The following is a 56,501-nucleotide window of genomic DNA, read 5'->3' as shown; positions in this document are numbered from 1 at the left end:
TGCTGCAGTGCCAGCTGCGCTTCCGTCATCGCGATGGCAAATGGCGGCGTTTCGATATTCGCGAACAGGCCCTGGCGCGGGACAAGCACGATCAGGTCACGCGCATCATCGGCGTGGCCAAGGACATCACTGAGCAGATCGAAGCCAGTGAATCCCTGCGCGACAGCGAGCAGCGCTACCGGATGCTCGCTGAAAGTATCAGCGACGTGATTTTCTCCACTGACAGCAAGATGGCGCTCAATTACGTCAGCCCTTCGGTACAAGCGGTGCTGGGCTTCGACGCCGACTGGATATTCCAGAACGGCTGGCAATCGACCATCGCCAACCCGCAACAACTGAGCGGCATCTACAGCCTGATGGACCGGGTCAGCAAAGCGCTGGATAAACCCGATCAACTGACACTGCTGCGCAGTCAGGTGCAGACCCAACTGTTTTTGTTCGACTGCCTGCGGGCCGATGGACGCAAGATCCCTATCGAGTTGCGTCTGGTGCTGGTCTGGGACGAACACGGCGCCTTCGAAGGTGTGCTCGGGGTCGGTCGCGACATCAGCCAGCAACGCCGGGCCGAGAAGGACCTGCGCATGGCGGCCACGGTATTCGAGCACTCGACCTCGGCGATTCTGATCACTGACCCGGCCGGCTACATCGTCCAGGCCAACGAGGCCTTCAGTCGCGTCAGCGGCTATGCGGTGTCCCAGGTGCTCGATCAGTTGCCGAACATGCTCACCGTCGACGAGCAGCAGGAAACTCATCTGCGCTACGTGCTCAAGCAATTGCATCAGCACAGCACCTGGGAAGGCGAAGTCTGGCTCAAGCGTCGCAACGGCGAGCACTATCCGGCCTGGGTCGGGATTACGGCGGTGCTCGACGACGAAGGCGATCTGGCCAGTTATGTGTGTTTCTTCAGCGACATCAGCGAACGCAAGGCCAGTGAGCAACGGATTCACCGCCTCGCCTATTACGACGCCCTGACCCACCTGCCCAACCGCACGCTGTTCCAGGATCGCCTGCACACCGCGCTGCAATCGGCCGAACGGCAGAAGTCCTGGGTGGTGCTGATGTTCCTCGACCTGGACCGCTTCAAGCCGATCAACGACTCCCTGGGCCATGCCGCCGGCGACCGCATGCTCAAGGAAATGGCCACGCGCCTGCTCGGCTGCGTCGACGATGACGACACCGTGGCGCGCATGGGCGGTGATGAGTTCACATTGCTGCTGCAACCCCGGGTCAACCGCGAGATCGCGCTGAACCGAGCCATTCACGTGGCCGAACAGATCCTCGCCAGCCTGGTGAAGCCGTTCGTGCTCGAAGGTCGCGAGTTCTTCGTCACCGCCAGTATCGGCATCGCCCTGAGTCCTCAGGACGGTAGCGAACTCAGTCAGCTGATGAAGAACGCCGACACCGCGATGTACCACGCCAAGGAGCGCGGCAAGAACAACTTCCAGTTCTACCAGGCCGACATGAACGCCAGCGCCCTGGAGCGTCTGGAGCTGGAAAGCGACTTGCGCCACGCCCTGGAACAAAACGAATTCGTGCTGTACTACCAGCCGCAATTCAGCGGCGACGGCAAACGCCTGACCGGCGCCGAAGCCCTGCTGCGCTGGCGCCATCCGCGCCGCGGTCTGGTGCCGCCGGGAGATTTCATTCCGGTGCTCGAAGAGCTCGGGCTGGTGGTGGATGTCGGCGACTGGGTGATCGGTGAGGCTTGCCGTCAGCTCAAGACCTGGCACCAGGCCAAGGTGCGGGTGCCGAAGGTCTCGGTGAATATTTCGGCCCGGCAGTTCTCCGACGGGCAGCTCGGCACGCGGATCGCCACCATCCTCAGGGAAACCGGCCTGCCGCCGGCGTGCCTGGAGCTGGAGCTGACCGAAAGTATCCTGATGCGCGAAGTCAGCGAGGCGATGCAGATCCTCGCCGGACTGAAAAACCTCGGCCTGAGCATTGCGGTCGACGACTTCGGCACCGGTTATTCATCGCTCAACTACCTCAAGCAATTCCCGATCGATGTGCTGAAAATCGACCGCACCTTCGTTGATGGCCTGCCGTCGGGCGAGCAGGATGCGCAGATTGCCCGGGCGATCATCGCCATGGCCCACAGCCTCAATCTGGCGGTAATCGCCGAGGGCGTAGAAACCCACGAACAGCTCGACTTCCTGCGCGAGCATGGTTGCGATGAGGTTCAGGGCTACCTGTTCGGCCGCCCGATGCCGGCCGGCCGGTTCGAAGCGCAGTTCAGCAATGATGCGTTGTTCATGTTCGACTGAGTTTCAGAGTGCTGCGGACGGCCCCATCGCGGGCAAGCCCCCTCCCACAGTTTTTTGGGTGAACCCAAGATTTTTGACCACTGAAGATCCCTGTGGGAGCGGGTTTGCCCGCGATGAGGCCCGCACGATCACCGCTGATCCCGCCATGAAGCCCACTTGTCTGCGACATGATGTCCTTTCATATGCCATCTAAAAGCGGTTGGGTTAGAATGCCTCCCTTTTCTGCCCCCGATCCTTGAGGACCGCCATGTTCAGCCGTGATTTGACTATTGCCAAGTACGACGCCGATCTCTTTGCCGCCATGGAGCAAGAAGCTCAGCGCCAGGAAGAGCACATTGAGCTGATCGCTTCGGAAAACTACACCAGCCCTGCGGTGATGGAAGCTCAAGGCTCGGTACTGACCAACAAGTACGCCGAAGGTTACCCAGGCAAGCGCTACTACGGTGGTTGCGAGTTCGTCGACATCGTCGAGCAGCTTGCAATTGATCGAGCCAAGGAACTGTTCGGCGCCGATTACGCCAACGTTCAGCCGCACGCCGGTTCGCAAGCCAACAGCGCCGTTTACCTGGCCCTGCTGCAAGCGGGCGACACCATTCTGGGCATGAGCCTGGCTCACGGCGGTCACCTGACCCACGGTGCCAGCGTTTCGTCCTCCGGCAAGCTGTACAACGCCGTGCAGTACGGCATCGACAGCAACGGCCTGATCGACTACGACGAAGTCGAGCGTCTGGCGGTCGAGCACAAGCCGAAAATGATCGTGGCCGGTTTCTCGGCTTACTCGCAGATCCTGGACTTCCCACGCTTCCGCGCTATCGCTGACAAGGTTGGTGCTTACCTGTTCGTCGACATGGCCCACGTGGCCGGTCTGGTCGCCGCTGGCGTCTACCCGAACCCGGTGCCTTTCGCTGACGTGGTGACCACCACCACCCACAAGACCCTGCGCGGTCCACGTGGCGGCCTGATCCTGGCTCGCGCTAACGCCGACATCGAGAAGAAGCTGAACTCCGCAGTATTCCCGGGTGCCCAGGGCGGCCCGCTGGAGCACGTGATCGCTGCCAAGGCGATCTGCTTCAAGGAAGCGCTGCAGCCTGAGTTCAAGGCCTACCAGCAACAAGTGGTGAAAAACGCCCAGGCCATGGCCGGCGTGTTCATCGAGCGCGGTTTCGACGTGGTGTCGGGCGGTACTCAGAACCACCTGTTCCTGCTGTCGCTGATCAAGCAGGAAATCTCCGGTAAAGACGCCGACGCTGCACTGGGCAAAGCGTTCATCACCGTGAACAAGAACTCGGTACCGAACGATCCACGCTCCCCGTTCGTCACCTCCGGCCTGCGTTTCGGTACCCCGGCTGTGACCACTCGCGGCTTCAAGGAAGCAGAGTGCAAAGAGCTGGCCGGCTGGATCTGCGACATCCTGGCTGACCTGAACAACGAAGCGGTGATCGACGCCGTTCGTGAGAAGGTCAAGGCCATCTGCAAGAAACTGCCGGTGTACGGCGCTTAATTGCACCGCTAAACCGCAGCAATGAAAAAACCGGCCAGTGATGGCCGGTTTTTTTTCGTCCGCCATAAAGATCAATGGGGGTTGGCACCACTGGTCAGACCGGTCATGCCAATTTTGCTGCGTCCCCTTGTAATCCTGAAAAAATCCAGCGTAGACTGCGCCTGCACTGGACATACCGGTAAGACCACAATAATTAAGTCCTGAATCTGATGCGCTTGGCGCACGGCAGCCAGGACACCGACCAGGATTCCTCCCATGCTCAGATGGTGCTCGCGTTCAATCTTCCTTCAAGTGGTTCTCGGACTGGTGCTCGGCATCGTCTGCGGGCTGACCCTTCCCGAATACTCCGCCCAACTCAAACCCCTCGGCGACGGCTTCATCAAACTGATCAAGATGCTCATTGGCCTGATCGTGTTTTGCGTGGTGGTCAGCGGCATCAGCGGTGCCGGTGACCTGAAGAAGGTCGGACGCATCGGCCTCAAATCGGTCATCTACTTCGAAATACTGACCACCATCGCCCTGGTGATCGGCCTGGTGTTCGCCTTCACCACCGGTATAGGCAGCGGCGCGAACATTCATCTGGAGCAACTCTCCGCCGCCGACATGGGCGACATCGCCCAGCGCGGTCAGCACATGCACACCACCACGCAGTTCTTGATGGACCTGATTCCGACGTCGGTGATCGGTGCCTTCGCCGACAACAACATCCTGCAAGTCCTGCTGTTTTCGGTGCTGTTCGGCAGCGCGTTGAATCTGGTGGGTGAAGCGGCGTCGGGTATTTCCCGGCTGATCAACGAGCTGAGCCATGTGATCTTCCGCATCATGGGCATGATCGTGCGCCTGGCACCGATTGGCGTCTTCGGCGCCATCGCCTTCACCACCAGCAAATATGGCCTGGACTCGCTGCAACACCTGGGTAGCCTGGTGGGCCTGTTTTACCTGACCTGCGCAGCATTCGTGGCGCTGATTCTCGGCCTGGTGATGCGCCTCTCGGGTCTGCGGATGTGGCCACTGCTCAAGTACCTGCGTGAAGAACTGCTGATCGTCATGGGCACCGCTTCTTCCGACGCCGTGCTGCCACAAATCATGCGCAAGCTTGAGCATCTGGGCATCGGCAGCTCTACGGTCGGACTGGTGATTCCGACCGGGTATTCGTTCAACCTTGATGGTTTTTCGATCTACCTGACCCTGGCCATTGTGTTCATCGCCAATGCCACCGGCACGCCGCTGGCCATGACTGACCTGCTGACGATTCTGCTGGTGTCACTGATCACCTCCAAAGGTGCCCACGGGATTCCCGGCTCGGCGCTGGTGATTCTCGCCGCCACCCTGACGGCGATCCCGGCAATTCCGGTGGTGGGCCTGGTGCTGGTGCTGGCGGTGGACTGGTTCATGGGCATCGGCCGGGCACTGACCAATCTGATTGGTAACTGCGTCGCCACGGTGGCCATTGCCCGCTGGGAAAAGGACATCGATATCCAACGGGCAAACAAAGTGCTGTCCGGCCAGGTGGGTTATACCTTCCAGCCGAGAAAACCGGTTGTCCCGGCACATCAGCAGGAATTTTAAACAACGTGTGCCTGCCCACGGGCAGGCACATTTATCGCGATCTGGAGCGAACAGTGATTACCTCGTCAACCGTCGTAAATTCAGTGGTAGAAAAACTACGGGCCGCGCTGGCCCGCGGTCAGTGGCGTTCCGGCGACATGCTGCCAGGCCAGCGTGAACTGGCCGAACAACTGGGCATCAGCCGCCCAAGCCTGCGCGAAGCGGTGATCGTGCTGGAAACCCTCGGGCTGGTACGCTCGATGCCGGGCAAAGGCGTGGTGGTGCTGGAGGCCAATCTCAGCGACAGCCAAAGCCACGACAGCGCGGTCGCCGGGGCCAGCCTGGAAGACGTGCTGCAACTGCGCTACACCCTCGAACCGTTCATCGTCGGCCTGGTGGCACAGTCCATCAGTAGCAAGGAAGTCGGGCAACTGCGCCTGACCCTGATGGACATGCGCGAAGCCCTGGAAGCCAATGACAGCGAAGCCGGTGTGAACGCCTACATCGCGTTCCACGAAGAGTTGTTCACCCTGACCTCGAACCCGATTTTCCAGAGCGTGGTGCAGCAGACCAGCAATGCCCTCAAGCAAAGCGCCGACGTGCTGCGCAATTCTCCGGAGCACTTGGCTGAGCGCCTTGAAGAAAGCGAAGCCATGGTACGAGCGATCCGCAGCAAAAACAGCGCCCAGGCCAGCGCCGAAATGCGTCGGCACATCCTTCGGGAAAGCCAACGGATGGGCATCGAATTGAACATCCCGGACGACCATATGCACAACTGAACCTCTTTCACTTTCATTTCGGCAACCGGACTGGAGACAGGCCATGGCCAGCTGCGCCTTGAATTCACAGCACCTCACTTTCCCCGTGACCCTACGCCGTCGCCGAGCAGAGGAGAAAACCCATCTGGTGGACAACATCTACCCGCGGGTTTTCGACGCGATTCTTGAACGGCGTATCGACACTGACAGTCGTTTTACCGAAGCGAGCCTGGGCCAGATGTTCGGCGTGAATCGCAACATCATTCGCCAGGTACTTGCGAGATTGTCTCAGCAGCAGGTGATCTTGCTGCTGCCCAATCATCGACCTCAAGTGGCGGCGCCAGATGCTGAGCGGACCCGCCAGACGCTCCATGCTCGACGCCTGACCGAATCCACCTTGATCCGGCTGGCTTGCCAACAACCACAATCAACGCAGTTGCGACATTTACGTGACCTGGTTGCCAGAGAGCGCGAATCCGCCGAGCGTGGGTTGCGTGGACCGACGCTTCGCCTGTCCGGTGAATTTCACCTGCTATTGGCTGAATTCGTCGGCAACGTTCCACTGGCCTGGTTTCTCGGAAGCCTGGTACCACCGATTTCCCTGGCAATCGCGCAGTGTGAAGTTCCGTGGAATGATCACGATGCATGGCAATCACACGGGGCGATAGTCGATGCGGTTGAGCGCCGCGATGTGTCGGCTGCGGTCAGGCTGATGAACACGCACCTCGATAAATTGGAGAAACAACTATTCCAGACATGATAAAGATCGGGGCTGACACGTAGTTATTAATGTTTCGCCCCAGTCATGACGCGAAACAATCATACTATTTGTTGCGAATTCGATATAAACAAACTCATATTTTCTTCAGCCAGTTATTCAGACCACTTGAATATCACCCTGAAATCATTACAGCACGACACCCAACACGCCCTGAAAATTACAACCTGACAACCAACAACTGAAATATGAGGTTATAAGCTACGTATTGGTGTCCCGCCCGGAGCATGTTAACTTTTTTCGCACACCATACCGGTGGTTAATAAAAAGAGGAACATGATGAGCGAGATACTTATGGCCATGTCCGGCGACTTCGATAGCGAGTTCGAAGCCTATCAACAAGTCAGCCGAAACGGCATTGAATCGGCAGCACTGACAATCGTCGAGTGTGGCACCGAAAACTGCACCGCCATTCTGTGCTAAAACTGTGGCAGAGCCTGTCTAAAGCCAGAAATACGCCTCTGCGTAAATCTTCTTTTAGATAAAAGCAGCTCAGCCCTATAAAAACTCTGAATACAATGTAGCCAAAGGCAATTACCGGTATCCGGCTGACCGTTGCTCACTGCATTTAGTACCTGACCAACAATGAGAATAACACTATGAACGAGCAGATTCTAAATATGTCCGGCGATTTTGATCGCGACTTTGAAGCGTACCAGTCTTGCGACAAAGACAACATTGAAGCAATGGGCACCACCATTCTTGACTGTGGCACCTTGCAATGCACAGGCCTGGGTTGTTCGATTCCTTGATCATTGGCCGTTATACCGACGACCGACCTGGATAAATTACCAGCCAGTCAGTCTGTCAAGTGATCAACAATAAAAAGATCGAGCAGGCAACGCCTGCTCGATCCATACAGGGAGTTTCGGCATGTTGGCTAATTTCTTGACGTTGCGTCAGCGAGGTAAACGCAGATTTTCTTCTGAAAATGAACTTATCAACTTCAGAAATAACATGATCCGCCTGCATGAAATTGACGACCAGGCCGTCCTGCATTATTTTGGAATGGACCGGAAGGAATTGGCTTCGCTTGTGGAAGAACCCACCAATACGCACCTGCTGCCCAGCAGCAGTGAAGCATCACTAAATTCTTTGCGAAAAAAAGTAACTGCACTAGACGCCATAAATACCGACGAGAAGCCAGCCCCGAAAAACAGTGAAAATTTCTATTGGTTCGCCTACCGCTTTTACCTTTATTTTATCGATGCTTTCAAAACAGACGAACGCTACTTGAGTGCGTCGACACACATCTGTGAGCAAACGTTACTTTCAAGTATTGAAAATTTTATATTAGACAGAATCAGCCGCACCTCCGAACAGAGCCTTGTTCACTATTTGAACACTCAGATTGCCCAAGGCAACAACGTTGAATTGCCTGAACTCAGCCAGCAACTGAGAACTCTTTCACTCAGCACATTTTTTGAAGCCTACCCGGTGTTGGCGAGCTTATTGTTTGGGCTGCTGGAGGATGCAATTGACTATTTGTATACCGTCATTCTCGACTTCGCTGCCGACGTTGAATCTCTGCGAAACGAGTTTTCAATCCCCTGCGATAAAATAAGCGCTATCGAATTTGGTCTGGGAGACCCGCATGGCCGCGGTGAAACGGTTTGTCGGGTTGAGGTCGGTGCAATGCCCCTGGTATACAAACCAAGGGCGAGCCAGGAGGCACTGTTTTTCAATCGTCTCCTTGGTGAACTGCACGAGCAGACAGGCGCTGAGTGTTTTTCTATCTATTCGCCCAGAATTGTCAGTCGTGGAAAACATAGCTGGATAGAGGTAATCGAGAACCTACCCTGTGCAAACCTGGCGGAGGTTGAACTGTTCTACCGAAAAATGGGAGCACAAATCGCCGTTATCCATGCTTTGAACGGTATCGACTTTCATCACGAAAACATTATTGCGCATGGAAGCAACCCGGTCATGATTGACCTGGAATGTTTGTTTACGGCTTCTATCAGCGACCTGCTTTATGACTTGCCGGCTGACTCTGCTCTGTTCAAGGCATTTACGTCGACTCGGCATTCAGTTTTTTCCAGCGGCTTTGTACCTTTCGCGCAAGGTTCAGGTAACGACTTGAGCGGGTTGACACGACAAGAGCGATTCCTCTCCACTGGCAAATCGCTCGTTCATGAAAACGGCTTTTACCATTTGCGCAAAATCAATACAGAACATTGCCTTCAGCAAAAACACCTGCCTCTGTTGGCCGATGAACGAAAAGGGCTGGAGCATTATAAAGAAGCGTTCTTTAAGGGCTTTGAATTTGCCTACGATGCGTTGATGACCCACCGACAAACCATTGCTCGAATGCTTGAACAATCTGCAGAGCAGCTCGCGACCCGTGTACTGGTGAAAAACACTCAACGTTATGCAGACTTTATCGGACTGAGCCGTCATCCACGCTTTATGCAAAACATGCTCGATAGAGAGCTCTTACTCGCCACCCTGTGGAAAGATTTGAAAGATGCCTACATTACAATAGGCATTCCCCGGCACGAAATAATGGACCTGCAAAGGTTAAGCATTCCGTGTTTTACCATGCCCCTCACCTCCCGTTATCTAGTGAGTGCACACGGTGAAAAAATCGAAACACCTCAAGTAAGACCGCCGTACGAAAGCTGCTTGAAAAAAATGGACAGCTTGTCTCTAGCGGATAAAGCCTTGCAACGCACTATTCTCGAAACATGTCTGTTTCCAAAGCCAAATGACCTTCAGCCTCTTAATCTCACGCATACTCATACGAAAACTGAACGTTCGGCACCGACTGATCGTCTTGAAAACATCATCAAAATCGCTTCCCGCGTCGAGGAGCTCGCGGTGACGAAAGCGGGCGCGGACATTAGATGGCTATCCTTCCATACACACCCCACGACACATAAAAAATATCTTTCCCCAATGGGTAATGGCCTGTATTCCGGGATCGCCGGGGTTGGACTGTTTTATCTGAGTCTATTCAAAGTAAGCCGGACACCTCATTATTTGACCTGCGCTGATCGAGTGCTGCACTCACTGGCCGAATCATTCGGTTATTTCAAGAGCGACTCGAGTGTCAGTGCATTTCATGGGTTGGGCTCTTATATCTACCTCCTCTTGAGCCGCCAGCAGATCACCGGCGATCAAAAATATAACGATACACTGGAAGACTTACTGACCAGAATAATAGAAGTCCCCCCCAAGGATTATGACTTTGATTTTCTGTCGGGCTGCTGTGGCGCGGTGACGCTAATGGCAAATGTCTATGTATTGAATCCGCGAGAAGATCTGCTATCAGCCATCAGGCGTATGGTCGATTACATAAAAAGTGAGCTCATCATTGAAGAGGGCCGTTTTTTCCGACGCAACGATCAGTCTGTCATTTTGACAGGCCTGTCCCACGGGCTCTCGGGAGTGCTCCATGCCTTGTGCAAAGCCTATGACGTGACTTACGACAGGTCTCTGGTGCCCTTGGCCATTGAGGTGTTCGAGAGCGAAAACCGCTTGACTCGCGACGGGTTCTGGCTGGACTTGAGAGACAAGGAGAATCCTGGGCATTTGACCAAGTGGTGCCACGGAGATGGTGGAATTCTGATTGCCAGGCGACAGCTCTTGAAGTCGATGGGAGATGTCCTGGAGACATCAACCAGACAGAAAGTGGATGAGGATATTTCCAGGTGCGAGAGCAATCTCTGGCGTCATGGCCTTGGGAGCGGTTATAGCTTGTGTCATGGTGACTTTGGCAATCTGATCTGCTTGTACGATTGGTACCGGGATTCAGGCAATCACGAGGGCGTCACCAGAGTTGAAAAAGCATTTGAACAAGTCGCCCATAACTTTTTCGAGGGCAATTTTCTCAGCAGCGATCAGGTTCCCGACATCAGTCTACTGACGGGGATATCAGGTGTCGGGTATGCCTTGCTATATTCCGTTGACCCGACGATTCCCAACATACTGTCGCTCGACTTCAGCGTGCCGGCATAGGCACACCTGACAACGGCAGCTCAAAAAACCGGCGATCACTCAGGCCGGTTTTTTGTGCGAAAACCTGGCGGATCAAAGCATGGAAAACCCTGCCCGAATCTTCTCTTCCGGCAAGTCATCGGCAATAAACACCATCACACTATCGCGCCTCTCCCCCTCGGCCCATTCGGTGTCCCAATCAAAACCATAGAGTTTCAAAACTCCCTGAAACACCAGACGCCGGTCCTCGCCGGCAATGTTCAGCACGCCCTTGTAACGCAGCAGTTGCTTGCCATGCTCTTCGAGCAGTTCGTTCATGAACTCGCTGAGCTTGTCGATATCCAGCGGCTTGTCGGTACGCAGCACCAGGCTGGAAATACGGTCGATGGAGGGCGCCTTGCTCACCGGGCGTAAACTCACACCACCACCGAGGTCGGCATTGAGGTTGAAGCCACGCACATCGAGCAGCTCGGCCAGATCAATCTTGCCGTGGTCAACCACACGAATCGGTGCACGACGGTTGATGCGGGTCAGGCGTTCGCTGAGGGCAGTGAAGGTCGGCTCATCCACCAGGTCGCGCTTGCTCACCAGCAAGCGGTCGGCAAAACCGATCTGCGCCTGGGCAATGGTCTGGGTCAGGTGCAGTTCGGCATGAGCCGCGTCCACCAGGGTGATGATGCCGTCGAGGATGTAGCGCTCGCGCAGCTCTTCATCGATAAAAAAGGTTTGTGCCACCGGGGCCGGGTCGGCCAGACCGGTGCATTCGATCACCAGGCGGTCAAAGGCGATTTCGCCACTGTCCAGGCGCTCCAGTAGCAGGTACAGCGCTTTGGTCAAATCGGTGTGGATGGTGCAGCAGACGCAGCCGTTGGACAGCGTCATCACTTGCACGGGCTCGTCGCCCAACAGCTGGGTGTCGATGCCGGCGTCACTGAACTCGTTTTCGATCACGGCGATTTTCAGGCCGTGCTCGGCTTTGAGCAGGTGGCGCAACAAGGTGGTTTTACCAGCGCCGAGAAAGCCGCTGAGGATCGTGACAGGGATTGGCGCTAACAAAATAAGATCTCCCGGACGCAAAAAAACTGTAGGAGCCAGGTTTGCCGGCGAAAGCATCTTGAAGATCGCCTTCGCCGACAAGCCGTGCTCCTACAGTGGTGTGTTACCTAAACCGCATACATCAACAGCACTTCGGTCCACCCTTGCCGCCGTAACGAGCCTCCTGGCGCTCCCGAAAGAACGCCTCGTAACTCATCACCGGTTTGTCCGGGTGTTTGGTTTGCATATGCTCGACGTAGTTGTCGTAGTCGGGCATGCCGACCATCAGGCGTGCGGCCTGACCGAGGTATTTACCGAGGCGACTCAGGTCATTGAACATGGTGCAATCCTCAGGTTACGCATCCGGCTGAGCCTGGAATGGCGACTCTTTATCCGTGCGTTCTTTGGTGCCCCAGGCGGCAATGCCGACCTTGAGCGCATAGAACAGGATGCTGAACACCACGAACAGGAACAGTGCGGTCAGCGTTGCGTTGGTATAAGCGTTGTAGATCACGTGCTGCATCTGCTCGATGCTCTTGGCCGGAGCGAGGATCTGACCGTTGGCCAGGGCATCACTGTACTTCTTGGCCAGCGACAGGAAGCCGATCGCCGGGTTGGCGTCGAACAGCTTGATGAAGCCTGCAGTGGTGGTGCAGATCAGCAACCAAACGGCGGGCAGCATGGTGACCCAGATGTAGCGTTGGCGTTTCATCTTGATCAGCACGACAGTTGCCAGCATCAACGCGATACCAGCCAGCATCTGGTTGGAGATACCGAACAGCGGCCACAAGGTGTTGATGCCACCCAACGGGTCGATCACGCCTTGGTACAGCAGGTAGCCCCACATCGCCACACAACCGGCGGTGGCGATCAGGTTGGCGGTCCAGGATTCGGTGCGTCTCAGCGCCGGTACGAAGGAGCCGAGTAAGTCCTGCAGCATGAAACGTCCGGCACGGGTACCGGCGTCGACGGCAGTCAGGATGAACAATGCTTCGAACAGGATCGCAAAGTGGTACCAGAACGCCATGGTGTTTTCACCCGGCAGCACGCTGTGCAGAATCTGTGCGATACCGACCGCCAGGGTCGGCGCACCGCCGGCACGGGCCAGGACGGTGGTTTCACCGATGTCCTTGGCTACCGCTTGCAACGCTTCCGGCGTGATGGCAAAGCCCCAGTTGCTGACCGCTGTCGCTACCGCCACCACATCACCGCCGACGACCGCGGCCGGGCTGTTCATGGCGAAGTACACGCCCGGTTCGATCACCGAAGCGGCAACCATCGCCATGATCGCCACGAAGGATTCCATCAGCATGCCGCCGTAACCGATGTAGCGAGCGTTGACTTCGTTATCCAGCAGCTTCGGCGTGGTGCCGGAGGAGATCAGCGCATGGAAACCCGACACTGCGCCACAGGCGATGGTGATGAACAGGAACGGGAACAGCCCACCCTTCCACACCGGCCCGGTGCCGTCGATGAACTGGGTCAATGCCGGCATTTTCAGCTCGGGCATGGTGATCAGAATGCCGATCGCCAGTGCGACGATGGTGCCGATTTTGAGGAAAGTCGACAGGTAGTCACGTGGCGCCAGAATCAGCCACACCGGCAACACGGCTGCCACGAAACCGTAGCCGATCAGCATCCAGGTGATCTGGACCCCGGTAAAGCTGAACGCCTTGGCCCAGACCGGGTCAGCGGCGATCTGCCCGCCGAGCCAGATCGAACCCAGCAGCAACGCCACGCCGATCACCGAGATTTCACCGATGCGGCCCGGGCGGATGTAGCGCATGTAGATGCCCATGAACATCGCGATCGGAATGGTCGCCATCACCGTGAAGATGCCCCACGGGCTTTCGGCCAGGGCCTTGACCACGATCAGCGCCAGCACCGCGAGGATGATGATCATGATCAGGAAGCAGCCGAACAGCGCGATGGTCCCGGGGATGCGGCCCATTTCTTCACGGACCATGTCGCCCAGGGAACGGCCGTTGCGGCGGGTGGACATGAACAGGACCATGAAGTCCTGAACCGCACCGGCCAGCACCACACCGGCAATCAGCCACAGCGTACCGGGCAGGTAGCCCATCTGCGCCGCCAACACCGGACCGACCAGCGGCCCCGCGCCGGCGATGGCCGCGAAGTGGTGGCCGAAAAGAATGTGTTTGTTGGTCGGCACGTAGTCCAGACCGTCATTGTTGATCACGGCAGGTGTAGCCCGACGCGAATCGAGTTGCATCACATTGTTAGCGATGAACAAGCTGTAGTAGCGATATGCAACAAGATAGATAGCGACGGCTGCGACAACGATCCACAAGGCGTTGATCGCCTCGCCTCGGCGCAATGCCACTACGCCCAGGGCGCACGCTCCTACGACTGCCAGCAGCAGCCAGGGTAAGTGGCGTAGCGGGCTATTATTATTTTTCATTTTATGATTCCAGCCAGAGTGGACAAGAAAGACAGCCATCTCGAGTTTAGCGCTACTGGCGGCAAAGACCATAGTTCGACATCAGTCTAGAGCCATCACTGTGCTGGCAGCCTTCGGCAATGCAGGTCTATAGTCAGCGAACCTTTACGAGGATTGCGCCATGAGCGAACAACCTGCCGATCGCCGCCGCTTCAGACGTATTGCGTTCGATGCCCGAACCGAACTGAGCCAAGGGGAATTCACCTGGCCGGTGCGGCTGATTGACCTGTCGCTCAAGGGACTGCTGGTCGAGAAGCCCGAGCCATGGCTGGGTAATCGGGAATGGCATTTCCTGGTCGACATTCATCTCAACGATGACGTCGCCATCAAGATGGATGTGCAACTGACCCACGATGACCATGGCCAGCTCGGGTTCGTCTGCAAACACATCAGCCTGGAATCCATCGAGCGCCTGCGGCGGTTGATTGAGTTCAACCTGGGCGATCCCCGGGAACTAGAGCGCGAATTGGCTGCCCTGATCGAAGACTGAAGGCCTCCCGCCTTCCATTGTGGGAGCCTGCTCGCTCCCACAGGGTTTGGGTCCCATTTACGGTTTATTCGAACAGTGCGTCGAGGGCCTGTTCCAGGCGCGTCACGGCGATAATCTGCAACCCCGGTGGCGGCTCTTTCGGCGCGTTGCCCTTGGGTACGATGGCGCGTTTGAAGCCGTGCTTGGCCGCCTCTTTCAAACGCTCCTGGCCACTCGGCACCGGGCGCACTTCACCCGACAACCCGACTTCGCCAAACACCAGCAAATCATGGGGCAGCGGCCGGTTGCGCAAACTGGACATGACTGCCGCCATCAAGGCCAGGTCGGAAGCGGTTTCCAGGACCTTCACACCGCCGACCACGTTGAGGAACACGTCCTGATCGTGAGTCGGGATGCCGCCGTGGCGGTGCAAAACCGCCAACAACATGGCCAGGCGATTCTGATCCAGACCGAGCGTCACCCGGCGCGGGTTGGCCAGGTGGCTGTCGTCCACCAGCGCCTGAACTTCCACCAGCATCGGCCGGGTGCCTTCCCACGTGGCCATGACCACACTGCCCGGGACTTCCTCCTGAGCGCGTGTCAGGAAAATCGCCGAAGGGTTGGAGACTTCTTTCAGGCCTTTGTCGGTCATGCCGAACACGCCCAGCTCATTCACCGCGCCGAACCGGTTTTTCACCGCCCGCAGCAAACGCAGGCGCCCATCGGATTCGCCTTCGAAATACAGAACGGTGTCGACCATGTGCTCCAGCACTCGGGGGCCGGCCAGCGCACCTTCTTTAGTGACATGGCCCACGAGGAAAATCGCCGTGCCGCTTTGCTTGGCGTAACGCACCAGCAATGCCGCACTTTCGCGCACCTGGGAGACACCGCCCGGTGCCGACTGCAGTTGCTCGGTGAAGATCGTCTGAATCGAGTCGATCACCATCACCTTGGGCTTTTCCTGCCGGGCGGTGGCAATGATGGTTTCAATGCAGGTTTCAGTCATCACCCGCAGTTGATCCTGAGGCAAGCCCAGCCGTCGGGCACGCATGGCCACTTGTTGCTGGGACTCTTCGCCGGTGACATACAGCGCCGGCATGCTCTTGGCGAGGTTGCACAAGGTTTGCAACAGAATGGTCGACTTGCCGATACCGGGGTCACCACCGATCAACACCACCGAGCCATCCACCAGACCACCGCCCAAAACACGATCGAGCTCACTGGACGCCGTGGAGAACCGCGGAATTTCTTCGACGCTGACTTCGGCCAGGGTCTTGATCTGAGCCTGCTGGCCGGTCCAACCGGTGCGACCGCTGGGGGCTGCGGCGCCGCCACTCTCCACCATGGTTTCGGTCAGCGTGTTCCAGGCCCCGCATTCGCCGCACTGGCCGGCCCACTTGGGGAAGGTTGAGCCACACTCGGTGCAGCCGTACATGCGCTTGGCCTTGGCCATCTGAACTCCCGGCAAAAACCGCGATGATAGCTCAGCTGACGCGGATCAGCGCGGCGCCGCCGTGCGGATTTCACCGCTGGCCAGACGCGCGGCACTGTTGCCCAACGGATCCTCGGCGTTCAGGTCCGCCCCTTTGGCCTTGAGTGCGTCGAGCAACTCGACGCGCTTGAACAATCCGGCATACATCGCGGCAGTCTGCCCGGCGCCGTTGCGTTGGTCGGGGCTGCAATTGGCGGCCAGCAGGGTTCGAGCGATCTGCACTTCGCCTTTGAAAATCGCGCCCATCAGCGCGGTATTGCCGCGTTGATCCTGAGCGCAGGCGTCCGCCCCGGCCGCCAACAAACGCTCCACGGCGGCACCCTGACCGTGATAGGCGGCCAGGATCAACGCGGTGTAACCCTTGCTGTCGCGGGTGTCGAGGGAATAGCCGGCCTCGATGAAGGTCTCGAGCATCGGCACATCCCCCCTTCGGGCGGCATCGAAATAGTAATCCTGTAATTGCGCTTTCAGCGCCTCGGGGTCCTTCGAGACTTGCGCGTCAGGCCCGGCGAATACACCGAACGACACACACGCCAGAAACACAGACAGATAAACACGCATGGCGGGACTCCTTGGTCAGACGGGACCTCGTACGAGGCCCCGCTTCAGGCAGATAGATCAGTCGACCAGTTTGGCCGCCAACGCCTTGACCCGGGCCAGATCACCCTTGGCCACTTTGGTTACGCCTGTCCCGTATTCCGGGTCGGCCTTGTACAGGAAGGACAGGATGATGTGCTTGCTCTCGTCATCGGTGGTGGCCAGGGAGCCGCCGAAGCTGTCGATCAGGTCCTGACGTTCCTTCTGGTTGAACGAGCGATACAGATCGCCGGCCTGCTTGAAGTTCTGCTCACGTTGAATCTTCGCCTGCTGCGTGCTGCCCGACAGGGTCGACTGGCTGTAACGCGCGGTTTGCGGCTCCTCACGGGACAGCAGACGGCTCGGCTGGTAATTCACCCCCGTGCTGCTGGCGCCGATGTTCATCGCACCATCCTGATTACCGTTGTTCACGGCGACTTTCGGTGCGTTGATCGGCAACTGCAGTGCATTGGCCCCCAGGCGATACAGTTGGGTATCGGCATACGAGAACACTCGCCCCTGCAATAAGCGATCTTCCGAAGGCTCGATACCCGGAACCAAGTTGGCCGGTGCCATCGCCACTTGTTCGGTTTCCTGGAATACATTCGCCGGATTACGGTTCAATACCATCTGTCCAACTTTTCGCTCAGGAACACCAGGCCAAATCTTGGTGGCGTCCAATGGATCGAAATCAAACTTGGACAAATCTTGAGGTTTTAGAACCTGGACGTACAAGTCCCACTTCGGAAAGTCCCCCTTGTTGATATGGACAACCAAGTCGTTGGTCATATGACTGTAATCTTGACCTTGAACATTGGCGACTTCTTTAGGAGTGAGATTTTTTATTCCCTGCAAACTTTTCCAGTGAAACTTTACATAGTTAACTTCGCCCTTAGCGTTAACCAACTTGTAGGCATGTACACCGTTGCCGTCCATCTCCCGATAGCTGGCCGGGGTGCCGGAGTTGGAGTACAACTCGGTCAAGGTGCGAGTGGCTTCCGGAACATGAGAGAAGAAATCGAAACGACGGGAGTCATCGTCAAGATTGGTGCGCGGGTCCGGCTTGAAGGCATGGACCATGTCCGGAAACTTGATGGCGTCCCTGATGAAGAAGGTCGGGAAATTGTTGCCAACCAGGTCCCAGTTACCGTCTGCGGTGTAGAACTTGGTGGCGAACCCCCGTGGGTCACGCAGCGTTTCCGGTGAGTGGTTGCCATGGACCACTGCGGAGAAACGCACAAATACCGGCGTGCTCTGGCCACCGGCGAATACCTTGGCCTTGGTCAAGTCACTGAGGTCGTCAGTCACGGTGAACGTGCCATGGGCGCCGGTGCCACGGGCATGCACCACACGCTCAGGAATGCGTTCACGGTCGAAACGCTGCAGCTTCTGAATCAACTGTACATCTTGCAACAGCACCGGCCCGGTCGCGCCGGCGGTTTGCGAGTTCTGGTTGTCGCCGACAGCGGCACCATTATCACGGGTCAACGTCGCAGCGTTGATGGAGAAGGACAGCAGGCTGACGGTCAGAACGCCGAAGGTACGACGGAGGGGAAAAGCCCCGAGGCCAAGGGGAGTTGTCATGGAAGTTTCCTCTGGTTTTATTAAGCGCATCCTGGTGCGCACCACAGAGGCTAGTGACCCAAAGGCCAAAACATAAATAGAAATCCCGTACCGGGCCGATAGCAAAAAGGTTCTGGAAAGCCCGGTCTAGAGCGGGTAAACGCGCGCGAATAGTGGCGTTTTGTAAACTAATTACCAGAAGATGTGTCGATAGAAACGGGCATTGTAAGAAGGCGTTTCAAGCAAGGGACGCTTTGCTGATTTACACTGCGCTCACCAACCTCATCTGTAACAAGGAAATAACCTATGGGCGTGATAAGTGAGTTCAAGGCCTTCGCGGTCAAAGGTAATGTGGTCGACATGGCCGTCGGTATCATCATCGGCGCTGCTTTCGGCAAAATCGTTTCTTCGTTTGTCGGCGATGTGGTGATGCCGCCAATCGGCTTGCTGATCGGTGGGGTGGACTTCAGTGATCTGGCCATTACGCTCAAGGCCGCTAACGGTAATGTCCCGGCAGTGGTGCTGGCGTATGGCAAGTTCATCCAGAGCATGATCGACTTCATCATCGTTGCCTTCGCGATCTTCATGGGCGTCAAGGCTATCAACCGTCTGAAACGCGAAGAGGCCGTTGCGCCAACCCTGCCGCCGGTTCCGACCAAGGAAGAAGAACTGCTGAGCGAGATCCGCGATCTGCTCAAGGCTCAGAACAATCGGCCCTGATCGCTGATTGCCCAGAGAAACGGCGCCTTCGGGGCGCCGTTTGTTTACCAGTAGGTTTCCACCGCCACTTGGCCAGGTCGGCGACTGAGGCTCAAGTGCATATTCCGTTGTTTGAGCAGCTTGCGCGTGTCATCGATCATCTGCGGGTTACCGCAGAGCATCACCCGTGAATGCTCCGCGGTCAGTGCTACACCAGCCGTCTGTTCCAGTTCACCATTCTCAATGAGACTGGTGATCCGCCCGTTCAAGGCACCCGAATGCTGTTCGCGGGTGACGGTGGCGATGAATTGCAGTTTGTGCGCGTACTCGGCCAGGTAGTCACGTTGCGCCAGCTCCGTAATCAATGCCTGGTACGCCAGCTCCCGCGCTTCGCGCACGCTGTAGACCAGGATGATTCGTTCGAATTTCTCCCAAACTTCGAAGTCCTGAAGGATCGACAGAAACGGCGCTACGCCCGTGCCGGTGGATAACAACCAGAGGTCACGGCCATCGACGAAGCGATCCAGGGTCAGATAACCAAAGGCCTGACGGTCGACCAGCAGCGTATCGCCAACTTCCAGCCGACTCAGCTCACTGGTGAACTCCCCTCCCGGCACAACAATGGAGAAAAATTCAAGGAACTCGTCATAGGGTGACGAAACCATGGAATAGGCCCGCCATACTATGTTGCCGTCTGCCTTGGTCACTCCCAGCCGGGCGAATTGCCCTGCGCGAAAACGAAAGCCCGGATCCCTGGTGGTCCGCAGAGTAAACAGATTGGGAGTCAATGGCTGGACGTTAAACAGCGTCTGGCGAGTGAATTTTTCTGCACTGGCAGTCATGGGTCGCTCCATTCAACAGATGACCCCAGTGTCCCGCAAAGCGGGCTGTGTAAACACCGATGATTTGTAATGTCTTTCATCCGGGTAACAAAACAGTACAACAATAAAAACAAATACATGAGCGTCGGATTTTGTCTTTCCATAAAGAATAGCTAAGAACCAGTTATGCCGCTCCACGCTTTTTTAAAGAGCAAAATAGTTCAGCATGTTTGTAAGAATCCTCCTACACTCTGGGACGTGCCGGATCTTGGATCCAATTGGCACCCCCAAGAAAGTCCGCATGGAGTTACCAAATGAAAGTGTGGAAGGAGTCACAGTTAACACAGCTTTCTGGCGCTCAAGAAATAAAGTCTGCATATGAGATGTCGCTTAATCTCGTCAAAAATATGGACTTTAATTTCTGTGCATTTTCAATAACATCCCCAACAACAGGGACACACCACCATAAGATAAATTTGAATAATTACCCTAGAGAATGGAACACGAAATATGAAAACGAGCATTACGATGCGGTTGATCCAATACTAGCCCACTGCCATGATTCCGAAGTGCCGATTCTCTGGCAAGAAGAGTGCTATTCAAAAACACCAAGGCTGTGGCAAGCGAAAAAAAACCAGGGGTTGAACTACGGCTGGTCCCAATCCGTTCATGATAGGAACGGGCTTTGCAGCATGCTGAGCGTGGCCAGAACCCATTGCCCGATTACCGCATATGAACTGTACAAAAATCTGGGCTACGCGATATTTATTAGCCGTCACCTGCACGGGCTTGTCGCGAAAGACCTGCATGTCTCCTCGCTGAAGCCGGCCACGGTGCATTTATCATGCAGAGAAATTGAAGTACTGAAATATTCAGCCGACGGCAAGACGGCCTGCGAGATCGCAATCATCCTCAGACTGAGTGAAAGCACAGTAAATTTCCATATAAAGGGCGCTATCCGCAAATTTGGCGTCAACAACAAGATTGCAGCGGTGATCAGCGCAGCAAGGTCGGGGGTTATCTGAAACTGTTCGAATCTGGTAATCCCTGCGAGTAATTCGGACGAAAAAAACGTACCATTGCGATCCGTTCTGAGTGATGCCGTGGAAAGTTCCACGACGCTGTCCGCTCGGATGGTTCCGCCCGCTACAACGCCCCGAAGCGGCGGCCCCCGTTGATTATCAGAGCCCCGCCTCATGCCCTTGCTCGAAACCCCCTTCGCTCAACTCGATCTGATCCGCCAGCCTGAACAGCAGAACGAACCGCTGCAAGCGTTTGATGCCGCAGATGAATACCTGCTCAATCATCTGGCCGGGCAACAACCGACAGCAGATACTCGCGTACTGGTACTCAACGACAGCTTCGGCGCATTGGCCATCAGCCTGGCGGGCAAGGTCCGGGTCACCAGCAGCGGCGATTCATTTCTGGCCTTTCAGGGGCTCGAAAAAAACCTCATGCGCAACGGCCAGGCGTTTGATTCGGTGCCGAGCGTACCTGCCAGCGAAGCCTTCGTCGGGCCGTTTGACCGGGTATTGATCCGGGTACCGAAAACCCTGGCCTTGCTGGAAGAGCAACTGATCCGGCTACAGGGTCAATTGGCTCCCGGCGCTCAAGTGATTGCCGCCGCGATGGTCAAGCATCTGCCACGTGCCGCGGGCGATCTGCTGGAGCGCTATATCGGCCCGGTGCAAGCCTCGCTGGCCATGAAGAAGGCTCGGCTGCTGATCGCCACGCCCGAAACCAAAGCCCCCGCTGTCTCTCCATACCCGACGCGCTATCGACTCGACACGCCTGCAATCGAACTGCTCAATCACGCCAATGTGTTCTGTCGCGAAGGGCTGGATATCGGCACGCGGGCCTTTCTGCCGCACTTGCCGAACAACCTCGGCACAGCGCGGGTCGCCGATCTGGGGTGTGGCAACGGCGTGCTGGCGATCGCCAGCGCCCTGCAAAACCCCGAGGCCCATTACACATTGGTGGACGAGTCATTCATGGCCGTGCAATCGGCCGCTGAAAACTGGCGCGCGGCGCTGGGTGATCGTGACGTGATCGTACGTGCCGGCGATGGGTTGGCGGGGCAGGAACCCCAATCCCTCGACGTGGTGCTGTGCAATCCGCCATTCCACCAACAGCAAGTGGTCGGCGATTTCCTGGCCTGGCGGATGTTCCAGCAAGCGCGCGAAGCGCTGGTGGTGGGCGGCGCGCTGTACATCGTCGGCAACCGTCATCTGGGCTATCACAGCAAGCTTGCGCGGTTGTTCCGCGGCGTCGAACAAGTGGCCGCTACCCCCAAGTTCGTGATTCTCAAGGCACGCAAATAACAGCAGGCAAAAAAAACCCTCCGTAGCAGGAGGGTTATAAATCCGTGCCGCAAGGCGACGGGATGGGAATTTCAGTGAGTGCTCAAGCCCGCGGCATTCATGAACATGCGCATCAGTGTGGCCACGATGAACAGTGCCCCAACGCTGCCTGCCCAGATCAACGCCAGCCAGCCGAGTCGTTGCCAAAGCGGCTTTTTCTCTGCGGCTTCGATTTCCTGCAAATCAGGTTTGCCAGCCATCATCGCGTTCTCCTCTGCAACGGCGCAGGTATCAACCTTGCGCCGTATTCGTATGGGCTAGTGGTAACCGTCTTCGTGGGTGACCTTGCCGCGGAACACGTAGTAGCTCCAGAAGGTGTAACCCAGGATGAACGGGATGATGAACAGCGTGCCCACCAGCATGAAGCCCTGGCTCTGCGGCGGTGCGGCAGCGTCCCAGATCGAAATCGACGGCGGCACGATGTTCGGCCACAGGCTGATACCCAGACCGCTGTAGCCGAGAAAAATCAGCACCAGGGTCAGCAGGAATGGCGTGTAGTGCGCATTGCGGGCCACCGCGCGAATCAGACCGTACAGAGTCACCAGCACCAGAATCGGCACTGGCAGGAACCAGAACAGATTCGGTAGGGTGAACCAGCGTGCGGCGATCTCGGCGTGGGCCAACGGCGTCCAGATGCTGACGACGCCAATCACCGCCAGCAACACGAAGGCCAATGGTCGCGCCAGATCATGCATCTGCTCCTGCAGCTTGCCTTCGGTCTTCATGATCAACCAGGTGCAACCGAGCAGCGCATAAGCCACTACCAGCGCCGCGCCACAGAACATCGTGAACGGTGTCAGCCAGTCGAGTGAACCACCGGCAAACTGACGATTGACCACCGGCAGCCCATCAATGAACGCACCCAATGCCACGCCCTGGAAGAAGGTGGCGGCAATCGAGCCACCGATGAATGCCTTGTCCCACAAGTGGCGCTTGGCGTCCTTGGCCTTGAAGCGAAACTCAAAGGCCACGCCACGGAAAATCAGCCCGATCAGCATGAAAATCAGCGGCAAGTACAACGCCGAGAGCACCACCGAATAGGCCAACGGGAAGGCGCCGAACAATGCCGCGCCACCCAATACCAACCAGGTTTCGTTGCCGTCCCACACCGGGGCGACGGTGTTCATCATCACGTCACGGTCGGTCTTGCCCTTGATGAACGGAAAAAGAATCCCGATCCCCAGGTCGAAGCCGTCCATGACCACGTACATCATGATGCCGAAGATGATGATCACGGCCCAGATCAGCGGAAGATCAATACCCATGATTCAAATCTCCTTGGTCAGGCTGTGGTTGTGATCGCCGTCACCGTTGTCGTCGTCGGCGGCGGACAGCGGACGGGCCGGCGTGCGTTTCTGGCCAGGACCACCCTCGTTGGTTTCCTTGCCTTCGTCGATCTTCGGCCCTTTGCGCACCAGGCGCATCATGTAGCCAAGACCGGCACCGAACAGCGCGAAATACACCACAACGAACATGACCAGGGTGATGCTCATCTGCACGAAGCTGTGCCCGGAGGACGCATCCGCCGTGCGCATCAAGCCGTAGACCACCCACGGCTGACGGCCGATTTCAGTGGTGAACCAGCCAGCGAGAATCGCGATCAGGCCGGATGGGCCCATCCACAGCGCCAGGTACAGGAACGGACGCGAGGTATACAGCGTGTCGCGCTTGCGCAGCCACAGGCTCCACAAACCGGTGAAGATCATCAGGAAACCCAGGCCGACCATGACCCGGAACGACCAGAACACGATGGTCGAATTCGGCCGGTCTTCAGGCGGGAACTCCTTGAGCGCCGGCACTTGTTTGTCCAGGGTGTGGGTCAGGATCAAGCTGCCCAGGTACGGAATCTCGACCGCGAATTTGGTCTTTTCGGCTTTCATGTCCGGCCAGCCGAACAGGATCAATGGGGTCGGTTCATCGCCGACATTTTCCCAGTGACCTTCAATCGCAGCGATTTTCGCCGGCTGGTGTTCGAGGGTATTGAGGCCGTGGAAGTCACCGATGACGGCTTGGATCGGCGCCACGATCAGCGCCATCCACATGGCCATCGAGAGCATGGTGCGGATGGCCGGGTTGTCCTTGCCGCGCAACAAATGCCAGGCCGCCGACGAACCAACGAAGAAGGCGGTAGCGACGAACGCCGCCGTAGCCATGTGCATCAGCCGGTAGGGGAACGACGGGTTGAAGATAATCGCCAACCAGTCCACCGGAATGACCTGGCCGTTGACGATTTCGTAGCCCTGCGGGGTCTGCATCCAGCTGTTGGAGGCGAGAATCCAGAAGGTCGAGATCAGGGTACCGATGGCGACCATGACCGTGGCGAAGAAGTGCAGCTTGCGCCCGACCCTGTTCCAGCCGAACAGCATGACGCCGAGGAAACCGGCTTCGAGGAAGAACGCGGTGAGCACCTCGTAGGTCAGCAACGGCCCGGTCACGGAACCGGCGAAATCCGAGAAGCGGCTCCAGTTGGTGCCGAACTGATAGGCCATGACCAGGCCGGACACCACACCCATGCCGAAGTTGACGGCAAAGATCTTCGACCAGAAATGGTACAGATCGCGGTAAGTGTCGTTGTGCGTCTTCAGCCACAGGCCTTCGAGTACCGCCAGGTAACTCGCCAGACCAATGGTGATGGCCGGGAACAGAATGTGGAACGAAATGGTGAACGCGAACTGAATCCGGGCGAGATCAAGTGCCTCCAAACCGAACATAAGTCTTCCTCTGTCAGGTAATACTGGCTGAAGGCTTGCGGCCTGCACCCACTGCCCCCACGGTTATGGAGTGTGGCGAATTTGAACTCGTTCTTTTTCTACCATCATCACAACGTAGGGAATCTGGCCATCTGGCCACCGGATCATTTCCACGAAGGGTCTTGATCTGGATCAAGCAACGTTGAAAGAGTAGTCGCATTTTTGCCGATGGACGGTGTGGTCTATTGCCGCGTGACAGGTTGCCTCACGGGTTTGGTCATGCGTTGCAATGCATTCCCTCTGGCGAGGGAGCTTGCTCCCTCGCCACAGGGAATTTGTATGCTCTGTGGGATCGGTGTCTAGCTAACTAAATTTTCCGCGCTCGCAACCTCTGGTTACAGGTTGGTGATAATCTCGCCCTTCCCCTCACCCAGACTTGCCTTCAGATGCCCAGCCAAGCGCCCCTGCTGTTACGTCATCACCGCCCTTTTATCGCGTTCTGGCTGGCTCGGGTATTTACCGCCAGCGGTTTTCAAATGCTGACCGTGGCCATCGGCTGGAATCTGTATCAACTGACCGGCAACGTGCTCGATCTGGGTCTGGTGGGTCTGGTGGAATTTGCCCCGCGGGTGTTGTTCATGCTGCACACCGGGCATGTGGCGGATCGCTATGACCGGCGCAAGGTCGCGGCGATCTGTCAGTCCGTGCAAGCGCTGATCGCCCTGTCGCTGGCCATCGGCAGCGCGACGGACCATGTCACCCGGGAGATGATCTTCATCCTCGCATTCCTGCTCGGCGCCGCCCGCTCCTTCGAGATGCCAACCACCCAGGCCTTGCTGCCGAGCATCGTGCCCAGTGCTTTATTCCCGCGCGCGGTTGCTGCCGCGCAATCTGCGCAGCAATCGGCCACCATCGTTGCCCCGGCGCTGGGCGGTTTGCTTTACGCCTTCGGCAGCGTCTGGGTGTATGGCCCGACGGTGATCCTCTACCTCATCGCCTGTGCGCTGATGCTTAACCTACCGGCTCGGCAGACACCGTTGAACAAGGGCAAGGCGACCCTGGATTCGCTGCTCGCAGGCATCCGCTTCATTCGCAGCCGTCCGGATATTCTCGGGGCGATTTCCCTGGATCTGTTTGCCGTCTTGCTGGGTGGCGCGACTGCGCTGCTGCCGGTGTTCGCCAAAGATATTCTGCTGACCGGCCCTTGGGGTCTGGGCCTGCTGCGTTCGGCCCCCGCGGTGGGCGCACTGCTGATGTCGCTGTTTCTGGCGCGATTTGCCGTGGAACGCAACGTCGGACGGGTGATGTTTACCGCCGTGGGTGTATTCGGCGTGGCAACCATCGCTTTCGGCCTGTCGACTTCGTTCTGGTTCTCTCTCGCTGTGTTGGTGGTTTTAGGCGCGGCAGACATGATCAGCATGGTGATCCGCGCCTCGTTCGTGCAGCTGGAAACCCCGGACGAGATGCGCGGCCGGGTCAGTGCCGTGAATGGCTTGTTCATCGGTGCTTCGAATCAGCTCGGCGAATTCGAGTCTGGCTTGACGGCCCACTGGTTCGGCACCGTACCGGCCGTGGTGATGGGCGGCATCGGCACACTGATGGTGACCGGGGCCTGGGTCAAACTGTTCCCGACCCTGGCCAACCGCGACCGTATGCATGTACCGGGACCGGTGGAAGAAGTCAGGGCCTGAAGCTGATCAGGGGGGACAGGAATGTCCCACACCTGCATCCAAAAAAGGCCGGCAATCAGCACCAAGCATAAATTCTCCGACCAAGTGCAATACATAGATAGTGCATCAAGTGTAATGTATCGCCTTACACTCTGAGCATGATCAAATCCTTTCAGCACAAAGGCCTTCGTGGCTTCTACGAAACCGGTTCGACTCGTGGGATTCGAGCAGATCATGCGAAGCGTCTGGCTCGCATGCTGCAGTTTATGGATCGCGCAGCGACTCCCGACGACCTCGACCTTCCGGGGTGGCGATTACATCCGCTCAAGGGCGATCTGGTCGAATATTGGTCACTCAGTGTTTCGGGGAACTGGCGGGTTATTTTTCGTTTTATTGGTTCGGATATCGAACTGGTCGACTATCTGGACTATCACTGACAGGAGGCAGGACCATGCCCATGCACAACCCGCCACACCCTGGCGAAACACTTTTGATGGATGTATTGCCCGAGCTTGGCATCAGCGTCACCGAACTGGCCCGACACCTTGGATTCGCCCGCCCGCATCTTTCGCGAGTGCTGCACGGCCATGCGCCCATCAGTCCGGATCTGGCGGTACGCCTGGAGCGGGCTGGAATCGGTAAGGCTCGTATGTGGTTAGGCGTTCAGACCGACTACGATCTCTGGCAGGCGGAGCAGCGTGAGCAACCGCTCATCGAGCCGATTGCTGTCCACGCCTGATATTTCTAAACAAGCAATTCCCCCGCCACCGCCGACCGCGTGGTTTTGCCGCAGAGTTGCTCCACCAGCGTCAGCGCAAACTCCAGCGCGGCGCCCGAACCCTGGGCGGTGATGCAGTTGCCATCGACCACCACCGGTTGATCGACGAAGTTGCAGCCCGACAATTGATGGCTGACGGAAGGCAGGCACGTCATGCGCCGCTGACGCAGCACGCCAAAAGTCTGCAGCGCCAGCGCCGGCGCTTCGGCAATGCCGGCGAACAAGCGTCCGGCGGCGACCTGGTCCTTGATCAATTGTTGCAGAGGTTGATGGGCCGCCAAATGCTGCGTCCCCACGGCGCCGCCGGGCAAAACGATCAAGTCGAAGGGTTGGGCCAGCAAATCGACCAGCATCGCATCGGCGGTCAGGCGGGTGCCGCGCGCGCAGGTCAGCATGCGCCGCGACTCGATACTGGCCACCACCACTTCAACCTTGGCGCGGCGCAGTACATCGATCAGGGTCACGGTTTGCAGATCGTCGATGCCCTCGGCGAGGGTAATCAGGGCTCTAAAGGTCATGGGCGCGGTCCAGAGAATGATCTTTAAAGCGTAGTCAGCTTTCCTGACCCTTGTTCGAGCCTGGCCGTTACTTGATGTAAAGCTGCGTCGACATCGTGTTGCCCGGAGCGTTGATCGAGGTGTTGCTGAACGTGAAGATGCCGTCCTGCTTGCCTGCCAGGTTGAAGATGTACAGATAGCCGACAGTTTTTTTCCCGACTGAGCACTCGGTCAGGTTGCCGGTATCAAAAGCACAGACTGGGGTCCGGGTGCCATCCACCTCGAAACCGTCCAGGGCAACATGGGCTTCGCGACCGTAGCCGACTTCCAGCACATACACCTTGATGTTCGGCCCCTGGTGATCGCAACGAGTCTGCTCCTGCTTGTCCGCAATATCTTCAAAGCCACAGTTGGGCGACTCGACCTTGAGCACCTTGACCTGACTCAGAGGTGGAGCCGTCGCTGCCGAGGCGGTTTGGGCACCCAGGAACAACGCGATCAACACTGCGAATGCGACAACCACGCGCGTGCTCATGTACTTCATATTCCGCCCTTCCCTGCCCTAAAAAAACAGCGCGCAGTATGGCGCAGTTCCCTTTTTGGCAAAACATCGACGACGATCGCAGCCATAAGCAGCCATAGCCCCACGCTGCTGGTATGATGCGCGGCTTTTTCCGACCCACAGAAAATTCCCAGGCGCCTACGGCGGTCTGTGCTTTGCTGTTGAGGTCGATACATTCACGGCGCCGGGCGCGCCACGGGGAGCAGACATGCTGGAAAGGCTGTTTCAACTCAAGGCACACAACACCAACGTGCGGACCGAGATTCTGGCGGGCGTCACGACCTTTTTGGCCATGGCCTACATTCTGTTCGTCAACCCGAGCATCCTCGGCGAGACCGGCATGGACAAGGGCGCGGTGTTTGTCGCCACCTGTCTGGCCGCCGCCATCGGCTCGACGACCATGGGCCTGATCGCCAATTACCCGATCGCCCTGGCACCGGGCATGGGCCTGAACGCCTTCTTCACCTACACGGTGGTCCTGCACATGGGCCACACCTGGCAAGTGGCGCTGGGTGCGGTGTTCCTCTCGGCGGTGATGTTTTTCCTGCTGTCGATCTTCCGCATCCGTGAATGGATCATCAACAGCATCCCGTTGGCGCTACGTTCGGCGATTGCCGCCGGCATCGGCCTGTTCCTGGCACTGATCGCCCTGCACAACGCTGGCATCGTCGTCAGCAACCCGGCGACCATGGTCGGCCTTGGCGACCTGAAGCAACCGGCGCCGATCCTCGCAACCCTGGGCTTTGCCCTGATCGTTGCCCTGGAGGCCCTGAAAGTGCGCGGTGCGGTGCTGATCGGCATTCTGTCGGTGACCATCGTTTCCATCCTGCTGGGCTTCAGCCCGTTCGGCGGCGTGATGTCGATGCCACCGTCGCTGGCGCCAACCTTCCTGCAACTGGACATCAAAGGCGCACTGGACATTGGTCTGGTCAGCGTGATCTTCGCGTTCCTGTTCGTCGATCTGTTCGATAACTCCGGCACCCTGATCGGCGTCGCCAAGCGCGCCGGCCTGATGGGCAAGGACGGCCACATGCCGAAAATGGGTCGTGCCCTGATCGCCGACAGCACCGCGGCCATGGCCGGTTCGTTGCTGGGCACCTCGACCACCACCAGCTATATCGAATCCGCAGCCGGCGTGAGTGCCGGTGGCCGCACCGGCCTGACCGCCGTCGTGGTGGCGATTCTGTTCCTGCTGGCGCTGTTCTTCGCACCACTGGCCGCCAGCGTACCGGCCTTCGCCACCGCACCTGCCTTACTGTTCGTCGCCGTATTGATGACCTCGGGGCTGGCGGAAATAGACTGGGACGACATCACCGTTGCAGCGCCAGTGGTAGTCACCGCTCTGGCTATGCCATTCACTTACTCCATCGCCAACGGTATCGCGTTCGGATTCATTTCCTGGACCGCCATCAAGTTGCTGTCCGGCCGTGGCCGTGAGCTGAACTCGGCGTTGGTGGTTCTGTCGATTCTGTTCGTGATCAAGTTAGGTTGGTTCAACGCATGACTTTTGATTCCCAGGCCTACGCCGTTCAGCTCGAAGAAAAGGTCACGCGCCTGCGTGATCTGCTGGCCCCGTTCGGTGCGCCCGAGCCTGCGGTGTTCGATTCGCCGCTGAAAAACTTCCGCCTGCGTGCCGAATTCCGCCTGTGGCGTGAAGCCGGCGAGCGCCACTACGCAATGTTTTCCCAGGAAGACAAACGCACGCCGATCCTGATCGAAGAGTTCCCGATCGCAAGCCTGCGCATCAACCAGTTGATGCCGCAGCTCAAGGCGGCGTGGCAAGCGAGTGCAGCCCTGAGCCACAAGCTGTTCCAAGTGGAGTTCCTGACCACGCTGGCCGGCGATGCGATGATCACCCTGTGCTACCACCGCCCGCTGGACGAGCACTGGCACGCGGCGGCGTCGAAGCTGGCAGCCGACCTGAACGTCAGCATCATCGGTCGCTCGAAGGGCAAACGCGAAGTGATCGGTCACGATTACGTGGTCGAGCAACTTGAAGTCGGCGGCCGTACCTTCAGCTATCGCCAGCCGGAAGGCGCGTTCACCCAACCCAACGGCACGGTGAACCAGAAGATGCTCAATTGGGCGTATGGCGCTCTCGGTGATCGCCCGGATGATCTGCTGGAGCTGTATTGCGGCAACGGCAACTTCACCCTGCCACTCGCTACCCGTGTGCGCAAAGTGCTGGCCACCGAAATCAGCAAGACCTCGGTCAACGCGGCACTCAGCAACCTGAGCGAAAACGCGGTGGATAACGTCACGCTGGTGCGTCTGTCTGCCGAAGAATTGACCGAAGCCCTGAACGAAGTTCGCCCGTTCCGTCGCCTGCACGGCATCGACCTCAAGAGCTACGAGTTCGGTAGCGTGTTCGTCGATCCGCCCCGCGCCGGCATGGACCCGGATACTTGCGAACTGACCCGGCGCTTCGACAACATCCTCTACATTTCCTGCAACCCGGAAACCCTCGCGGCCAACATCGCCCAACTGAACGACACTCACCGCATTACTCAATGCGCGATGTTCGACCAGTTCCCGTGGACCCATCACATGGAATCCGGAGTGTTGTTGACCCGTCGTTGATTGCAGCCGTTATACAAATCAGCCGTCCTTGGGACGGCTTTTTTGTGGGCGATTGAAACGCCCTGTATTTGTGCGCCCATCTTTGATAAACACAACCTCAGGCATCCCATTTGATTCTTGGTGTAATCAATCATGCAGCGACATTTCGACGATCTTCAGCTCGGCAGCATCGAACTGTTTTGCCTGGCCGCCGAAGCCGGCAGCTTTACCGCCGCAGCCCTGGTGGCTGGCGTGACGCCGGCTGCGGTCAGCCGCTCGGTGTCGCGGATGGAAGAACGTCTGGGTGTACGGCTGTTCGCGCGGACCACCCGCAGCGTCAAGCTGACCGACAGTGGCCGGCGCTATTTCGAGGAGTGTCGCCTGGCCCTTGCGCAATTGGTCGAGGCTCAGCGCGAAGTCATGGGCCAACAGCAGGAACCCTCCGGCACCTTGCGTATCAGCATTCCCACCACCTATGCCCACCACCGCATCCTGCCGCTGCTGCCGACGTTCCGGGCGCGTTTTCCCGCCGTGAAAGTCGAGGTGCACATCAGCAATCGCAACATCGATTTTGTCGGCGAAGGCTATGACATGGCCATCCGTGTGCGGGCGATTCCCGACTCCGGGCTGATTGCCCGGCCACTGGAGGACGCTGCGCTGGTGATGATTGCCAGCCCTGACTATCTGAAGCGTGCCGGCATGCCACAAACCCTGGACGACCTGGCGCACCACGAATGCATTCAGTTCGAGCTACCCAGCAGCGGGCGGCGGATTGCCTGGCTGTTCAACGATAACGGCGTGCCGCTGGAGATTTTGGCCGAAGGTAATTACTGCTGTTCCGATGATGTATTGGGTGGCGTGACGCTGGCGAAACACGGCGCCGGGCTGTTTCAAACCTATCGCTTCATCGTCGAAAACGAACTGGCGGATGGCTCGCTGGTGGAAGTGCTCAAGCCCTACGGCGGGCGCTCCCGCCCCTTCACTTTGCTGTATCCGCAAAGCCGCCATGTGCCGTTGCGGCTCAGGGCGTTTATCGATTTTCTGGTTGAGCGTCTTCCACGCTGAATGTTCGATCACCGCACAGATAATCCAGGGCCGGTGCCTCTTCAATTGACCTTATTAACCAGTTAGTACAATTTATCTCCACAGGCTGAGACCCTCGGCCAATGCCAAAAATAATAAGTGGAGAGACCCGATGTCCCCTATCGTTCTGGTGCTCAACGGCCCGAACCTGAACCTGCTCGGCACCCGTGAACCGGCGACTTATGGCCACGAAACCCTGGCGGATATTTCAGCGCTGTGCGGTCGCGCCGCCGAAGAGTTCGGCCTGAAGGTGGAGTTTCGCCAGACCAACCATGAAGGCGAACTGCTCGACTGGATTCATGCCGCCCGTGGCCGCTGCGCCGGGATCGTCATCAACCCGGCCGCCTGGACTCACACCTCGGTCGCCATTCGCGATGCCTTGGTCGCCAGCGAACTGCCAGTGATCGAAGTGCATCTGTCCAACGTCCATGCCCGCGAACCCTTCCGGCATCACTCCTTTGTCTCGTCCATCGCCACGGCCGTGATGTGCGGTTTCGGCAGCCACGGCTATCGTTTGGCGCTGGAGCATTTCAGCCAACGTTTGAAAGGTTAAGCGTGATGACACAGAACACCGTGGTATTGGCCGGGCTGATCGGCGCCGGCATTCAGGCTTCCCGCACTCCGGTGCTGCACGAGCACGAAGGCGATGCGCAGGGTCTGCGCTACCTGTATCGACTGATCGATCTGGATCAGCTGAAACTCGACAGCGGCGCCCTGCCCGACCTGCTGATGGCCGCCGAGCGGATGAATTTCACCGGGCTGAACATCACCTTCCCGTGCAAGCAGACAATCATCCCGTTGCTCGACGAATTGTCGCCGGAAGCCCGCGGCATTGGCGCGGTGAACACGGTGGTGTTGAAGGACGGTAAACGCATTGGCCACAACACCGATTGCCTGGGTTTTGCCGAAGGGTTTCGTCGCGGCCTGCCGGACGTTGCCCGTGAGCGTGTGGTGCAAATGGGCGCCGGTGGCGCAGGCGCAGCGGTGGCCCACGCGTTATTGAGCGAAGGCGTACAACTGCTGAGCATTTTCGATGTGGATCACAGCCGGGCTCAGTCTTTGGCGGACAACCTCAATCAGCATTTCGGTTTTGGCCGCGCCGTGGCCGGTCATGACTTGCCGGGCACGCTGGGTCAGGCTGATGGACTGGTGAATACCACGCCCATGGGCATGAAAAAGCTGCCTGGCATGCCAGTGCCGGTAGAGCTGCTTCGCGCGCAGTTGTGGGTGGCGGAGATCGTTTACTTCCCGCTGGAAACCGAACTGCTGCGCAACGCTCGCGCGCTGGGTTGCCGAACCCTGGACGGCGGCAACATGGCGGTGTTTCAGGCGGTGAAGGCGTTTGAATTATTCAGCGGCGTGGTGCCGGATGCCCAGCGGATGCTGGCGCATTTTCAAAGCATGAATGGTTGAAATGCAAAAGATCGCAGCCTCGTTTCACTCGACAGCTCCTACAGGGGTATGGGTACTTGTAGGAGCTGTCGAGTGAAACGAGGCTGCGATCTTTTAAGGACCCTGCAAATCAGACCTGCAGATACCGCAACACCGACTCACAGATCATCTCCCGATGACGCTGCTTGATACTTTCGTCCGGCAAGTCGATCTGAAAGATCTCACCAAAGGTATGACGGTTCGACACGCGATAGAAGCAAAACGAACTGATCAGCAGGTGCACATCCAGCGGATCGAGGCCGGCGCGGAATACACCCTCTGCAGCCCCGCGACGCAAAATCTCGCCCAGTGAATCGAGGATGGTGTTGTTCATCGCCTTGATCGCATCGGAGCGCTTCACATACTCGGCGTTGTGAATGTTCTCGATGCAGACGATGCGCACGAAATCGACGTTGCGATCATGGTGGTCGAAGGTGAATTCCACCAACCGCCGAATCGCCTCCACCGGCGCCAGCTCGGCCAGGTGCAAGCGACTTTCGGTGCTGCGGATATCCCCGTAGAGTTTTTCCAGCACCTCGACGTAGAGCTGCTCCTTACTGCCGAAGTAGTAATAGATCATGCGTTTGGAGGTGTGGATGCGCTCGGCGATCGCATCGACGCGCGCACCGGAAAGCCCCTGCTGGACGAACTCGACGATAGCCTCTTGAAGGATGTTCTCGCGGGTTTTTTCCGGGTTGTTCTTGCGACTCTTGCGAGGCTCGGCAATTGGCTTTTCGGGCGCTACGGAGAGTTCTGAAATTATTGTCATTGCGGGCTCACGGCCATCACTGCACAAGTAGGCGATTATGGGCCGCCGCGCACAGTGAAGGAAGTCACGCGGCAGCGGTTTTGTACCCGTGTTTACGATTTTCCTACAACTTTGTCTGACGTACGCCACCACTTCGGGATTTGGCCATGGCCGCCAGTCGCACGGCTACGTTGGCCGCGCCGTAACCCGCATAGCCGTTTTTGCGCTGGATGATTTCAAAGAAAAACCGCCCTTCGAACGGCTCGGTGTACACGTGAAACAGCTCGCCACCCTGGGCATCACGGTCGTAGAGCACGTTGAAATACGCCAACTCGCTGAGGAACTCATCGTCGAAATCGAAGCGCGCGGCGAGGTCATCGTAGTAGTTGAGCGGGATATCCAGCAGCGGCACGCCCGCCTCCTTGGCACGGCTAACTTCGGCAAAGATGTCGTCGCAATCGAAAGCGATGTGATGCACACCGGAACCGCGATAACTCGAGAGTGCGTGTGAGATCGCGGTGTTGCGATTCTCGGAAATGTTCAGCGGCAGGCGGATCGAACTGCAACGGCTGCGCAAGGCACGGCTCTTCACCAGACCATACGGGTCGGGCAGCACCACTTCATCGTCGGCTTCGAAATCCAGCAGGCTTTTATAGAACAACACCCAGCTGTCGAGACTGTCGGCGGGCAGCGCCATGGCCATGTGGTCGATGCGCTTGAGGCCACCGCTGGCCACGGCCGCCGGTTGCAGATTGAAGTCGGTGCCATAGACGTCGGCGTCCTGGTCTACCAGGTAAATCAGACTGCCGTCCGGCGCACGCACGGCGGCGAGTTCCAGCTCATTGGGGCCTACCAGCCCGCGATACGGCTGGCCTTTGTAAGCCACGGCTCGGGCCAACGCACTGGCGCTGTCCTTGACCCGCACGGCGGTGGCGCACAGCGATGGCCCATGGGCCTCGAAAAAACTGTGGGCGAAGGAATAAGGTTCGGAGTTGAGGATCAGGTTGATATCGCCCTGACGCAACAGGCTGACACTCTTGGAACGGTGCTGTCCGGCCTTGACGAAACCCAGTCGCTCCAACCAATGGGACAGCTTGGCACCGAGGCTTTCGTCCACGGCGAATTCAAGAAACTCGATGCCGTTGTATTCGCTGGCGCCTGGGGTGTCGAACAGAATGTCGCGATTGGCCACAGGCGTGGCTTCCTGTTCCAGGCGCTGGCGGGTTTTCTCTTCCAGGTACAGCAACGAACGCAAGCCGTCGGCGGCGTTGGCCCGGGGTGGCGCGGCGCGGAAACCGTCGTTGAAGATCTCCAGCGACAGCGGGCCGGTGTAGCCACTCTTGATGATCGGCGCGAGGAACCCCGGCAGATCGAATTCGCCCTGGCCGGGGAAACAACGGAAATGCCGGCTCCACTCCAGCACGTCCATGGCCAGGATCGGTGCATCGGCCATTTGCACGAAGAAGATCTTGTCACCGGGAATCTCGGCGATCGCCTTCGGGTCGCCCTTGAGCGACAGCGTATGGAAACTGTCCAGCAACACGCCGAGGCTCGGATGGTCGGCCTGGCGAACGATGTTCCACACCTGTTGATACGTGTTCACGTGGCGGCCCCAGGCCAGCGCTTCGTAACCGATCCGCAAACCACGAGCGCCGGCCCGTTCGGCGAGCAGGCGCAAATCGTCGACCAGGATCTGCTCATCGCCGATGGAGTCGGCCGAGGCGTTGCTGCACACCAGCACCAGGTCGGTGCCCAGCTCCTGCATCAAATCGAACTTGCGCTCGGCCCGCTCCAGATTGCGCGGCAGTCGATCGCGGCGGCAACCTTCGAAATCCCGAAAGGGTTGGAACAGAGTGATCGCGATCCCGAGATCAGCGCACATCTGCCTGATTTCCCGTGGGCTGCCGTCGTAGTAGAGAAGGTCGTTCTCGAAAATTTCCACCCCGTCAAAACCGGCGGCGGCGATGGCTTCTAGTTTTTCCGGCAGGGTACCGCTCAAGGAAACGGTGGCAATGGAACGCTGCATGTGTCGACTCCCGGTGGTGGGGACATTCTTGTTGGGCAAATTATTGGCTTGACGAATCCGCACAGCAATTCAAAGTGTACTACCCGGTTAGTTTTGCGGGCGATTATCGAACACAATGGCGGTTGGCGAATTGACGATTTTTCGTCCACTGCGCACCATCGACACCACATTGAGTCCGGTCACGACCCCATGGACTCGGTTACCAAAGACCCTGAACACCACATAAAAATTTCAAAAAACGGGTACACGCTCATGCGCTCATTCAACGCCTTGTTTGCTTGCTCCACCGATCTCACGCCAGACCTGGTGTCCATCCGAACCTTGCGCCCCCTCGGCCGAACCGTGCCGCTCGCTGAATAAAACGTTGTCGTCGCCTGACGAAAACACCTCAGCCGATCAATCTCACTCGCGCCCGTCGCCATCGATTGATCACGCGCCCTTGAAGTCCCGACAAGCCTCGCTTGTCAGTCATTGAACGGATGGCACACACATGTTTCCCTCTCAAAGCTCTCGCGTGGCTTCGGCCCAAAGCGTCGCCACTGGCGGCATCGGCGACAAAATCCGCGGCGCCATGGCCGTCGGCAAAACCCGCTGGGGAATGCTGGCGCTGGTATTTTTCGCCACCACCCTGAACTACATCGACCGCGCAGCCTTGGGCGTCATGCAGCCAATCCTGGCCAAGGAACTGAGCTGGACGGCGATGGACTACGCCAACATCAACTTCTGGTTCCAGGTCGGCTACGCCGTCGGTTTCGTGCTGCAAGGCCGGTTGATCGACCGGGTCGGCGTGAAGCGCGTGTTCTTCTTCGCGGTACTGCTCTGGAGCCTGGCCACCGGCGCTCATGGCCTGGCCACTTCGGCGGCGGGCTTCATGGTCTGCCGGTTCATTCTCGGCCTGACTGAAGCCGCCAACTACCCGGCCTGCGTGAAAACCACCCGGTTGTGGTTCCCGGCTGGCGAGCGCGCCGTGGCCACCGGTATTTTCAACGCCGGGACCAACGTCGGTGCGATGTTCACACCGATGCTGCTTCCACTGATTCTTCACGCCTGGGGCTGGCAGGCAGCGTTCCTGTGCATGGCGGCGCTGGGCGGCATCTGGTTGCTGTTCTGGGGCCTGAAGTACTTCAACCCGGAAGATCACCCGAGCGTTAAACAATCGGAACTGGACTACATCCAGAAGGAAGTCGAACCGGAACAATCCCGCGTACCGTTCTCGCGAATCCTGCGCATGCGTGGCACCTGGGCCTTCGCCCTCGCCTACTCGATCACCGCGCCGGTGTTCTGGTTCTACCTGTACTGGCTGCCGCCGTTCCTCAATCAGCAATACAACCTGGGGATCAACGTGACCCAGATGGGTATTCCGCTGATCATCATCTACCTCACGGCTGACTTCGGCAGCGTCGGCGGCGGGATCCTGTCTTCGTTCCTGATCGGTCGCGGGATCAACCCGATCAAGGCCCGACTGATGTCCATGTTCCTGTTCGCCTGCTGCATCATCGGCGTGGTCATGGCCGCCGGTTCGAGCAGCCTGTGGCTCGCGGTGTTCGCCATCTCCCTGGCCATCGGCGCGCACCAGGCCTGGACCGCGAACATCTGGAGCCTGGTGATGGACTACACGCCTAAACACATGATGAGTACGGTGTTCGGCTTCGGCGGCATGTGCGCGGCGATCGGCGGGATGTTCATGACCCAGTTGGTCGGCCACATTCTGACCATCACCAACAACAACTACACCGTGTTGTTCACCATCATTCCGGCGATGTACTTCATCGCGCTGACCTGGATGTACTTCATGGCACCGCGCAAGATTCCGACCGTAAAAGATTGATACACCACAAACGCAGGCCTGATCCCGGGCCTGCGTTTTTTTATGGCCGCGATTTATCCATTTCACCCTTTTTTTCTCACAGCCACAGAGGCACACCATGTCGCCAGGTAACTTGAGCATCGCCAAGCGTGCCGTGATCAGCTTCGGCGTCATCGCCCTGCTGGTCCTGTTGCAGGGGCTGTTCGCCCTTAAACAGGTCGCGCAAGTCCGCGCCACCGGCCAGCACACTGAAAACGTCTCCCTGCCCAGCATTCGCCACCTGGGTGAAATCCGCGACTACATCCTGAGCATTCGCGTGCTCAGCCTGCGCATGGCGCTCAACCGCGATCCAAAGGTGCTCGATGCCACCGTCACACGTCTGCACCAAGTGCAGGGTTGGCTTGCAGAGACGCTGGAAAAATTCACTCCGCTGGTCGGTGATTACAACCGGGGGCCGTACGAAAAGTTCGTCACCACCGTCACCAGTTACCGCCAGGCGCTGGCGCAATACGAAGCGCTGTCGCGGGAAAACCGCAGCGAAGAAATGACCGCGTTGCTCAATGGAAAAATCCAGGACTACTCGACCCAGACCGGTGACCAGTTCGCCGAGTTGATGGCGCTTTCCGCCAACGAAGTCAGCCTCTCGGCCAACCAGGCTGACTCGCTCTACAATCAGGTAAAAATCACCGTGATCGGTGCGCTGATAGCCGTCGCGCTCCTGACCCTGTGCCTTGCCTGGCTGTTGATACGCAGCATCGTCATGCCGATCCGTCAGGCGGTCGACGTGGCCGAGCAAGTGGCCGCCGGTGACCTGAGTCAACCGATCCGCAGCCACGGCGCCGATGAAACCGCACGCTTGCTTAAGGCCCTGTCGGCCATGCAGACCAGCCTGCGGGAAACCCTGCAACTGATCAGCGGCACGTCGACTCAACTGGCGGCCGCCGCCCTGCAGATGAATCAGAGCACTCAACAGGATTCCAGTCGGCTGCAACAGCAACACAATGAAATCGAGCAAGCCGCCACGGCCGTCAACGAAATGACCGTCGCGGTGGAAGAAGTGGCACGCAACGCGGTGTCGACTTCCGACAGCACCAGACAGTCCACACATCAAGCCAATCAGGGCCAGGCGCGAGTGATTGAAACCCTGGATTCGATTCAGGCGATGAGCAGCAATGCGGGTGTCGCGCTGCAACAGGTTCAGACCCTGGCCGAGCAGTCCCGGGAAATCGGCAAGGTGCTGGACGTGATCCGCGCCATCGCCGAACAGACCAACCTGCTCGCGCTCAATGCCGCCATCGAGGCTGCGCGAGCCGGGGAAGACGGACGTGGTTTCGCGGTGGTGGCCGATGAAGTTCGGGCGCTGGCGCATCGCACTCAGCAATCAACCCGGGAGATCGAACAGATCATTGGCCGGGTTCAGGGCGATACCAACGGTGTGGTGATGTCGATGCACGACAACAGTCAGCGTGTTGCTGAAACCTTGTCGATTGCTGAACAGGCCGGGCTGGCGCTGGCAGAAATCACCCGGGCGATGGAGCAGATCCATGAACGTAACCTGGTGATCGCCAGTGCCTCGGAAGAACAGGCGCAGGTGGCCCGTGAGGTGGATCGTAATCTGCTGAACATCCGCGACCTGTCGCTGGAAAGCGCCGACGCCGCGACTCGGACCAGCGCCACCAGCCAGGAGTTGTCGCGACTGGCGGCGGGCCTGCAAAACCTGGTGGTGCGTTTCAAATTTTGACCGGTTTCAGCGGCGGCTTTGTTGCCACGCCGCCGCCAACCCGCTGCAGCAAATCACCGCGATCCCGACCACCGTGGTCAGGGTCGGCGTGTGAGAAAACAGCAACCAGCCCAGCAAACCGGCAAAGACAATCTGACAATAGCCGAACGGTGCCAGCAGCGCTGGGGCGGCATGGCGGAACGCCTGGGTCAGAAACAGGTGCGCCGTCATCCCGCAGGCGCCCAGTGCAACCATCATCAATCCATGCCCAAGGCTTGGCACTTTCCAGAAAAACGGCACCAATGCGCTCATCACCAGGGTGTTGCACAGGCCGGCGAAGAAGTTACTGGTGGTCGGGCTGTCGATTTCACTGAGCTTGCGGGTGAGCAATTGATAGAAGCAGAAAAACAGCGCCGAGCAGAGTGGCAGCAAGACTGCTGGCGTGAACAGATCACCGCCGGGATGGACGATGATCAATACACCGACAAATCCGCAAATCACTGCGATCCATTGGCCACGGGTGACCCGCTCACGCAGCAGTGGCACCGACAACGCGGTGACCAGAACCGGAGCGAGAAAGTTGACCGCCGTGGCTTCGGCCAACGGGATGTACTGCAAACCGGTGGTGAAAAACAAACTGGTGCCCAACAGGCACAACGCCCTGAACAACTGCAGCAACGGACGTTTGGTGCGCAGGACTCGCAACCCCGATTGCGGCAGGAAAATCCCGGCCATCAGCAAGGTGTGAACCACATAACGGGCCCAGACCACCATGACGATCGGATAGAACCCCGATAGATATTTCGACAAGGCGTCGTGACTGGAAAACAGAAAGGTCGCGACAACGATCAGCAGAATCCCTTTGAAGGGTTGGTTTACACCGGAGAGCGGGGTGCTGATGGTCATTAGCGATCCTTTTTTTTTGCATCAAAAATCAAAAGCTTCGCGGGCAAGCCTCGTTCCTGCATGAACACTGGATAACCTGTGGGAGCGTGGCTTGCCCGCGATAGGTGCGCAGCACCGCTTACCGCCGCGCCAACAATTCCCGAGTCTTATCCAACGCCATCTGCGCCCGCTGCAACCCGCTCACGCCCTGCTCCAGCAACTTCACGGTGGGAATCTCCAGGCTTAACGGGATATCGGCCGGCAAACACTGCAACAAACCCGCCAGATCACAATCACCATCGCCCGGAAAACGCCGCTCGTTACGCGCCTGACGCAAAATCTCCGCCATGTCCGTTGGCCGTGGCCCCGCGACATCGCATAACTGCGTGTACCGTAACCGTGACGGGGCAACTTTGGCCAGATCTTCCAGCCGCGAACCCGATCGGTCGAAATGGAACGCGTCCACCAACACCGCGCCGTTTTCACGGTCAGCATTTTCGACGATACGCACCGCTTGTTCGAGATTGCGCGCATCGGTCCACGGCATGAACTCCAGGTGCGGATGCAGCCCGTAAGATGCCGCCAGATCGCACAACCGGGCGAAGTTCTCGGTGAGTCGTTGTTCGTCAGAATCGTTACCGGCCACCAGCAATTCGCTGGCACCAAATTCCGCTCCGACCGCCAGAATCTTCTCGAAGTCGGCGACGACGGTTTGCGGTTTAAGGCGCAGGATTTCAACATCCAGCACACGAATGCAGGTATCGCGCAGCCGCGCCAGCGTCTTACGCCGTAAACCGACATCGGCTACCAGCGCAAAGTGATGTTCTTCGGGTGTCGCCGGTTCAAGGCGTAGTCCGACATGGCTGTATCCGGCCCGTGCTGCGACTTCGACCATCTCCGGCGGAGACAACTCCAGCACCGTCAGGCTGGCCAGGGAAAAGATCCGCTCACTCATGCTCATCCCTCGATCAACATTGGGGTGCAGGCACGACCGGTTTCGGCGGCCTCGCGAATCGCCTCAACCAGCGCCAGGGTGCGCGCAGCATCGGCCGCGCTCACCAGTGGTTCGACTTCCCGACGCGCCACGCGCACGAAGTGCTGCAACTGCAAACGCAATGCTTCATCGACGCTGAAGCTTTCCTGTTCCGCCAGCAACGGTTGATGCCATCCGCCATCGACGTCGGCGTAGTGCCAGCGCTTGAGCTGCGGAATGCTCAATGCACCACCCGTCCCGGCCAGCAAGTAACAGGGCTGATCGGCCTGGCGCGGATAGACCGGGTTCTCGCCGGAATCCAGCTCCCAACTCCAGGGCGCCGCCACCGCGTCGGAACCGGTCAGGCTGCCCAGCGCACCGTTGTCGAACTGCAGCAACACCGCCGCGCAATCTTCGTTGGCAAACCCGCGCACCGCATTGCTGGTGATTGCCTGCACCTGCCGCACTTCGCCGCAAAGATGACGCAGCAGGTCGAGGTCATGAATCAGGTTGGTCAGCAACATCCCCGCACCGGGCTCGCGGCGCCATGGCGTTTCGAAATAGCTGTCGGGTTTGCGCAACTGCCAGAGCGCCGTCACCGTCGTCAGCTGCCCCAAAGCGCCACCCTGCACCAGTTCATGGGCGCGGACGATCAACGGATTGTGCCGGCGATGATGGCCGACCAGCACGGGAACACCGGTGGCTTTCGACGCAGCCACCAGTTCGCGCGCTTCATCCAGGTGCACACCCACCGGTTTTTCCAGTAGCACCGGCACACCGGCGGCGAGGCAATCGAGCGCAGTACTGACGTGGAGCATGTTCGGGTTGGCAACGATCACCGCGTCTGGCTTCGCCTGCTCCAGCATCTGACGGTGATCAGCGAAATACCCCACGCCCCATTCGCCCGCGAGGCCTGCCGCTTGTGGCCCGGGATCGGCTACCGCACACAACGTCGCTTGCGTCAGGGTTTGCAGATGCCGGTAATGCTGCTGGCCCATGTTGCCGGCACCGATCAGGGCGATGCGAAGGGGCGAAGTCATGGTGCGGTTCTCTTGTGATTATTGTCGGAAGGATGAATTCCGATAATTTAGAACCAAGTTCCATATTCTTACAGGAGTAACGGCAATTTGTGTTCGAACAACGCACAGATTCGCATAGCCCACATATGGGTTTGTGCGGGCAGAATTAGACGAACAACTCTGAAGCCAGACTTGCGGCAGACAGCTCTTCAGTGAACTTCAACAACAGCGGCGCCAGTTCATGCAACCGCGCTCCCGGCATCCGCGCGCTAGGCCCGGCAATGCTCAGCACACCGATCACTCGACCATCGCCTGGGTGGCGCACCACCGCCGCAATCGCCGAGGTGCCCACGGCCGAACTCTCTTCGACCCAGGCGTAGCCCTGCTCACGCGCCAGACGCAGGCGTTCCAGTAACTCAATGTTGGAACGCGGCGCGTTCGGCCCCAGGTCTTTCGGCCGTTCGCTCCCCTGACGCTCCACCAGCGACAACGCTTCGGCATCGCTCATGCACGCCAGCCATGCATGGCCCGACGCGGTGTAGAACAAGGGCGCATCACGGCCCATGTCCGGGTCGTAGCGCAGGCCGGAGCGGGCACCCTGAGACTTGGCGATCCAGACCTGGCGTTCACCTTCAATAACGCCAAGGCGCACCAGCTCACCGGTTTCCTCGGCCAGGCGATCGAGCACCGGTTGCACGATATCGGCGCCGCTGCTCGACAAGTAACGGAAACCCATCGCCACCAGTTTGGTCGACAGGTGATAGCGCAGGTTCTCCGGATTCTGTCGCACGTAACCAAGCCGAATCAGCTCGGCGAGCAGGCGGTGGGTCGCGCTTTTGGGGATGTCCAGTTGCTCCGCCAACGTCTGCATCGGCAGGCCGCGAGGGTCACTGGTGAGGCTTTCCAGCACGCTGAAAACACGTTCGATCTGACTGCCGGCCATGGGGGGTTCCACTCGAAATTTTGCCGATTCTAGAAGACAAACCACGTAATGCGAAATCTGGAACCCGCTGTCCGATAACCGCCCTCTTTACACAGTGAATGATTGCCGAGGCCAATCTCATTCTTATATTTTCTGGAATCAAATTCTAAAAATACGCGATGGAGCTTTTAAACGATGCCTGCCGACTCTCCCCTCCTTGCGGACATCGAATGCGATGTGCTGATCGTCGGCTCCGGTGCGGCCGGATTGTCCGCAGCCGTTACCGCGGCCTGGCATGGCTTGAAAGTGATCGTGGTCGAGAAAGACCCGGTGTTCGGCGGCGCCACGGCGTGGTCCGGCGGATGGGCCTGGGTGCCGTGCAATCCTCTGGCGCGTCGTGCCGGCATCGTTGAAGACGTCGAGCAACCGCGCACTTACCTGAAGCACGAATTGGGTGAGCGTTACGATCCAGCGATGATCGACGCGTTCCTTGAGGCTGGCCCGCGAATGGTCACGTTCTTCGAGCAACACACTGCCCTGCAATTCGCCGATGGCAACGCCATCGCCGACATTCATGGCGACACGCCGGGCGCCGGTACCGGCGGACGGTCGGTGATCGCTGCGCCTTATGACGGACGAAAAGTCGGCAAGCTACTGAAGCGCCTTCGCAAAACCATGCGGGAAACTTCGTTCATGGGCATGCCGATCATGGCGGGAACGGACCTGAGCGCATTTCTCAACCTGACGCGCTCTTTGCCCGCAGCGTGGCACGTGACCCGGCGCTTCACCCGGCACTTGTTCGACCTCGCTGTTCATGGTCGGGCGATGCAACTGGTCAACGGCGTGGCGCTGGTTGCGCGGTTGGCAAAGTCCGCCGAAGACCTGGGCGTCTTGCTCTGGGAATCGGCACCGGTGACCGAGTTGCTTCGCGAAGGCGATCAGGTGCAAGGCGCGATCGTCAGTACCGCCAAAGGCAATATCCGCATCCATGCACGCAAGGCCGTGGTGCTCGCGACCGGAGGTTTCGCCAATGATATCGAGCGGCGCAAGGCGCTGTCCCCCCGCACACCGACCGGCAACGAACACCTGGCGCTGCCGCCTCTGGGCGTCGCCGGTGATGGTTTGCGATTGGGCGAAAGCGCCGGTGCGCGGGTCAACACCGACATGGCATCGCCCGTGGCCTGGGCGCCGGTTTCGCATGTGCCGCACAGTGACGGCAGCATCGGTCACTTCCCGCACATCATCGAACGCGGCAAACCGGGGATTATCGGCGTATTGAGCAACGGCCAGCGCTTCGTCAACGAAGCCGACGGCTACTACGATTACGTAACGGCCATGGTCGCCGCCGCACCGCAGGGCGAAGAAGTCGCCTCCTGGCTGATCTGCACTCATGGTTTTCAACGGCGTTATGGCTTGGGAATTTCTCGGCCGTTTCCGGTGCCGCTGTCATCCTTTATCCGCAGCGGTTATCTGAAAACCGGCAACACTGTCGAGGAATTGGCCATGGCCTGCGGCATCGACCCGAACGGATTGCGCAGCACGGTTGATGAATACAACCGGCATGCGCGCAACGGCGAAGATCCGTTGTTCGGTCGTGGCTCGACGCCCTACAACCGCAAACAGGGCGATGCGTTGCAGCAACCCAACCCGTGCGTCGCGCCGATTGAACAAGGCCCGTTCTACGCCGTGAAGGTTCAGCCTGGCTGCTTTGGCACCTTTGCCGGGCTCAAGGTCAATGAACATGCCCAGGTTCTTGGCGAGTCGGGGCAGGCCATCGCCGGGTTGTATGCAGCGGGCGGCGACATGGCCAGCATCATGGGCGGGCACTATCCCGCCGGCGGTATCAATCTCGGCCCGGCGCTGACCTTCGGCTACATCGCTGCCCGGCATATCGCCGGCGTGGGACGGACTTGATCTGATAAAAAACCAGCGCCTGAGGGAATTCGACGGGCGATCCATGTTCAATACAAGTCTGGAATATTTCGGGCCGAGTAAAAGACAGACGACCGGACTGGCGCCGCTCTCACTGACCAGCAACACTCATCACCATATTCAAACGAGGATTCCCCCCCATGCTATGGAAAAAAGGCCGACGCAGCGACAACGTGGTCGATGCCCGTGGCGATGATGTCGGCGGTGGGATGCGCTTCGGCGGGGGCAAGGGCCTGAGCCTGACGGCGATCCTGTTGATCGTCGGGATCGGCTGGATCACCGGCCAGGACCCGATGCAGATCCTCGGTCAATTGACCGGACAAATGAGCGAGCAATCGGCCCCAACCACCACCCAAACCCGCAAGGCGCCACCGGCCAATGATGAAGGGGCCGAATTCGTGCGCTCGATCCTCGGCGACACCGAAGACACCTGGGGCCAGATTTTCCAGCAGGCCGGTCGGCAATATAAAGACCCGACCCTGGTGCTGTTCAGCAATCAGGTGAACTCGGCGTGCGGATTGGCGACGTCGGCGACCGGTCCGTTCTATTGCCCGGCAGACCAGAAGGTCTATCTGGACATGAGTTTCTTCCAGGAAATGTCCCAGCGTTTTTCCGCCGCAGGCGATTTCGCCCAGGCCTACGTGATCGCTCACGAAGTCGGACACCACGTGCAGACCTTGCTCGGCGTTTCGGCGAAGATTCAGACCGCTCGGCAGCAGGGCCGGCAAATGGAGGGCGACGGTGGTTTGCTGGTGCGTCAGGAACTGCAGGCCGATTGCCTGGCCGGGGTCTGGGCCAACATTGCGCAGAAGCGCCTGAACTGGCTGGAACCCGGTGACATCGAAGAAGCCTTGAACGCCGCCAACGCCATCGGCGATGACCGCTTGCAGCAGCAAGGTCAGGGCCGCGTGGTACCGGACTCGTTCACTCATGGTACGTCAGCGCAAAGGGTGCGCTGGTTCAAAGCCGGATTTGCACAAGGCCAGGTTGGCCAGTGCGATACCTTTGCCGCGAAGAATCTGTAATGCACAAGTGGTTGTTAGCTCTGTTGATCACCTGCACAAGCGCCCAGGCTGCCGAGCAGGGGGTCAAGGAGATCAGTTCCGGGCGCCTGCTGTTGAGCGCCGGCGAAATCGCGGTGGGCATCGGCCCGACACCGGCGAAGAACATCGAACGGGTGCTGATCATCATTCATGGTCGTTTGCGCAACGCTGAAACCTACCGCCAGAGCGCCGAGCACGCGGCCCAGCAAGCCGGGCAAAGCGATAACACCTTGGTGCTCGCCCCGCAGTTTCTCAATGAAACCGACATCGCGAGCCACCCGGTGCCTGACAGCGTTTTACGCTGGCACGGCAATGACTGGATGGCCGGCGGCTTATCCACCGCGCCATTTACGCTGAGCTCCTACGCGGCGCTCGACGAAATCATCGCTCGCCTGGGTGATCGGCGACAGTTTCCGGACGTGAAGCAAATCGTCATTGCCGGTCACTCGGGCGGCGCTCAGGTGGTTCAGCGTTACGCCATGTTGAGCCACCCTCAGCCAGCCCTCGACACAGCAGGGGTGAAGGTGCGCTATGTGATCGCCAATCCTTCGTCGTATGCCTATTTCAATGAGCAACGGCCGGTGGCGTTCAGTCATGCGGGGTGTCCGAACTTCAATCGCTGGAAGTATGGACTGGCGGACTTGCCCGCCTATGCCGATGGACAAACGCCTGCGCAGCTGGAAGAAAACTACATCAAACGCGACATCGTTTATTTGCTCGGGCAGCAGGACATCGACCCGAATCACCCGGCGCTGGATAAAAGTTGCGAAGCCAAAGCCCAGGGCGCTTCTCGTTTGATTCGCGGGCGCAATTATTTCAATTATCTGAAACGGCGCCACCCTCAAGGGTTGAGTCAGCAGCTGATTGAAGTGCCCGGGGTTGGACACAATGGCGACGGGATGTTTACCTCGCCCGAGGGGCAAAAGGCGTTGTTCGGGCAGTGAGTTTTGGGGCGTCTGATCGGACGCCCAATCTCTCAAGCCGAAAGCAGCTGCCGCAACTCCACGCAATCGCGCGCATGCCAATCGGTCAATTCCGGCCACGGATTATCCGGCAGGTTCACCAGCACCGTCCGCGTCCCCGCCGCCCGGCCGCAATCCAGGTCGAAGCGGTAATCACCGACCATCACCATTTCACTCGCCGGCACCTTCCAGGCCTCGGCCAGTTTCAGTAAACCACCGGGATGCGGTTTGGGCGGTGCTTCATCTCGGCCCAGCACATCCTCCACCGCAAAGCAGTCGGCCAGGCCGATGGCCTCCAGCGTGACATGGGCCAACTCGCGAGCATTGCGCGTGAGAATGCCCAGACGATAACCGCGCCCGGCCAACTCCCGCACCAGTTCCACCGCGCCCGGAGCCGGTTTCGAACCCAGCGCCAGATCCCGCTCGTGCTCCAGCAGCCACGCATGTTTGGCCGCCGCTTCTTCGGCCGGCAGCCCAGCGAGGTGAGTGAGGATGTCGTGTTCTGCAGGAATCGCCAACGCCACGCGGATCGCCGCGAAGTCATGCACGGCCACGGTCAGGGTGCCGTCCATGTCGAACACCCAGTGCCGCACCTCGGCCAGGCTCATATCCAGTCCTTGCGATGACGAATCAGGCCTTCCTGAGTGACCGAGGCCACCAGTTGCCCGGCACGGTTGAACACGCTGCCACGGGAGAATCCACGCGAGTTGCCGGCCCACGGGCTGTCCATGGCGTACAACAACCAGTCATCGGCGCGCAGGTCGGCGTGGAACCACAACGCGTGATCAAGGCTGGCGACCTGCATGTCTTTCTGCCAGACCGATTTGCCATGGGGCAGCATCGAGGTGGTCAGCAGGCCGAAGTCCGACGCGTAGGCCAGCAGGTATTTGTGCAGCGCTGGAGTGTCAGCCAACGCACCATCGGCGCGGAACCAGACGTATTTGACCGGATCGGCAGGCTGCGGGTTGTAGGGATCTTTCTCGGTCACCGGGCGGAATTCGATCGGTTTCGGGCACAGCAGTTTTTCGCGCATGTGCTCCGGGATCAGGTGTGCGCGCTGCTGAGTGAGCTCCAGCTCCGACGGCAGATTTTCCGGGCCGACCACTTGCGGCATTTCGCTCTGGTGCTGGAAGCCTTCTTCGTCGTACTGGAACGAGGCGCTGCAGGTAAAAATCGGGTTGCCCTTCTGGATCGCCGTCACCCGGCGCGTGCTGAAACTACCGCCATCGCGCACCCGATCGACCTGATACACCACCGGCAACTTCGCATCGCCCGGACGCAGGAAGTAACCGTGCATCGAGTGCACATGGCGCGTCTCTTCGACTGTCTGACTGGCCGCCGACAGGGACTGGCCGAGCACCTGGCCGCCGAACAACTGACGGAAACCCAGGTCCTGGCTGCGGCCACGGAACAGGTTTTCTTCAATCGGTTCCAGGGTCAGCAGGTCTACCAGATCTTCCAACACTTGGCTCATTCAGACTCTCCTCACACAAAGCAATGCCGCGCAGTCTGGGCTGCGGCGGTCGATTCAGTTTATGGCCCGGTTCAACATGAGGGCCATTGTAAACGTCCGTGCCTGCTTATCCATGCAAGGTTTGCAGCCATTGCTCACGGGTGATGCGGTACAACACGTGCGGGCGCAGCGGATGATCCTCTGCAAGCCGCGGGTGCTCGAAGTCATCGGCGGGGGCATGGTGCATGCCGATCGCCTGCATGACTTTTTGCGAAGGCAGGTTGGTTTCGGTGGTGAACGCCACGACCTCTTGCAGCGCCAAGCGATCAAACCCACAGCGCAGAGCGGTCCATGCCGCCTCGCTGGCATAACCCAGGCCCCAGTGCTCGCGCGCCAGGCGCCAGCCGATTTCGATGGCTGGCGTGAACGGTGCGTCAAAGCCGACCACACTCAGCCCGGTAAACCCGATGAACGCTCCGGTGTCCTTGCGCTCCAGTGCCCAGAGGCCGAAGCCATACTCGGCAAAATGCCCGCGAACCCGCCCGATCAGCGCGGCACTTTCCAGCCGACTCAAGGGTGCCGGAAAATAACGCATCACCTGTGGATCGGCGCACATCGCCGCAAACGCCGGCAAATCCTCATCGCGCCACTGCCGTAATGACAGTCGCGCGCTTTCGAGTTCCAGTATCGGCTCCATCGTGCCCCTCCCCTCTGTTTCCATGCCGCAAGTCTACATCGCTGGTAGGATCGTTCACTCATTCCTACAGGCTTCCCCGATAAATCAGCCATGCCCCTGCCCCTGATCTACCACGAAGACTACAGTCCCGAGTTCCCGGCGGATCACCGCTTCCCCATGGACAAGTTTCGCCTGCTGCGCGATCACCTGGTGGACAGTGGCCTGACCCGTGACATCGACCTGCTGCGCCCGGAGCTGTGCCCGGCGGATATTCTCGCCCTCGCCCATGACCCTGCGTATATCGAACGCTACATGGATGGCGAGTTGTCCCGCGAAGACCAGCGGCGCCTTGGCCTGCCCTGGAGCGAAGCACTGGCCCGGCGCACAGTGCGGGCGGTCGGCGGTTCGCTGCTGGCGGCCGAACAGGCGCTGGAACATGGCTTGGCTTGTCACCTGGCCGGCGGCACACACCACGCGCATTACGATCACCCTGCCGGGTTCTGCATCTTCAATGACCTGGCGGTGATCAGCCATTACCTGCTGGAAAGTGGCCGGGTGAATCGGGTGTTGATCTTCGATTGCGATGTGCATCAGGGCGACGGGACTGCACGAATCCTGCACAACACCCCAGAAGCGGTGACCGTTTCCCTGCACTGCGAAAAGAATTTTCCTGCACGCAAAGCCGAAAGCGACTGGGACATCCCGTTGCCGATGGGCATGGGCGATGCCGATTACCTGAAGGTGGTGGACGATGCGCTCAACTATTTGCTGCCGCTCTATCAACCGGATCTGGTGCTGTACGACGCCGGTGTCGACGTGCACAAGGATGACGCCCTGGGTTATCTGAAGCTGACCGACGAAGGCGTCGCCGCTCGTGATGAAAGCGTGATGCGCCATTGCCTGGGCCGGGATATTCCGGTGGTCGGCGTGATCGGCGGCGGCTACAGCAAGGACCGCAAGGCCCTGGCGCGCCGTCATGGCATCCTCCATCACAGCGCCCAACGGGTGTGGCAGTCATCAGGTTGTCATTGATGTGTGAGTCTTTACCCACAATGCCTGTGGAACCGCCTGTGGATAACCTGAGTGAAAGGGCCTGCAGCCCATGCGGGGTATAGGCTACAGAGCGGTGGTTGTTTTTTAACCAGCCCTCGAATCCTCTCACAGGGAGCAGGGCTGGTAGAATGCGCGGCTTATTCCGCCACGCCGCAGCTCTCGCCATGACCCAGCCCTCCACTTCCCTCCCCCCTCACGTCGCCATCATCGGCGGCGGCCCCGCCGGCTTGATGGCGGCTGAAGTGTTGAGCCAGGCCGGGATCAAGGTCGATCTGTACGACGGCATGCCTTCAGTGGGGCGAAAATTCCTGCTCGCCGGGGTCGGCGGCATGAACATCACCCACTCCGAGGCCTACCCGGCATTTCTCTCGCGCTATGCCGAACGGGCGCCGCAGATTGCCCCGCTGTTACGCTCGTTTGGCGCCGAAGCCTTGTGCCAATGGATTCATGATCTGGGAATCGAAACCTTTGTCGGCAGCTCCGGCCGGGTGTTCCCCACCGACATGAAAGCCGCGCCCCTGTTGCGTGCCTGGCTCAAACGCCTGCGCGATGCCGGCGTAGTTATCCACACCCGCCATCGCTGGCTCGGTTGGGATAACAACGGTGATTTGCGCATCGACAGCCCCGAAGGCGAAAAAACCGTTCACGCGGATGCGAGCCTGCTGGCACTCGGCGGCGGCAGCTGGTCGCGTCTCGGCTCGGACGGTGCCTGGATGCTGCCGCTGGAACAGCGTGGTGTAGGGCTGGCGCCATTGCAACCGAGCAATTGCGGCTTCGAAGTGCAGGCCTGGAGCGAATTGATGGTCAGCAAATTCGCCGGCAGCCCGCTGAAAAACATCGCCATCGGCCTCAATGACGACGTGCCGCGACTCGGCGAGTGCGTGATCACTGCCACGGGAATTGAGGGCAGTTTGATCTACGCCCTGTCGGCAGCGATCCGCGAAGCGATCAATCAACACGGCTCGGCAACCCTTCACCTCGATCTGTTACCAGGCAAGCCTGTGGATAAAATCCAGGCGGCGCTGAGCAAACCGCGCGGCTCACGCTCCATGGCCAAACACCTGCACAGTCAGCTTGGGCTTGATGGCGTGAAAGCAGCATTGTTGCGGGAATTGACACCGGCTGACTGTTTTGCCGATCCGGCCCTGCTGGCCAAAGCAATCAAGGCATTGCCGCTGACGCTGGTGAAAACCCGGCCATTGGACGAAGCCATCAGCAGTGCCGGTGGCGTGATGTTCGAGGCGATGGATGAACGTTTGATGCTCAAGCAACTACCCGGCGTGTTCTGCGCAGGGGAAATGCTCGATTGGGAAGCGCCGACCGGCGGCTATCTGCTGACCGCGTGTTTCGCCAGTGGGCGAGCGGCGGGGTTGGGGATGGTGGAGTGGTTGAAGAACCGACGCTGATCGTTCCCACACTGCGTGGGAACGATCTTCAGAGGATCAAGGCTTACGCTTACGCGGCCCGGTATTGAACACTGGCACTTTACGCACCGGCTTGATCGAAGGCTCCGGCGCCGACGCCTCACCGCTCTCGACCCATTTACCCAGGTTGCGCTTGCCGCCACCGGAGGTTTTGGGCTTCTTCGGTTTTTTCGGCTTCTTGATCACCTGACCGCTGGCATCGGTATCCGGCACGCGGTGTTCAGGTTCGAAGTCCGGCTCCATCTGGCGAGTCAACGTCTGACGGGTCAGCATCTCGATGGCTGACAGCTGATTCACTTCATCGGCGCAGACCAGCGAAATAGCCTGCCCGGTTGCGCCCGCACGGCCGGTACGACCGATGCGGTGGATGTAGTCCTCGGCCACGATCGGCAGGTCGAAGTTGACCACTAACGGCAAATCTTCGATATCCAGACCACGGGCAGCCACGTCGGTGGCCACAAGGATCTGCACTTCGCTGGCCTTGAAACGATCCAGCGCCCGCTGACGGGTCGCCTGGGGTTTGTCGCCGTGGATGCCGTCGGCATTGACGCCCAGGCCCTGGAGTTTTTCCACCAACGCGTCTACGCCGTTGCGGGTCTTGGCGAACACCAGCACCTGCTTCCACTTGCCCTTGCGCATCAAGTGAACGAACAACTCCGGCTTGCGCTTTTTGTCCACCGTCACCACCCATTGCTTGACGGTATTGGCGGCCACGTTGCGCGGGCTGACTTCGATGCTCAGCGGGTCGTTGAGCATTTGCCCGGCCAGCATGCGGATCGCATCGGAGAAGGTCGCGGAGAACAGCAGCGTCTGACGTTTCTTCGGCAGGGCTTTATAGATATTCCCCAGCTCCTCGGAAAAGCCCAGATCGAGCATGCGATCGGCTTCGTCCAGCACCAGGGTTTGCAACTGGTTGAACTTGAGCGCGTTCTGACGGAACAGGTCGAGCAAGCGGCCAGGGGTCGCTACCAACAGGTCGACGCCCTTGCGCAGCTTCATCATTTGCGGGTTGATGCTGACACCGCCGTACACCGCGTAGGTGCTCAACGGCAGGTTCTCGGCATACTGGCGCACGGCTTCGTGAACCTGTTCGGCCAGTTCGCGGGTCGGCACCAGAATCAGCGCGCGCACGGAGTTGGCGCTGACTTTCGGCCCTTCCATGGCCAGCAATTGCAGCAGCGGCAAGGCGAAACCGGCAGTTTTGCCGGTGCCGGTCTGGGCCGCGGCCATCAGGTCGCGACCGGCCAGCACCGCCGGAATCGCTTGCGCCTGAACCGGCGTCGGGGTCTGGTAGCCGAGCGTCTCAAGGGCGCGCAGCAAGGGTTCGATCAGGCCAAGGGTGGCGAAAGTCATGGGAGTACCGTAGGAAAAATCAGCGCGTTTGTGCGACACAAGTGTGCAATGGCGCGCAGTTTACCCTAATTCGCTCGGGATTCTGTCGGCACCACTACAGCAGGGGCCGACCGATCCGTACCACGGCGCCACTGCGGCATCCCGATCAACACCACGGCACTGATGATTACCGCCATGGCCAGCGCTTCCTCGACACCGATGGTCTCGCCGACAAATACGATCCCCAGCAACACCGCCACCGCCGGGTTGACGTAGGCATAGCTGGTGGCCGCTGCCGGCCGCACATGTTTCAACAGGTACATGTAGGCGTTGAAGGCAATGATCGAACCGAAGATAGTGAGGTACGCCAGCGCCGCCCAGCCTTCGATCGGCGGCAGACTTTCCAGACGCTCGCCACTCACCGCGCTGCCGATCAGCAACACCACGCCACCCACCAGCATCTCCACGGCACTGGCCATCGCGCCCTGAGGCAACGGCAAATGTTTGCTCCACACCGAGCCGAAGGCCCAGGACGCCGCCGCGAACACCAGCAACGCTGCGCCCAACGGGCTCGATTGCAGGTTGGAGCCGAGGTTGAGCATGGCAATACCGATCAGCCCGAGCACAATCCCGGCCCATTCGAGACGGGTATTACGCGCGCCCCAGAAATATCCGCACAACAAGGTAAACAGCGGCACCGTCGCCACCGCCAACGCGGCCACGCCAGAGGCCACGCCCGTGTGTTCGGCGACGCTTACCGCACCGTTACCGCACGTCAGCAGCAAAATCCCGATGATCCCCGCCGCTTTCCACTGCGCCCAGGTCGGTGCCGGCGCCCCGCGCCAGCGCAGGTACGCGTACATCAACGTCCCGGCGATCACGAAGCGGATACCCGCGAGCAGCAACGGCGGCCAGTACTGCACGCCGATGCGAATCACCAGGTAGGTCGACCCCCAAATCACGTACAACGCGAAAAAAGCAGCGATCAGCGGTAAGGAAAAACGGCGTAGACCAGACATGGGCAGCTCGATGAACAAGACAAGGAGAGCCGCTATTCTAGAAAGGCCAACAGCGGAAAATAAGCTACAAAACCTGTTTATAGCGCCGGTACACTTTTCAAAACACGGAGTTCGACGCTATAAACCGTGCTTTCGAAAGTCAGTCATTTTTCAGGTAGGCCACGATGGACAAATACGACCGCATGCTCCTCAGCGCCCTGTTGGAAAACGGTCGTGCGTCCTACGCCGATCTGGCGCGCAAGGTGAACCTGTCCGCTCCGGCGGTGGCCGAACGCGTTGCCAAACTTGAAGCCTGCGGGGTGATCACCGGTTACCAGGCAAAAATCGACATGTCCAAAATCGGCCTGCCGATCCAGTGCGTCATCGAACTGCGCCTGAACCAGCACGGTAAACAGAAAACCTACGACGAACTGATCAAAATCCCACAGCTCACCGAATGCCATCGCGTCACCGGCGACCCGTGCGTGATCATGCAAGCGGCGGTAGGCTCGATGCCGGAGCTGGAGGAGTTGATCAACCGGATCGCCACGTTCGGGTTCAGCAAGACCTCGATTGTGTTGTCGAGCGCCATCGAAAAGCGTGTGCCGTTGGGTCAACTGGAGGGGAATGGCAAATAGTTCTCCAGGGGTGCTTCTGTCAGAACCCGCGATACCGCTTCAAATGCTCATTGATCTTCGCCGCCGGCACTTTCTGCAGGCTGCACAACAGATCATGGGACAACTCGCGCAATCCATGCTTTTGCCGCAGCTCTTGCGCCAGATGCGCCGTCAGGTTGGCGGCCATTTCCGCATCGGCCATGGCCCGGTGAGCCTTGCCGGTATTGGGCAGGCTGGCGAAGGTGGTGAGGGTGCCGAGTTTGTGGTTCGGCGCAGCGGGCATCAGGCGGCGGGCGAGTAACAGCGAGCAGGCAAAGTTCTGCAGACGTGTACGTTTGATTCGCCCAAGCTCGTAGTCCCAGAACTTCTGGTCGAACGCAGCGTTGTGCGCCAGCAGCGGCGTGATGCCGACGAATTCGTTGACCTCGTTCATCACCTGCTCGGCCGAAGGCGCAGTGCGCAGCATGGCGTTGCTGATGCCGGTCAGTTGTTCGATGAACGCCGGCACCCGCACGCCGGCATTCATCAGACTTTGGTAACGCTCGACGATGCGCCCCTGTTCAAGAATCACCACGGCAATTTCCGTGGCCCGGCAGCTGCTGCTCGGGGAGATCCCGGTGGTTTCAAAGTCGATGACTGCTATGCGTTCCAAACCTGTTTCAACTCCGTAAAAATCAATTCTTGAGCAGCAACGCGCCTTCGATCGGCACGTAACGACTGGCGGCGCGGATCAGCGAATTGGCCGTCAGACCCGGCACGCCGTAGGCCACCGCCTGCACGCCGTGCTTGGCGATGATGCGCTCCAGCAGCATGTCGAAATCACCGTCGCCGGAGGCCAGCACCACTTCGTCGACATGGTCGGCGGCGTCCATGATGTCGAGGGTGATGCCCACGTCCCAGTCGCCTTTGGCCGAACCGTCGCTGCGCTGGATGTAGGGCTTGAGCTTCACGACGAAGCCGAGGTTGCGCAGGATCTGCTGAAACTGCTGCTGTTTGCTGTCGCCACGATCGATCGCATAGGCGTAGGCCTCGACGATCTGCCCCTGCTTGCTGACGTCAGCCCACAAAGCGGCGTAGTTGAAGTGGCAACCATAGGCCTGACGCACGGTGTAGTAGAGGTTCTGGACATCGGCGAACACTGCGATTTTTTTCACCGTACATCCTCTCAGCGCGTTGGCGCGCGGGGTCGTGGCGCACAGGCGCGCGGGCTGGATCAGGCTCCAGGCCCGAAAAGTCGCCCAGTATGCCAGCCTGAAGGATTGTTCCGCGAACAATCGGCCCGGAGCGCCATGGCGCTCCGGACGAATGGCAGGTCAGATGAAGGAGTCGTCGTCATCGCCACCGAAGAACGATGAACCGTCATCGTCGTAATTCGCG

54 protein-coding genes and 1 pseudogene (2 of these 55 only partly in view) are annotated in these 56,501 nt (G+C 58.9%); 29 read left to right on the top strand and 26 right to left on the bottom strand.

The genetic code is table 11. From position 1 onward, the window contains the following. The 8 genes from JUI81_RS19780 to lanM all read left to right on the top strand — a co-directional run. Window positions 1-2,264, top strand: the 3' portion of a protein-coding gene (locus JUI81_RS19780) for a bifunctional diguanylate cyclase/phosphodiesterase (RefSeq protein WP_028938877.1). 1,585 nt of this gene lie to the left of the window's left edge; 2,264 of the gene's 3,849 nt are visible here — the last part of the coding sequence; the start codon falls outside the window, past its left edge; the stop codon is at window positions 2,262-2,264. A 247-nt stretch (window positions 2,265-2,511) separates the two neighbouring features. Further along, on the top strand, window positions 2,512-3,765 hold the full coding sequence (gene glyA, locus JUI81_RS19775) for a serine hydroxymethyltransferase (protein WP_019581278.1): 1,254 nt from the start codon (window positions 2,512-2,514) through the stop codon (window positions 3,763-3,765). A gap of 255 nt (window positions 3,766-4,020) precedes the next feature. Continuing rightward, window positions 4,021-5,334 (top strand): C4-dicarboxylate transporter DctA, encoded by a 1,314-nt coding sequence (locus tag JUI81_RS19770; protein WP_018925865.1) that lies wholly within the window; start codon window positions 4,021-4,023, stop codon window positions 5,332-5,334. 53 nt (window positions 5,335-5,387) lie between these two features. Then, a complete protein-coding gene (locus JUI81_RS19765) occupies window positions 5,388-6,092 on the top strand; it encodes a FadR/GntR family transcriptional regulator (RefSeq protein ID WP_019581280.1) in 705 nt (234 codons plus the stop codon). A 43-nt stretch (window positions 6,093-6,135) separates the two neighbouring features. Further along, window positions 6,136-6,831: a GntR family transcriptional regulator gene (locus JUI81_RS19760; RefSeq protein WP_026331861.1), complete on the top strand. Its 696-nt coding sequence runs from the start codon at window positions 6,136-6,138 to the stop codon at window positions 6,829-6,831. A 297-nt stretch (window positions 6,832-7,128) separates the two neighbouring features. Then, on the top strand, window positions 7,129-7,272 hold the full coding sequence (locus JUI81_RS19755) for a hypothetical protein (protein ID WP_169342470.1): 144 nt from the start codon (window positions 7,129-7,131) through the stop codon (window positions 7,270-7,272). 176 nt (window positions 7,273-7,448) lie between these two features. Next, window positions 7,449-7,601, top strand: a complete 153-nt coding sequence (locus tag JUI81_RS19750; protein ID WP_019581282.1) for a hypothetical protein — start codon at window positions 7,449-7,451, stop codon at window positions 7,599-7,601. 121 nt (window positions 7,602-7,722) lie between these two features. Continuing rightward, window positions 7,723-10,809, top strand: a complete 3,087-nt coding sequence (lanM, locus tag JUI81_RS19745) for a type 2 lanthipeptide synthetase LanM (RefSeq protein WP_204124863.1) — start codon at window positions 7,723-7,725, stop codon at window positions 10,807-10,809. A 72-nt stretch (window positions 10,810-10,881) separates the two neighbouring features. Here the strand turns inward: lanM and yjiA are convergent, their stop codons facing one another. From yjiA to JUI81_RS19730, 3 genes are all read right to left on the bottom strand, one after another. Next, window positions 10,882-11,844: a GTPase gene (yjiA, locus tag JUI81_RS19740; protein ID WP_204124862.1), complete on the bottom strand. Its 963-nt coding sequence runs from the start codon at window positions 11,842-11,844 to the stop codon at window positions 10,882-10,884. 121 nt (window positions 11,845-11,965) lie between these two features. Beyond that, a complete protein-coding gene (locus JUI81_RS19735) occupies window positions 11,966-12,163 on the bottom strand; it encodes a YbdD/YjiX family protein (RefSeq protein ID WP_007937254.1) in 198 nt (65 codons plus the stop codon). Window positions 12,164-12,178: 15 nt separating this feature from the next. Further along, the gene (locus JUI81_RS19730; RefSeq protein ID WP_028938873.1) at window positions 12,179-14,245 is read right to left on the bottom strand and encodes a carbon starvation CstA family protein; all 2,067 of its coding nucleotides are present in this window, start codon (window positions 14,243-14,245) and stop codon (window positions 12,179-12,181) included. A 160-nt stretch (window positions 14,246-14,405) separates the two neighbouring features. Between JUI81_RS19730 and JUI81_RS19725 the strand changes: the two genes are divergently transcribed. Further along, the gene (locus JUI81_RS19725; RefSeq protein ID WP_019581286.1) at window positions 14,406-14,774 is read left to right on the top strand and encodes a PilZ domain-containing protein; all 369 of its coding nucleotides are present in this window, start codon (window positions 14,406-14,408) and stop codon (window positions 14,772-14,774) included. Between the two features lie 64 nt (window positions 14,775-14,838). On the opposite strand, the gene radA is transcribed toward JUI81_RS19725, so the two are convergent. From radA to katB, 3 genes are read right to left on the bottom strand one after another with little or no spacing between them, the layout of a single operon-like run. Beyond that, window positions 14,839-16,206 carry a DNA repair protein RadA gene (gene radA / locus JUI81_RS19720; RefSeq protein WP_019581287.1) on the bottom strand — a complete coding sequence of 456 codons (1,368 nt, stop codon included), beginning with the start codon at window positions 16,204-16,206 and terminating at the stop codon, window positions 14,839-14,841. A 45-nt stretch (window positions 16,207-16,251) separates the two neighbouring features. Then, window positions 16,252-16,806, bottom strand: coding sequence for an ankyrin repeat domain-containing protein (locus tag JUI81_RS19715; RefSeq protein WP_018925821.1), 555 nt, complete (start codon window positions 16,804-16,806; stop codon window positions 16,252-16,254). Between the two features lie 57 nt (window positions 16,807-16,863). Next, window positions 16,864-18,405: a catalase KatB gene (gene katB / locus JUI81_RS19710; protein ID WP_204124861.1), complete on the bottom strand. Its 1,542-nt coding sequence runs from the start codon at window positions 18,403-18,405 to the stop codon at window positions 16,864-16,866. Window positions 18,406-18,690: 285 nt separating this feature from the next. On the opposite strand from katB, the gene mscL reads away from it, so the two are divergent. Next, a complete protein-coding gene (gene mscL / locus JUI81_RS19705; protein ID WP_019581290.1) occupies window positions 18,691-19,104 on the top strand; it encodes a large-conductance mechanosensitive channel protein MscL in 414 nt (137 codons plus the stop codon). Between the two features lie 44 nt (window positions 19,105-19,148). Here the strand turns inward: mscL and JUI81_RS19700 are convergent, their stop codons facing one another. Next, window positions 19,149-19,925 carry a ferredoxin--NADP reductase gene (locus JUI81_RS19700; RefSeq protein WP_028938870.1) on the bottom strand — a complete coding sequence of 259 codons (777 nt, stop codon included), beginning with the start codon at window positions 19,923-19,925 and terminating at the stop codon, window positions 19,149-19,151. Between the two features lie 293 nt (window positions 19,926-20,218). On the opposite strand from JUI81_RS19700, the gene JUI81_RS19695 reads away from it, so the two are divergent. Both JUI81_RS19695 and JUI81_RS19690 read left to right on the top strand, forming a co-directional pair. Next, window positions 20,219-20,929: an autoinducer binding domain-containing protein gene (locus tag JUI81_RS19695; RefSeq protein ID WP_204124860.1), complete on the top strand. Its 711-nt coding sequence runs from the start codon at window positions 20,219-20,221 to the stop codon at window positions 20,927-20,929. A gap of 171 nt (window positions 20,930-21,100) precedes the next feature. Beyond that, a complete protein-coding gene (locus JUI81_RS19690) occupies window positions 21,101-22,225 on the top strand; it encodes a class I SAM-dependent methyltransferase (protein WP_096479518.1) in 1,125 nt (374 codons plus the stop codon). Between the two features lie 71 nt (window positions 22,226-22,296). On the opposite strand, the gene JUI81_RS19685 is transcribed toward JUI81_RS19690, so the two are convergent. From JUI81_RS19685 to JUI81_RS19675, 3 genes are read right to left on the bottom strand one after another with little or no spacing between them, the layout of a single operon-like run. Then, on the bottom strand, window positions 22,297-22,464 hold the full coding sequence (locus JUI81_RS19685) for a DUF2474 domain-containing protein (RefSeq protein ID WP_081625770.1): 168 nt from the start codon (window positions 22,462-22,464) through the stop codon (window positions 22,297-22,299). A gap of 57 nt (window positions 22,465-22,521) precedes the next feature. Then, window positions 22,522-23,529, bottom strand: coding sequence for a cytochrome d ubiquinol oxidase subunit II (gene cydB, locus JUI81_RS19680; protein ID WP_019581295.1), 1,008 nt, complete (start codon window positions 23,527-23,529; stop codon window positions 22,522-22,524). A 3-nt stretch (window positions 23,530-23,532) separates the two neighbouring features. Next, a complete protein-coding gene (locus JUI81_RS19675) occupies window positions 23,533-24,975 on the bottom strand; it encodes a cytochrome ubiquinol oxidase subunit I (RefSeq protein WP_019581296.1) in 1,443 nt (480 codons plus the stop codon). A 425-nt stretch (window positions 24,976-25,400) separates the two neighbouring features. Here JUI81_RS19675 and JUI81_RS19670 point away from each other — a divergent pair, with 425 nt between their 5' ends. The 3 genes from JUI81_RS19670 (at window position 25,401) to JUI81_RS19660 (ending at window position 27,363) form a co-directional block, all read left to right on the top strand. Next, the gene (locus JUI81_RS19670; protein ID WP_019581297.1) at window positions 25,401-26,645 is read left to right on the top strand and encodes an MFS transporter; all 1,245 of its coding nucleotides are present in this window, start codon (window positions 25,401-25,403) and stop codon (window positions 26,643-26,645) included. Window positions 26,646-26,782: 137 nt separating this feature from the next. Continuing rightward, the gene (locus tag JUI81_RS19665) at window positions 26,783-27,061 is read left to right on the top strand and encodes a type II toxin-antitoxin system RelE/ParE family toxin (RefSeq protein WP_019581298.1); all 279 of its coding nucleotides are present in this window, start codon (window positions 26,783-26,785) and stop codon (window positions 27,059-27,061) included. 14 nt (window positions 27,062-27,075) lie between these two features. Further along, window positions 27,076-27,363: a HigA family addiction module antitoxin gene (locus JUI81_RS19660; RefSeq protein WP_019581299.1), complete on the top strand. Its 288-nt coding sequence runs from the start codon at window positions 27,076-27,078 to the stop codon at window positions 27,361-27,363. Window positions 27,364-27,368: 5 nt separating this feature from the next. Here the strand turns inward: JUI81_RS19660 and JUI81_RS19655 are convergent, their stop codons facing one another. Continuing rightward, window positions 27,369-27,920: a DJ-1 family glyoxalase III gene (locus JUI81_RS19655; RefSeq protein WP_019581300.1), complete on the bottom strand. Its 552-nt coding sequence runs from the start codon at window positions 27,918-27,920 to the stop codon at window positions 27,369-27,371. 67 nt (window positions 27,921-27,987) lie between these two features. After that, complete coding sequence (locus JUI81_RS19650) at window positions 27,988-28,443, bottom strand: DUF4879 domain-containing protein (RefSeq protein WP_204124859.1); 456 nt, start codon at window positions 28,441-28,443, stop codon at window positions 27,988-27,990. 226 nt (window positions 28,444-28,669) lie between these two features. Between JUI81_RS19650 and JUI81_RS19645 the strand changes: the two genes are divergently transcribed. From JUI81_RS19645 to JUI81_RS19625, 5 genes are all read left to right on the top strand, one after another. Then, complete coding sequence (locus JUI81_RS19645) at window positions 28,670-29,965, top strand: NCS2 family permease (protein ID WP_018925809.1); 1,296 nt, start codon at window positions 28,670-28,672, stop codon at window positions 29,963-29,965. Continuing rightward, complete coding sequence (gene trmA / locus JUI81_RS19640; RefSeq protein WP_019581302.1) at window positions 29,962-31,041, top strand: tRNA (uridine(54)-C5)-methyltransferase TrmA; 1,080 nt, start codon at window positions 29,962-29,964, stop codon at window positions 31,039-31,041. Before JUI81_RS19645 ends, trmA begins: the two co-directional genes overlap by 4 nt. Window positions 31,042-31,173: 132 nt before the next feature. Continuing rightward, a complete protein-coding gene (locus tag JUI81_RS19635; protein WP_028938866.1) occupies window positions 31,174-32,085 on the top strand; it encodes a LysR family transcriptional regulator in 912 nt (303 codons plus the stop codon). A gap of 130 nt (window positions 32,086-32,215) precedes the next feature. Further along, window positions 32,216-32,656: a type II 3-dehydroquinate dehydratase gene (aroQ, locus tag JUI81_RS19630; RefSeq protein WP_007937291.1), complete on the top strand. Its 441-nt coding sequence runs from the start codon at window positions 32,216-32,218 to the stop codon at window positions 32,654-32,656. 5 nt (window positions 32,657-32,661) lie between these two features. Next, window positions 32,662-33,516, top strand: a complete 855-nt coding sequence (locus JUI81_RS19625) for a shikimate dehydrogenase (RefSeq protein ID WP_204124858.1) — start codon at window positions 32,662-32,664, stop codon at window positions 33,514-33,516. A gap of 109 nt (window positions 33,517-33,625) precedes the next feature. On the opposite strand, the gene JUI81_RS19620 is transcribed toward JUI81_RS19625, so the two are convergent. Next, entirely contained in the window at window positions 33,626-34,303 is a 678-nt protein-coding gene (locus tag JUI81_RS19620) for a TetR/AcrR family transcriptional regulator (protein ID WP_204124857.1), read from the bottom strand. 103 nt (window positions 34,304-34,406) lie between these two features. Next, a complete protein-coding gene (gene quiC / locus JUI81_RS19615) occupies window positions 34,407-36,308 on the bottom strand; it encodes a 3-dehydroshikimate dehydratase QuiC (protein WP_204124856.1) in 1,902 nt (633 codons plus the stop codon). Window positions 36,309-36,798: 490 nt separating this feature from the next. On the opposite strand from quiC, the gene JUI81_RS19610 reads away from it, so the two are divergent. From JUI81_RS19610 to JUI81_RS32235, 3 genes and pseudogenes are all read left to right on the top strand, one after another. After that, complete coding sequence (locus JUI81_RS19610; protein WP_018925801.1) at window positions 36,799-38,136, top strand: MFS transporter; 1,338 nt, start codon at window positions 36,799-36,801, stop codon at window positions 38,134-38,136. A 97-nt stretch (window positions 38,137-38,233) separates the two neighbouring features. Further along, window positions 38,234-39,001, top strand: a pseudogene (locus tag JUI81_RS32240) (MCP four helix bundle domain-containing protein); the annotation flags it as partial. Continuing rightward, window positions 38,993-39,856, top strand: coding sequence for a methyl-accepting chemotaxis protein (locus JUI81_RS32235; protein ID WP_374707269.1), 864 nt, complete (start codon window positions 38,993-38,995; stop codon window positions 39,854-39,856). The pseudogene JUI81_RS32240 and the gene JUI81_RS32235, both read left to right, overlap by 9 nt. Before the next feature lie 6 nt (window positions 39,857-39,862). On the opposite strand, the gene JUI81_RS19600 is transcribed toward JUI81_RS32235, so the two are convergent. The 4 genes from JUI81_RS19600 to JUI81_RS19585 all read right to left on the bottom strand — a co-directional run bounded on the left by JUI81_RS19600 (window position 39,863) and on the right by JUI81_RS19585 (window position 43,655). Further along, entirely contained in the window at window positions 39,863-40,741 is an 879-nt protein-coding gene (locus JUI81_RS19600; RefSeq protein WP_064620533.1) for a DMT family transporter, read from the bottom strand. A 118-nt stretch (window positions 40,742-40,859) separates the two neighbouring features. Next, entirely contained in the window at window positions 40,860-41,675 is an 816-nt protein-coding gene (locus JUI81_RS19595; RefSeq protein WP_204124854.1) for a sugar phosphate isomerase/epimerase, read from the bottom strand. A gap of 2 nt (window positions 41,676-41,677) precedes the next feature. Beyond that, on the bottom strand, window positions 41,678-42,733 hold the full coding sequence (locus tag JUI81_RS19590) for a Gfo/Idh/MocA family protein (RefSeq protein WP_204124853.1): 1,056 nt from the start codon (window positions 42,731-42,733) through the stop codon (window positions 41,678-41,680). Between the two features lie 145 nt (window positions 42,734-42,878). Continuing rightward, a complete protein-coding gene (locus JUI81_RS19585) occupies window positions 42,879-43,655 on the bottom strand; it encodes an IclR family transcriptional regulator (RefSeq protein WP_019581312.1) in 777 nt (258 codons plus the stop codon). 174 nt (window positions 43,656-43,829) lie between these two features. Between JUI81_RS19585 and JUI81_RS19580 the strand changes: the two genes are divergently transcribed. The 3 genes from JUI81_RS19580 (at window position 43,830) to JUI81_RS19570 (ending at window position 47,553) form a co-directional block, all read left to right on the top strand. Beyond that, on the top strand, window positions 43,830-45,548 hold the full coding sequence (locus JUI81_RS19580; RefSeq protein ID WP_204124852.1) for an FAD-dependent oxidoreductase: 1,719 nt from the start codon (window positions 43,830-43,832) through the stop codon (window positions 45,546-45,548). A 158-nt stretch (window positions 45,549-45,706) separates the two neighbouring features. Then, entirely contained in the window at window positions 45,707-46,591 is an 885-nt protein-coding gene (locus JUI81_RS19575; RefSeq protein ID WP_204124851.1) for a neutral zinc metallopeptidase, read from the top strand. Beyond that, window positions 46,591-47,553 carry an alpha/beta fold hydrolase gene (locus JUI81_RS19570; protein WP_096479510.1) on the top strand — a complete coding sequence of 321 codons (963 nt, stop codon included), beginning with the start codon at window positions 46,591-46,593 and terminating at the stop codon, window positions 47,551-47,553. The genes JUI81_RS19575 and JUI81_RS19570 overlap by 1 nt, the downstream gene beginning before the upstream one ends. A gap of 32 nt (window positions 47,554-47,585) precedes the next feature. On the opposite strand, the gene JUI81_RS19565 is transcribed toward JUI81_RS19570, so the two are convergent. The 3 genes from JUI81_RS19565 to JUI81_RS19555 form a co-directional block, all read right to left on the bottom strand. After that, entirely contained in the window at window positions 47,586-48,179 is a 594-nt protein-coding gene (locus JUI81_RS19565) for an HAD family hydrolase (protein ID WP_028938856.1), read from the bottom strand. Next, on the bottom strand, window positions 48,176-49,045 hold the full coding sequence (tesB, locus tag JUI81_RS19560) for an acyl-CoA thioesterase II (RefSeq protein ID WP_028938855.1): 870 nt from the start codon (window positions 49,043-49,045) through the stop codon (window positions 48,176-48,178). The genes JUI81_RS19565 and tesB overlap by 4 nt, the downstream gene beginning before the upstream one ends. Before the next feature lie 106 nt (window positions 49,046-49,151). Beyond that, entirely contained in the window at window positions 49,152-49,721 is a 570-nt protein-coding gene (locus tag JUI81_RS19555) for a GNAT family N-acetyltransferase (RefSeq protein ID WP_028938854.1), read from the bottom strand. 90 nt (window positions 49,722-49,811) lie between these two features. On the opposite strand from JUI81_RS19555, the gene JUI81_RS19550 reads away from it, so the two are divergent. Further along, on the top strand, window positions 49,812-50,732 hold the full coding sequence (locus tag JUI81_RS19550; RefSeq protein WP_096479508.1) for a histone deacetylase: 921 nt from the start codon (window positions 49,812-49,814) through the stop codon (window positions 50,730-50,732). A 185-nt stretch (window positions 50,733-50,917) separates the two neighbouring features. Next, window positions 50,918-52,159: a TIGR03862 family flavoprotein gene (locus JUI81_RS19545; protein ID WP_204124850.1), complete on the top strand. Its 1,242-nt coding sequence runs from the start codon at window positions 50,918-50,920 to the stop codon at window positions 52,157-52,159. 36 nt (window positions 52,160-52,195) lie between these two features. Here JUI81_RS19545 and JUI81_RS19540 read toward each other — a convergent pair whose 3' ends face one another. Both JUI81_RS19540 and yedA read right to left on the bottom strand, forming a co-directional pair. Further along, a complete protein-coding gene (locus JUI81_RS19540; protein ID WP_019650909.1) occupies window positions 52,196-53,530 on the bottom strand; it encodes a DEAD/DEAH box helicase in 1,335 nt (444 codons plus the stop codon). 65 nt (window positions 53,531-53,595) lie between these two features. Beyond that, window positions 53,596-54,528, bottom strand: coding sequence for a drug/metabolite exporter YedA (yedA, locus tag JUI81_RS19535; protein WP_019650908.1), 933 nt, complete (start codon window positions 54,526-54,528; stop codon window positions 53,596-53,598). A gap of 164 nt (window positions 54,529-54,692) precedes the next feature. Here yedA and JUI81_RS19530 point away from each other — a divergent pair, with 164 nt between their 5' ends. Beyond that, on the top strand, window positions 54,693-55,145 hold the full coding sequence (locus tag JUI81_RS19530) for an Lrp/AsnC family transcriptional regulator (protein ID WP_204124849.1): 453 nt from the start codon (window positions 54,693-54,695) through the stop codon (window positions 55,143-55,145). A gap of 19 nt (window positions 55,146-55,164) precedes the next feature. On the opposite strand, the gene JUI81_RS19525 is transcribed toward JUI81_RS19530, so the two are convergent. The 3 genes from JUI81_RS19525 to JUI81_RS19515 all read right to left on the bottom strand — a co-directional run. Then, a complete protein-coding gene (locus JUI81_RS19525) occupies window positions 55,165-55,776 on the bottom strand; it encodes a PolC-type DNA polymerase III (protein WP_018925784.1) in 612 nt (203 codons plus the stop codon). Window positions 55,777-55,798: 22 nt separating this feature from the next. Continuing rightward, window positions 55,799-56,278 (bottom strand): NYN domain-containing protein, encoded by a 480-nt coding sequence (locus JUI81_RS19520; RefSeq protein WP_018925783.1) that lies wholly within the window; start codon window positions 56,276-56,278, stop codon window positions 55,799-55,801. Window positions 56,279-56,437: 159 nt separating this feature from the next. Continuing rightward, a protein-coding gene (locus tag JUI81_RS19515) for a DUF2076 domain-containing protein (RefSeq protein WP_204124848.1) crosses the window boundary here: on the bottom strand, window positions 56,438-56,501 show its end. 713 nt of this gene lie beyond the right edge of the window; only the last 64 of its 777 coding nucleotides appear in the window; the start codon falls outside the window, past its right edge; the stop codon is at window positions 56,438-56,440.

Origin of the sequence: Pseudomonas sp. 008, assembly GCF_016861935.1 — a bacterium.
GTDB lineage: Bacteria > Pseudomonadota > Gammaproteobacteria > Pseudomonadales > Pseudomonadaceae > Aquipseudomonas.
The sequence above is the reverse complement of the archived record's forward strand: the minus strand, read 5'-3'. Positions and strand labels throughout refer to the sequence as shown.

Coding starts and splice junctions, on each gene's coding strand:
- glyA (WP_019581278.1), top strand. CDS start 2,512: ATGTTCAGCCGTGATTTGACTATTGCCAAGTACGACGCCGATCTCTTT.
- JUI81_RS19770 (WP_018925865.1), top strand. CDS start 4,021: ATGCTCAGATGGTGCTCGCGTTCAATCTTCCTTCAAGTGGTTCTCGGA.
- JUI81_RS19760 (WP_026331861.1), top strand. CDS start 6,136: ATGGCCAGCTGCGCCTTGAATTCACAGCACCTCACTTTCCCCGTGACC.
- JUI81_RS19755 (WP_169342470.1), top strand. CDS start 7,129: ATGAGCGAGATACTTATGGCCATGTCCGGCGACTTCGATAGCGAGTTC.
- JUI81_RS19750 (WP_019581282.1), top strand. CDS start 7,449: ATGAACGAGCAGATTCTAAATATGTCCGGCGATTTTGATCGCGACTTT.
- lanM (WP_204124863.1), top strand. CDS start 7,723: ATGTTGGCTAATTTCTTGACGTTGCGTCAGCGAGGTAAACGCAGATTT.
- JUI81_RS19735 (WP_007937254.1), bottom strand. CDS start 12,163: ATGTTCAATGACCTGAGTCGCCTCGGTAAATACCTCGGTCAGGCCGCA.
- JUI81_RS19730 (WP_028938873.1), bottom strand. CDS start 14,245: ATGAAAAATAATAATAGCCCGCTACGCCACTTACCCTGGCTGCTGCTG.
- JUI81_RS19725 (WP_019581286.1), top strand. CDS start 14,406: ATGAGCGAACAACCTGCCGATCGCCGCCGCTTCAGACGTATTGCGTTC.
- radA (WP_019581287.1), bottom strand. CDS start 16,206: ATGGCCAAGGCCAAGCGCATGTACGGCTGCACCGAGTGTGGCTCAACC.
- JUI81_RS19715 (WP_018925821.1), bottom strand. CDS start 16,806: ATGCGTGTTTATCTGTCTGTGTTTCTGGCGTGTGTGTCGTTCGGTGTA.
- katB (WP_204124861.1), bottom strand. CDS start 18,405: ATGACAACTCCCCTTGGCCTCGGGGCTTTTCCCCTCCGTCGTACCTTC.
- mscL (WP_019581290.1), top strand. CDS start 18,691: ATGGGCGTGATAAGTGAGTTCAAGGCCTTCGCGGTCAAAGGTAATGTG.
- JUI81_RS19700 (WP_028938870.1), bottom strand. CDS start 19,925: ATGACTGCCAGTGCAGAAAAATTCACTCGCCAGACGCTGTTTAACGTC.
- JUI81_RS19695 (WP_204124860.1), top strand. CDS start 20,219: ATGAAAGTGTGGAAGGAGTCACAGTTAACACAGCTTTCTGGCGCTCAA.
- JUI81_RS19690 (WP_096479518.1), top strand. CDS start 21,101: ATGCCCTTGCTCGAAACCCCCTTCGCTCAACTCGATCTGATCCGCCAG.
- JUI81_RS19685 (WP_081625770.1), bottom strand. CDS start 22,464: ATGGCTGGCAAACCTGATTTGCAGGAAATCGAAGCCGCAGAGAAAAAG.
- cydB (WP_019581295.1), bottom strand. CDS start 23,529: ATGGGTATTGATCTTCCGCTGATCTGGGCCGTGATCATCATCTTCGGC.
- JUI81_RS19675 (WP_019581296.1), bottom strand. CDS start 24,975: ATGTTCGGTTTGGAGGCACTTGATCTCGCCCGGATTCAGTTCGCGTTC.
- JUI81_RS19670 (WP_019581297.1), top strand. CDS start 25,401: ATGCCCAGCCAAGCGCCCCTGCTGTTACGTCATCACCGCCCTTTTATC.
- JUI81_RS19665 (WP_019581298.1), top strand. CDS start 26,783: ATGATCAAATCCTTTCAGCACAAAGGCCTTCGTGGCTTCTACGAAACC.
- JUI81_RS19660 (WP_019581299.1), top strand. CDS start 27,076: ATGCCCATGCACAACCCGCCACACCCTGGCGAAACACTTTTGATGGAT.
- JUI81_RS19655 (WP_019581300.1), bottom strand. CDS start 27,920: ATGACCTTTAGAGCCCTGATTACCCTCGCCGAGGGCATCGACGATCTG.
- JUI81_RS19650 (WP_204124859.1), bottom strand. CDS start 28,443: ATGAAGTACATGAGCACGCGCGTGGTTGTCGCATTCGCAGTGTTGATC.
- JUI81_RS19645 (WP_018925809.1), top strand. CDS start 28,670: ATGCTGGAAAGGCTGTTTCAACTCAAGGCACACAACACCAACGTGCGG.
- trmA (WP_019581302.1), top strand. CDS start 29,962: ATGACTTTTGATTCCCAGGCCTACGCCGTTCAGCTCGAAGAAAAGGTC.
- JUI81_RS19635 (WP_028938866.1), top strand. CDS start 31,174: ATGCAGCGACATTTCGACGATCTTCAGCTCGGCAGCATCGAACTGTTT.
- aroQ (WP_007937291.1), top strand. CDS start 32,216: ATGTCCCCTATCGTTCTGGTGCTCAACGGCCCGAACCTGAACCTGCTC.
- JUI81_RS19625 (WP_204124858.1), top strand. CDS start 32,662: ATGACACAGAACACCGTGGTATTGGCCGGGCTGATCGGCGCCGGCATT.
- JUI81_RS19620 (WP_204124857.1), bottom strand. CDS start 34,303: ATGACAATAATTTCAGAACTCTCCGTAGCGCCCGAAAAGCCAATTGCC.
- quiC (WP_204124856.1), bottom strand. CDS start 36,308: ATGCAGCGTTCCATTGCCACCGTTTCCTTGAGCGGTACCCTGCCGGAA.
- JUI81_RS19610 (WP_018925801.1), top strand. CDS start 36,799: ATGTTTCCCTCTCAAAGCTCTCGCGTGGCTTCGGCCCAAAGCGTCGCC.
- JUI81_RS32235 (WP_374707269.1), top strand. CDS start 38,993: ATGCAGACCAGCCTGCGGGAAACCCTGCAACTGATCAGCGGCACGTCG.
- JUI81_RS19600 (WP_064620533.1), bottom strand. CDS start 40,741: ATGACCATCAGCACCCCGCTCTCCGGTGTAAACCAACCCTTCAAAGGG.
- JUI81_RS19595 (WP_204124854.1), bottom strand. CDS start 41,675: ATGAGTGAGCGGATCTTTTCCCTGGCCAGCCTGACGGTGCTGGAGTTG.
- JUI81_RS19590 (WP_204124853.1), bottom strand. CDS start 42,733: ATGACTTCGCCCCTTCGCATCGCCCTGATCGGTGCCGGCAACATGGGC.
- JUI81_RS19585 (WP_019581312.1), bottom strand. CDS start 43,655: ATGGCCGGCAGTCAGATCGAACGTGTTTTCAGCGTGCTGGAAAGCCTC.
- JUI81_RS19580 (WP_204124852.1), top strand. CDS start 43,830: ATGCCTGCCGACTCTCCCCTCCTTGCGGACATCGAATGCGATGTGCTG.
- JUI81_RS19575 (WP_204124851.1), top strand. CDS start 45,707: ATGCTATGGAAAAAAGGCCGACGCAGCGACAACGTGGTCGATGCCCGT.
- JUI81_RS19570 (WP_096479510.1), top strand. CDS start 46,591: ATGCACAAGTGGTTGTTAGCTCTGTTGATCACCTGCACAAGCGCCCAG.
- JUI81_RS19565 (WP_028938856.1), bottom strand. CDS start 48,179: ATGAGCCTGGCCGAGGTGCGGCACTGGGTGTTCGACATGGACGGCACC.
- tesB (WP_028938855.1), bottom strand. CDS start 49,045: ATGAGCCAAGTGTTGGAAGATCTGGTAGACCTGCTGACCCTGGAACCG.
- JUI81_RS19555 (WP_028938854.1), bottom strand. CDS start 49,721: ATGGAGCCGATACTGGAACTCGAAAGCGCGCGACTGTCATTACGGCAG.
- JUI81_RS19550 (WP_096479508.1), top strand. CDS start 49,812: ATGCCCCTGCCCCTGATCTACCACGAAGACTACAGTCCCGAGTTCCCG.
- JUI81_RS19545 (WP_204124850.1), top strand. CDS start 50,918: ATGACCCAGCCCTCCACTTCCCTCCCCCCTCACGTCGCCATCATCGGC.
- JUI81_RS19540 (WP_019650909.1), bottom strand. CDS start 53,530: ATGACTTTCGCCACCCTTGGCCTGATCGAACCCTTGCTGCGCGCCCTT.
- yedA (WP_019650908.1), bottom strand. CDS start 54,528: ATGTCTGGTCTACGCCGTTTTTCCTTACCGCTGATCGCTGCTTTTTTC.
- JUI81_RS19530 (WP_204124849.1), top strand. CDS start 54,693: ATGGACAAATACGACCGCATGCTCCTCAGCGCCCTGTTGGAAAACGGT.